The sequence below is a fragment of the Xanthomonas cissicola genome (genome assembly GCF_008801575.1).
Lineage (GTDB): Bacteria > Pseudomonadota > Gammaproteobacteria > Xanthomonadales > Xanthomonadaceae > Xanthomonas > Xanthomonas cissicola.
Map to the genome: position 1 here is coordinate 1 of NZ_VZPL01000006.1, position 57671 is coordinate 57671.

The window sequence follows — 57671 nt, forward strand, 5'->3', positions numbered from 1 at the left end:
CGCGCCGGGTCTGCTTGCGCTTGCCCAGGCCCTCAGCGTCACCGAACGTCAGCTGCATAGATGATCCTCTACATGATGAGGCGGGTAGTGTCGCGTATCTGTGGTGCGTTGTTCAGAGCTTCCTTAGCGCTTTTTTCTCGAGTTCGCTGCTCGGCATCGCAGCCAAGGCATCGTGGGCCTGCTTGTAGCGCGCACGACTCTTTTCGATCATGTCCAGTGCGCGCCGGTTGGCCGCATCGCCGGAGACCATCACCACGTCGCGCAAGCCGATCGCCACGTTGGTGTTGGCATCGAGCATTTCGGAGGACAGCCGGATCCTTTCCATGTTGTTGTTGACGATGGTGTCCAGCTCATAACGCGCATTGGACATGGTGATCAGGCCGGTTGCCACAAGCAGGCCCGACAGCAGAATCAGAATACCGAAGGCCATTCCGAGGCGACGGCCGACATTGATGCGTTGCAGAAAGTCATTTATGACCGCTTCCAGGTAGCACAGCTGAGCAGCTCGGTGGATGCGGGGTGCATCGACTCAAGCGCCTTGCCCAGCTAGCGGCCGGATTCCATGGGGCTAAAGACCGTCGATCGAAAATACTTACCGTTGATTCATTACAGATCGGAAGTTTCATGACAGCGGCTTCCCGTGTCCTGACATGGGAGCTCCAAGGCGCAAATTTATGTGCATCTGGCCGGATCGAAGCGTCTCAGTGGTGCAGCGATTTTCTGACGCTTTGCCGACATTGGCGCGTGGCCGCGCCTGCAACCGGTCATTGGATTGCGATGCAGTGCTCAGTTCCGCATCGAGCGCTGGGCAACGATCTGCCGCGAGCCTGGTAGCGGGTGGGCCGTGCGAAGTAGTGGATTGAAGTATCCGCTCGCTGCGTCGCGCGTGTTGCCGCGCTGCAGCATGCCTGCCGGGAAACGCAACGTGCTGCCGCTTGCGCCATCGCGTGCGCAAGCAGCGCGACGCGATGGCGATCACTCTTGCTCAGGCTTCCAGCGCAGCGAGCACGTCTGCGTGCAGTTGCTCGGCGCCACCCTCGCTGTTGAAGCGCGCAAAGAGCTCTTCGCCGGAGATCAGCCCGACCCGAACCGAGTGGCAGTAGGACCCGAAGCTTTCGCCAGCGTTGAACGGGTCGCTGATGACAGAGATATGGTTGAGGCGGACCCGGGCGGTGCCGAACTGGATAAACATCTGCGATCTCCTGTGTGAGCATCGAGTTTCCCACGTTGTCGTGCAGTGCAGAAGCGTTTGCCGGCGTCTGCGTGCACGGCGTTTGCCGTTGCGTCGGTAGCGGACAGTGCCGACCTGCGCGGGCGCACCATCGAATGCATTGCGCAGCGACTCACGCGGGCGAGCAGCCAGCACGTACACTGCCGTCCCCTGATGCTGAGCTCGCCGCATGTCCGATCCGATCCGTCTCGATAAATGTGTAGCTGCCGCGTTCGGCTGCTCGCGTGGCGAGGCCCAGCACTACATCGAGGGCGGGTGGGTCAGCGTGGACGGCGTGGTGGTCGAAGAACCGCAGGCGCTGGCTACCGTGGCGCAGGTCACCCTGGCCGCAAATGCGGTGTTGGCGCCTGCCGAGCCCGCCACCTTGTTACTGCACAAGCCCGCAGGCATCTGCGCCGATGCCGCGCTGGCGCTGGCGCTGGCCACGCCGGCAACGCGCAGCGCACTGGACCAGTCCGACCTACGTGTGTTGAAGCGGCACTTCCTACGCTTGCAAGCGCCGCTGCCGCTGGAAGACGCCGCAAGCGGGCTGCTGATCCTGAGCCAGGATGGCCGCGTGCTGCGCCGGCTGAGCGCTGACGCCAGCGCGATCGAGCAGGAATTTCTGGTTGAAGTGCAGGGTGAGCTGCGTCCCTACGGAATGGCGCGGCTGGCGCATGGCTTGGTCTACCAGCAACGCAGTCTGTCGCCTTGCAAGGTGAGCTGGCAAAGCGAAGGCCGCCTGCGGTTTGCGATCAAGCACGTGCAGCCCGGCCAGCTGCGCTACATGTGCGGCGAAGTAGGCCTGGAGGTCAGGAGCATTCGCCGCTTGCGCGTGGGCCGGGTGTCGCTGGGCAAGCTGGCGATCGGCGAATGGCGCTACCTGCCGGCAGGTGAGCGGTTCTGACTGGAGCACCGCGGCATGCGGCTGCAGCAGCTGGAATCACGTAGCGCTTGCGTGCAAATGTGCTTAGTCGCGGCAGCATGCATGCTGCGATTATTTCTTGTTGCGCTTTTTCTTTGCACGCGTGACCAGAAACAGCACAACGGCAATCACACCAATGACCAGGATGATGAAGGCCGGAGATAAAAACGAATTGTCGCCCATGCGGAACTCCTGACAGTCTTGCGCAGCACAGCGCTGCGATGAGGTTAGCCTAGCGAGCAGCCTGCTTGATCGCGTGAAATGCATGGTTTGCTGCAGAAGCAGGCGAATATTTCGGTCGCGTCGATGACGCAGAGTGCTGTTTTTCCAGCATCTACCTGAGTGACTCGGTAGCTGACGTTGTCTTGCATCGATCCATGCAGCAAGGAACCAGCCACCTTGCACGTCGGGGAGCGTGCCTGTGCAGCGTGATTCGGGAAGGATGGCCCCGTGCATGAGCTGGCCGCCAAGCGAGCGCTTGCGGCGTGATGCGCGCACATGGGCATACTGCGCTGATTGAGTGCCAATGAGATGCGCGATCGCAACGTCGGTTGACTGCGGTCAATTGCAGGGCGAGGCAGGGCTTCCAGGCATCGAACCTGGCGGCAATTCTTGCCTGCTAAATGGCTGCACGAGCGAACGCACGGGCAGATCGGGGAGGAGGCGCGGCCATTCTCTCGCGCCTTTACTCGTCCGTGTCCCGGCAGGGGCGTGCTCTGCGCCCCGCGAGTTGAGCGGCCCAACAGGCCTCGCGTCCGGTGGCTGCAGTTTAAATGCGACATCGGTCGGGTAAATCGGGAGCGAGCCGACACGCTGTCGGGGCGTTCCCGACAGCCGTCGCGACGATCTGCGTATGAACGGGGCTTGCGCCCACAACTCCCCGCTCACCGCATCACTGAAAGGTGGAGCTGCAGTGGAGCCGGAACAATCGATCTGCACCGTATTGCCGCTGCCGCTGCCGCTGCCGCAAACCGCGCTGAAGTCAGAATGTTGCCTCAAATGCCCACATTGGCGCGCGAGATGGGACGGCCTGCGGCGTCGCGTTAGCCGGGCGGCAGTACGCAGGCCACATCCAGATTGCGCGCGGAACGACGCACTTATGCGGTTTGGCCGGACTTCACCGTCACGCGGTCCTTGTCGTTGCTGATGGCGCGGTCGGCGCCGGAAACCAGTTGTCCATCGGCCCTCTTGGTGTCGCCCCGAATTGGCTGCGTTGCATCGTTCATGACCGTGACGCAACCGCTCAGCGCAGCCATGGCAACGGCTGCGGTCACTAGATGTCTCGTGTTTTCCCCTGGCGTAAGACACGGCGTTGCCAGATGCGCGTTGCGGCGCGTCTGTGGTACTACCGTGTTGTGGTCAATCCCCGTCCCCGTCCCCGTCGCCGTCGCACCGCGCGACGGCTGGCATTCAACACCGGGATTGTGGGCGGCTGTCCAGTCGTGGCCGCTCGCGTTACGCGACCGGGCTTGCCAGCACGCGGTGCTTGGCCATCACGCTGCGGATCGCACTCAGCAGTTGCTCAGGGGTATACGGCTTTTCCAGGAAGGCAACGCCGTCGGGGAGGATCTCTTCCACGTATTCGACGGCCAGGCCGGAAGTCAGCAGCACCGGCAGGTTGTACGGCGCGTGTGCGGTCTTGAGCGCCAGGTCCACACCGGTCAGGCCACCCGGGAAATGGATATCGGAAAACAGCACATCCACGCGCGGATCGCTTTCGATCAAGGTCAAGGCTTCCTCGACCGAGCCGGCGCTGCGGCAGGTGAAACCATAGCTCTCCAGCACAAGGCAGCTGAGCTGTCGGGTTCCGTCGCCGTCTTCGACAACGAAGACAACCGGCCGTTCCTTGTTCTGTGGCATGAGCTGGTCTCGTAAGGCAGGCCACATTCTCAGCGATGCGGCAGTGAACCCTCTGTCAACGCAAACCTCGCCGTATGGTTACCAGCCGAACGGGCCTGGACCATAGCCGCCGGGGGCATAACGCGGGCCAAAGATGGAGCCCTCACCACGTCCGACACTGATGCTGACGCCAATTTGGTGCGCCTTGCCGTCGTCGTCGTAATAGGTCTTGCAGGAATTCAAATTCACCGCCTGCCAGTTGCTGTTGCCGCCGCGGCTGGAATAGCCCAGGCCGGTTTCGACAGCACCATGCAGCTTGCCCTGGCATTGCTCGGCGCGCTCGGCAGCGATGGAGGCTGCACTTGGCCGGGCCAGTGCCGGCTTGGGGCCGCTCTTGTCGCCGTAGAAGGTGCCCGGCGGGTCGTTGCTGTATTCCGGGTCGGAGCGGAGCTGCACCCGGGCTTGCGGAAGGCTCAGGTCCAGCGAACGTGCGGTCGCCGTGTCGGGATTGCCGTCGCTGGCTTGGGCCAACGCACTTCCAGAGGCGGCGCTGCCGGCGGCAAACAGAGTGACCAGGACAAGCAGGCTGCGTTTCATCGGTTGGACTCTACGAAGAGGGGCTGGCAGCGCGTGCCAGCTCGCTGTGTGAAACTAGCAACGGCTGATTGAATGCGCGCTGTCGATCTTGCGGATTTTTGTGCCGTCTGCGGTGTTGTGTTGACACACGCTGCTGCATCAGCCCTGTTCGCGCACGATCTCGATCAATTGCGCGCCGTAGCGCGCCAGCTTGCCGCCGCCGATGCCGCCCACCCGCGAGAGCGCATCGATGCTGGTTGGCCGTTGTTCGGCGATGTTGCGCAAGGTGCTGTCATGGAAGATCACGAAGGCCGGCACGTTCTGTTCCTTGGCCAGATCCGCGCGCAAGCCGCGCAAGGCATTGAACAGCGCCAGATCCTGCGGCTGCACCGGCAGGCCGGTGCGCTGCGCGCTACGCTCGCGCCCGGCAGCCGGGTTTTCGCGGCGCATCATGACCTGGCGCTCGCCCTTGAGCACCTGGCGGCTGGCATCGGTGAGGCGTAAGCCGCCGTGACCTTCGCTATCGACTTCCAGCAGGCTGGCGGCCACCAGTTGGCGAAACACGCCGCGCCAGGTACGTTCGTCCAGATCGCGGCCGATGCCGTAGGTGCTGAGCTGGTCGTGCCCCAGCTGTTTGATACGCTCGTTTTCGCTACCGCGCAGGATGTCGATCAGATGACCCACGCCAAAGCGCTGCCCGCTGCGGTAGACGCAACTGAGCGCTTTCTGCGAGGCCACCGTGGCGTCCCAGGCGGCGGCCGGGGTCAGGCAGTTGTCGCAGTTGCCGCAGGGTTTGGGATAGGTCTCGCCGAAGCCGGCCAGCAGCACCTGGCGACGGCATTGCATCGATTCGCAATAGCCCAGCAGGTGGTCGAGCTTGGCGCGCTCCAGACGCTTGCGCTCTTCGGCCGCTTCGCCCTGCTCGATCATCTGCTTGAGCAGCACCACATCGCCCAGGCCGTAGCACAGCCAGGCCTCGGCGGGATCGCCGTCGCGGCCGGCGCGTCCGGTTTCCTGGTAGTAGCCCTCAAGCGATTTGGGCAGATCCACGTGCGCCACGAAGCGCACGTCCGGCTTGTCGATGCCCATGCCGAAAGCGATCGTGGCGGCCATGATGATGCCGTCCTCGCGCAGGAAGCGGCGCTGGTTTTCTGCGCGTACCTCTGCCGGCAGGCCGGCGTGATAGGGCAGTGCATTGAAGCCTTGCGCGCACAGTTGCTGCGCGGTTTCTTCCACCTTGCGCCGCGACATCGCATAGACGATGCCGGCCGAGCCACGATGACGGCCCAGGAATTCCTGCAGCTGTTTGCGCGCATTGTCCTTCTGCACCACCGTGTAGCGGATGTTGGGGCGGTCGAAGGAACTGACGAAGTGGCGCGCGTCTACCAGATCCAGGCGCTCTGCGATCTCGCGCTGGGTCGGCGGGTCGGCGGTGGCCGTCAACGCCATGCGCGGTACATGCGGCCAGCGCTCATGCAGTACAGTGAGCTGGCGGTATTCCGGGCGGAAATCGTGGCCCCATTGCGAGACGCAATGCGCTTCGTCGATGGCGAATAGCGCAATGCGGCTACGTTCCAGCAATGAAAGGAAGCGCTGGGTCAGCAGGCGCTCCGGCGCAACGTAAAGCAGATCCAGGTCGCCGGACAGCAGGGCGCGTTCCACGCGCTGGGCGTTTTCTGCATCCAGGGTGGAATTAAGGAACTCGGCGCGCACGCCGAGCTGGCGCAGGGCCTCGACCTGATCCTGCATCAGCGCGATCAGCGGCGAGACCACGATGCCGATGCCGTCGCGTAGCAGCGCCGGCACCTGGTAGCACAGCGATTTGCCGCCACCGGTGGGCATGAGGACCAGGGCATCGTTGCCGGCAGCGACGTGTTCGACAATGGCCTGCTGCGGGCCGCGGAAGTCGTCGTAGCCAAAGACGCGGCTGAGCAGTTCGTGGGCGGGGGAAGACATCCGCCTAGGATACCGTGCGGGTCAAGCCCTGGCCGGGGTGTTGCTGGGTGGAGTTGCGCGAAGCCGCATCAGGGATTGCCGTGATGTGGATGTTGGGTTGACCAGTGATGCGTGAGGAGTTGGGAGCAGTGAGTTGCACGAGGCTTCGCTGCGTACTCACCCAACCCCCCGCTCCGCGCCCCGGCACGCGCTTGCGGCGCGGGCGCGCCGAGGCATGCGCGCCAGTGGCGCGCAAGCTGTGCCTTCTCGCCCCCGGCGGGAGAGGGGCTCAAAGACTTTCGATATGCGTGGCCCGGCAAAGGAATGCTGAGTACTGCACAGCCCGTGCTCTATGCGCTCTATCGCAGTGAACATGACACCAAGAGCCCCCTGAGTTAGGGGGCGCGCCAAAGGCGCGGGGTGTGGCAGGCAATTGAGCAGGGGCCCAAGGTTTCGCAACTGCGAAACCTTGGGCAAACCCGAAGGGGCGAAGCCCAGAGGCTTTACTGCAACAGCGAGCGCAGCATCCAGGCGTACTTCTCGTGGGTCTGCAGGCGCTGGGTCAGCAGGTCCACAGTCGGGTCGTCGCCGGCGTCGTCGGCGGTGCCCAGCACCTTGCGTGCGGTGCGGCAGACCGCTTCGTTGCCGCTGACCAGCTGGCGCACCATTTCACGCCAGTCGGCGCTGTCGCTCAGGCCCGGCTCTTCCGGGATCGAGGTCAGCGCGACGAATTCGCGGTACGAGCCTGGAGCGTTGTAGCCCAGGGCGCGGATGCGCTCGGCCACCTCGTCCAGCGCCGCCCACTGCTCGGTGTACTGGGTTTCGAACATGGTGTGCAGCGAGTTGAACATCGACCCGGTGACGTTCCAGTGGAAGTTGTGGGTCTTCAGATACAAGGTGAAGGCGTCAGCCATGTAGCGGGCCAGACCGTCGGAGATCTGCTTGCGATCGCTGTCCTTGATCCCGATATCGATATGCGGCGCCGATGCAGCAGCGACCGGCAGGGCGTCGCTGACGACGACGGGCTTGTTGGCGTTCTTTTTCTTGGACATGGGATGGTCCTTGCGGGGTTGATGTCTTAGGGAACTGATATGGCGTCACAATAGACAGGCTAAAGGATCAAACGTCATTCAATTTTTCACATTTTTCCATCAATGAGCGCTATCGACTCCACCCTTGCCGACACCTTGCGTGAGCGCCGCCGTGCCGTGGATGGCGCGATGAGCCGCGACCGTGGCCGCTTGCTGGGCCTATGGTCGCGCTGGCAGGGCAAGCCAGGCAACCCGCAGGTGCGCGATGCGTTCGAGCAGGCACTGGCGGCATCGCAGGCGCAACGCCAGGCACGGGCCGAGCAGCAGCCGGCCATCACGCTGGACGACCAGTTGCCGATTGCGCGCGAGGCCGAGCGCATCATCGCGCTGATCCGCGACCATCAGGTGGTGGTCATCGCCGGCGAAACAGGCTCGGGCAAGACCACTCAGCTGCCCAAGCTGTGCCTGGCGGCCGGACGCGGAGCCGCCGGAATGATCGGCTGCACCCAACCACGCCGGATCGCCGCGCGCGCGGTGGCCGCGCGCGTGGCCGACGAGCTGAAGACGCCGTTGGGCACCACGGTGGGCTTCCAGGTGCGCTTCACCGATCGCGTCAGCGATCAGTCGCGCATCAAGTTCATGACCGACGGCATCCTGCTGGCGGAAATCGCCAGCGACCGTTGGCTGTCGTCCTACGACACCATCATCGTGGACGAGGCGCACGAGCGCAGCCTCAATATCGATTTCCTGCTGGGCTATCTCAAGCAGTTGCTGCACAAGCGCTCCGATCTCAAGTTGATCGTCACCTCGGCCACCATCGACACCGAGCGCTTTGCGCAGCACTTCGACAACGCGCCGGTGATCAGCGTGGAAGGCCGCACCTTCCCGGTCGAGGTGCGTTATCGCCCGCTGGAAGGCGATACGGGCGACGGCGACGATGGAGAACACGGCAGCGGCCGCGACGGCGAGCGCAGTGTCAACGATGCGATCGTGGCGGCCATCGATGAGATCACCCGCATCGACCCGCGCGGCGATGTGCTGATGTTCCTGCCGGGCGAGCGCGAGATTCGCGATGCGCACCAGTCGCTGGAACGGCGCAAATACCGCGAAACCGAAGTGGTGCCGCTGTATGCGCGGCTGTCGGCAGCCGATCAGGACCGCGTGTTCAACCCGGGCCCGCGCCGGCGCCTGGTACTGGCCACCAACGTGGCCGAAACGTCGCTGACGGTGCCGCGCATCCGGTATGTGGTGGACCAGGGGCTTGCCCGCGTCAAACGCTACAGCCCGCGCCAGAAGCTGGACCGCCTGCATATCGAGCCGATCTCGCAGGCCAGCGCCAACCAGCGCATGGGCCGTTGCGGGCGTATTGCCGAGGGCATCTGCTACCGGCTGTATGCCGAAGCGGATTTTGCCGCGCGTCCGGCATTCACCGATCCGGAAATCCGACGTTCCTCGTTGTCCGGGGTGATCTTGCGCATGCTGCAGCTGGGGCTGGGCAGGATCGAAGACTTCCCGTTTCTGGAAGCACCCGACGAACGTGCGGTGGCCGATGGTTGGCAACAGCTACTGGAGCTGGGCGCCATCGATACGCAGCGGCGTCTGACCGCGACCGGCCGCCAGATGGCGCGCCTGCCGGTGGACGTCAAGCTGGCGCGCATGCTGGTGGCCGCGCAGCAACATGGGTGCTTGCGCGAGATGATCATCATCGCCGCATTCCTGGGCATCCAGGATCCGCGCGAGCGCCCGCCGGAGGCGCGCGAAGCGGCCGATAACGCGCATGCGCTGTTTGCCGATGCGCGCTCTGAATTCGTCGGCATCCTGCGCTTGTGGGATGCGTACCGGCAGGTGCATGAAGATCTTACCCAGTCCAAGCTGCGCGACTGGTGCAACCGGCATTTCCTCGGGTTCTTGCGCATGCGCGAGTGGCGCGAGCTGCATCGGCAGCTGCGGTTGCTGTGCGAAGAACTGGGCTGGAGCGAAGAGCCGGCCAACGCGATGCTGGCGCCGTTGCTGGCCGGTGCCAGTGCGCCCGCCCGCGAAGACGGCCACAACGCCAACCGACCCACGCGTGGCCAGCTGCACCGTGCCGCGCGACTGGCGCGCGAAGGCAGGCCCGATCCCAACGCAGCGCCTGCGACACCCGCGCCGGCTGCGGTGAACCAGCCGGCCGAAGCTGCCGAAGCATCGGCCCGTAGCAGCGAACGCGAACGTGCGGCGGCCTATCAGGCGCTGCACCGCGCGCTGTTGGCGGGGCTGCCGACCCAGATCGGCCACCGCACGGAAAAGGGCGACTATCTGGCCGCGCGGCAACGCCGGTTCGTGCCGTTCCCCGGTTCGGCGCTGGCGCGCAAACCGCCGCCGTGGATTCTGGCGGCCACGTTGCTGGACACGCAGAAAGTGTGGGGCATGACCAATGCCGCGATCGAGCCGGACTGGGCCATTGCCGAGCTGCCGCATCTGCTGGCGCGCAAGCATTTCGATGCGCATTGGTCGCGTGCGCAGGGGCAGGTCGTTGCTTCGGAACAGATCAGCCTGTTCGGGCTGGTGCTGGCGCCGAAAAAGCCAGTGCATTTCGGCAAGATCGATCCGGCCGCAGCGCATGATCTGTTCGTGCGCCAAGGCTTGGTGACCGGCGAAATCAATACGCGGGCCGCATTCGTGGCCGATAACCTCAAAGTGCTCGAGCAGGCACGCGAAGAAGAGGCCAAGTTGCGTCGCGCCGGTATCGTTGCCGACGAAGGCTGGCAGGCGCGCTGGTATCTGGATCGCATTCCGGCCGAGCTGCATTCGGCCAGCGGCTTGGATGCGTGGTGGAAGACCTTGCCGCCGGACAAACGCCGCAGCCTGCATTGGTCGTTGAACGATCTGCTGCCGGGCGAAGGCAGCGAAGCCGATCGCTTTCCGAAGTATTTCCCGCTTGGCGATGCGCGCCTACCGTTGCATTACCGTTTCGAGCCGGGTGCCGTCGACGACGGCGTGACCATGGATGTGCCATTGCACTTGCTCAATGCGCTGGATCCTTCGCGCCTGTCGTGGCTGGCACCGGGATTCGTTGCCGACAAGGCGTCTGCGTTGATTCGTAGCCTGCCCAAGGCGCAACGCCGCAACTACGTGCCGGCACCGGATTTCGGGCGCGCGTTCTACGAGGCCTACAGTGTGGCCTCGGCCGACGATATCCGTGGCGAGCTGGCGCGCTTTCTGACCAAGGCCACCGGGACGCAGGTCACCGCGCTGGATTTCGATGAGCAGGCGTTAGACACGCATCTGCTGATGAACCTGCGCCTGCGCGACGACGACGGCAAAGTGTTGGCCGAGTCGCGCGATCTGAACGGGCTGCGGGCGCGCTTCGGCGAGCGTGCCGGGCAGGCATTCGCCGCACGGGCCGGGCGCGCGCTGGCCGCCGAAGGCCTGCGCGATTTTCCGGGCGCGCCGATTCCCGAGCAGGTGGCAGGCGAAGCCGGCGTCCCGGCGTACCCGGCGCTGGTGGATCAGGGTGACAACGCGGCGCTGCGCATCTTCGCCGACCGCAACGAAGCGGCGCGGGCGCATCCGCGCGGCGTGCGGCGCTTGCTGGAAATCGCATTGGCCGACAAGATCAAACAGGCACGCAAGCAACTGCCGGTGTCGCCCAAGACCGGGCTGCTGTATGCGGCGATCGAATCACAGGAACGCTTGCGTGGCGATCTGGTCGATGCGGCGCTCAACGCCGTGCTGGCCGATGGCCTGGGCGCCATTCGCGACCCCGGCGCATTTGCGCAGCGCCGAGACGATGCGAGCAAGCGGCTGTTCGGCGAAGCGATGGAGCGCTTGAAGCTGGCCGAAAGCATCCTGGGCGCCGTGGCCGAACTCAAGCCACTGTTGGAAGCACCGTTGATGGGCTGGGCACGCGGCAATCTGGATGACATGGAGCAGCAACTGCGCGCGCTGGTGCATGCAGGCTTCCTGCGCGACACCCCGGCCGACGCATTGGCCAATTATCCGCGCTACCTCAGGGCGATGATCCTGCGCACCGAACGCGCAAAGCGCGATCCTGCGCGCGACCAGGCGCGCATGCTTGAGCTCAAACCGTTCGTGGATGCAGTGGAAGAGGCCGCCGCGCGCGGTTTGCAAAACCGCCAAGAGTGGCAGGCGCTGCGTTGGGATCTGGAAGAGCTGCGCGTGTCGGTATTTGCGCAGGAGCTGGGTGCAAAATCCGGCGTTTCGGCGAAGAAACTGTCGCAACGGGTGGCTGCATTGCGCAGCTGAGGCCTGATGCAAGGCTGCGCATCCGACACGGGCCGAGCGCATCTCACAACCCGCGCGGCGTCCGTCTTAGAAGCTGAGAGCTGCTAACAGACGTAGCGAGCAGGCGCCAGGCGGGCGGGACGGCGCACAGGAACCGGCATGTGTAAGTGGTAGATGCCGATTCTGGGCACCGGCCGCGCCCACCCGGCGGTGAGCGCAGTCGTGTTGCTGGCTACGCTAGAACTTCAGGTGCAGGCTGGCCATGTAGCGGCGTACGCTCTTGTAGCGACCGGCCAGGTGGTCCTTGTCACCCAGATACTGCAGGTATTGCTCGTCCAGCAGGTTCTGCGCATCGACCTGCAGCGACCAGTTCGGGCTGAAGGCATAGCCGACGCTGGCGCCGAGTTCGGCGTAATCGTCCACGCTTGCCGGTGCCGCACCGGCCACATAACCGCCGGCCAGGTAGCTGTCGCGCCAGTTGTAGGTCAGCCGCGCATTGAGCGGGCCTTTTTCGTAGCAGGGGCTGAAGGCGAGGCTGTTGCGCGATTGGTAGGGCAGGGCATCGCCGGTGTTGTTTTCGCCAGCGGCATAGGTGTAGTTGGCGGTCAGGCCGAAGCCGCTGTCGCCGAACGGTTGCTGGAAGGAGATGTTGAAGCCCTTGACCTTGCCATCGCCGGCATTGCGCGGCCGTTGAATGCTGTAGTCGCAATAGCCATCGGCCGTGCAGCCGTTGCTGCCCACCAACTGCGCCCAGCTTTGCGGTGCGGTATCGCGCAATGCGTTGTACTGGCGCTCCACGCTGGCGCTGGTGTCGATGTAGTTGTCGATCTTCTTGTAGAACACCGACCACGCCACCACCGCTTGCTGCGCAAAATAATATTCGGCAGAGAGATTGAAGTTCCAGGATTCGTACGGAGACAGGTCTGCATTGCCGCCGCTGCCGGTCAACGTGGTGTCGTTGAGGAAGGTGTTGTTGACCATCTGGTTGTAAGGTGCCCAGGCGATGACCTTGGCCGCAGCGAAGCGGAATACCCAGTCGTCGCTGGTGTCGTACGACAGCGTCAGCGAAGGCAGCAGAAAGTCTTCCTTGCGGGTGCGGGTCTGCCACAGGCTGCCGGCGTCGGCGAGGGAGGGCGTGCCGCTGTAGACGAAGCCGCTGCCTTCGGTCTTGGAATCCACGTAGCGCACGCCAAGATTGCCGCGCAGACCGCCACTGGAAAAATTCAGCTGCGCATAGGCTGCGTTGTTGGTCTGCTCCAGCGCCCAGCTGTTGTTGAGGTAGCTGGCCGGATCCGGTGCGCTGTAATCGACCGGGCTGTTGCGGATCCAGTTAAGCACGTTGTTGCGACCTGCCTGTATGTGCCGGCCGTGATCGGGATAGAACCCCTGCAGATCGGTGAGCCCTATCGTGCCCACATCGGCCAGGGTGCCGGGTGTGACGCCGCCATAGACATTGAGCTCGAAGCGCTCGTCGTGCTTGCCGTGGCGCACGCCCAGCAACAATTGATTGAACACGCTGTCGAACTGCAGATTCAAATCCAGCTGGCCATACGTGTCCTTGCTTTCGGTAGAGAAGATGCCGTTGTTGCCGAACCAGCCGCCGGCCGAACCCCAATTGGCCGGGTTACGTGCCGCTACCGAATCGTCGAAACGGATGCCGCGGCGGGTGTCCCAGCTGAAGCCGCCGTTGTAGAAAGGCTCGATGAAGTATTGCGAGAGATCTTTGTTCTCGGACTTGCTCTGGCCCACCTGTCCGTTCAAGCCCCAACCCTCGCCGCGGAAGGCGCCGCGCAGATCCAGTCCTTTGGTCGTCACCTCCGATTCGCGCACGTTGTTGTCGTAGATCACCGTACCGCCGAGCGGGATGGCATTGGCGCTGGAGTGGCCACTGGTGACCACACCGTTACGGACGCCGCCAAGTTGGTCCACCGCCGCCACCGTGCCGGCATTCCAGGTCAAAAAGCTGTACATCGACTGGTTGTAGTTGTCGAAGTTCTCGTTGATGTACAGGCCGCTCAGAGTGAACTCCAGCGCTTCACTGGGCTTGAGTTGCAGGTTGACCACGGCGCTGTCGCGCTCGCGATCCTGCTGGAACCAGGCAGCGTTGATCGAGTTGGGCACATCCGCATCGGCAGGCACGCCGCCTGCGGCATTGGCGAAAGTGCTGGCCGGTACGTAGCCGAAGACCTCCATGCCGCGGCGGTCCACGCGTTCTTCGTAATGCTGCGCCGAGACCGCAATGCCGAAGGTCTCGGCTGCGTTCTTCCAGCTGTAGAGCAGTGCCGCGTTGGGTTTGCCCTGGCTGGCCTGGTCGCTGTAGCTGTAGCCGATGGATGCAGCCACTTCATTGACTTTCAGATCCAGTGGCTGCCGCGTATGCATCAGCACCGTGCCACCGAGGCTGCCTTCGGTCAGGCGCGCTTCGGAGGATTTGAGGATTTCCGCACGGCCCAGGATCTGCGGGGCCAGCAGGGTGTAATCGAAACCGCGGCTGGGTTGTTCGCCGTAGAGCCAGATCGCCTGCGCGACCGGATGCCCGTCCAGAAACGACAGATTGAGGCTGGGGTCGGTGCCGTCGATACTCACGCGCTCGCCTTGCCCGAAGCGTCTGTCCAACGTCACGCCGGGAATCTGCGAGAGCGCTTCGGCCACGTTGGTGCTCGGGAATTTGCCGATGTCTTCGGCGGTGATCGCCTCGGAGATGCCGGTGTTGTTGCGTTTGGTATCGAGCGATTTTTCCAGGCTGGCGCGGATGCCGACCACCTGGACGGCATCCAGGTCGGTGGCTTGCGTACCAGCGCTGTCCTGGGCTTGCGCAGCGAATGCCAGCGATAGTGCAATGGCGCTGGACAGGGTAGTGCTGTATTTCATGATGTCTCTCCTCATCACGCACAGGGATGGACGGCGGGCTGCCGCTCGCCGGATGCGGGGTCTTGCAGACGCGCGCTCGGGGTAGAACGCGTGGTATCGCTTACGACAGGTCGGTGTGGTGCTGCAGATACCAGTTGGCCGCGCCGAGCACGCCCAGTTGCCCGTGCTCGACCAATTTGACCGGAATGCGTTCGAGCACAGCGCGCATGTTTCCCTTGTCCAGGAAGCGCTCGGCAAAGGCGCTGCCAGAGGAACTGGCCGATCGTCGGCAGGAAGCCCCCGGCCAGATAGATGCCACCGGCAGCGCCGTAGGCCAGCGCCATGTCGCCGACCGCGCTCCCCAGCAGGCCGCAAAAAATCTCCAGGCACTCGCGCGCAAGCGCATCGTCTTCGTGCAGCGCTGCGTGCGTCACGGCGGCGGGCAGACGATGACGCGGCGTTGCGCCATGCAGCTCGCACACCGCATCGTAGAGATGCCGTAATCCCGGGCCGGAGAGCACGTGCTCGAGCGGCAAATAGTGCCGGTCACGTAACAGGCATTGCAGCACGGCGTACTCGCGCGGGTGGGTGCTGGCCAGCGCGACCTGGCCGGCTTCGGTGGCCAGCACGATCGCGCGTGGCTTGGCATCGATCCACAGTGCTGCACCCAGACCGGTCCCGGGGCCGACCACCAGAATCGGCCCGTTGGCACGCGCATGGCGCGGTGTCGGCCCGCTCAGCTGCAGCACGGCGCGTTGTTCCATCTGCGGCGCTGCGTAGGCCACCGCCTCGAAATCGTTGACCAGGTGCACGTTGCGCACTGCCAGTGCAGCACCGATGCGGCTGGGTGAAATCGTCCATGGCAGGTTGTTGCTGATGAAGCTGCCATCGTCCAGCGCCACGCCGGCGCTGGCGATGACCACCGCATCGACGCCGCGCCGCTGGTGCAGGAAATCCTCGAGGATGGCCTGGAGACTGGCGTGCTCGGCGCAGCGATAGGTGCGGTAATGCGAAAGCTCGATGGCTGCATCGCGCGCCTGCAGCATGTGCCCGACACGCACATGCGTGCCGCCGACATCGGCAGCGATGAAGCTGATGGCAACGGGGACATCGGGCGAGGCAGAGGCGTAAGCGGAACGCGAAGTCGCAGCCACATTCAGTCCTTTGGTCCGTCTGACCGGCCGATGCCGTCAGCGAGTAGGGGCCTGTTTAGGAGTTGGTGACAACGATGTCAATGGATCAGCCGGGTTGAATCGATCTTGGTGGCGTGCTCAAGTGCAAAAACGTGCGCTTCTGGGTTGTCTGTGCGGACTTCGTTGCGCAAAGTGGACAAATGCGTCCAACGTGGCGCAGTGGTTGGTGAAAAGCGGACTCGGCAAGCCGGCGCATGGCGCCCAGCTGCCCACCGGGTGCTTCAGTTGGCTATCGCCCCACCCACCCTGTTTCAAGGACTGCGTCAGGGCCCGGCGCCACCGCTGGTCACGCCAGGCAGCGTGCTGCAGGCCGCGTTATCGGTGGGCGGTGCCTGGGTGGGGTAACGCTGCTTGCCGAGTACATAGGCCTGGCTGGTGGCAACGAATCCATCCGCGTAAGTGGCTTCCACGAAATACGCGCTCCAGCCGTTCTCCGGAATCTGCACCGGTACCGAGACGGTGCCGCCGTCGGCAAGCGCAATCGGCGTGGCGCTGTAGCGTATGCCGCAGGCGTAGCGGAAATCGCGCGCCTGTGGATTATGTGCACTCCACAGCTGCACCTGCGTTGGCCGCTCGGAGGAGCGGAAGCGGATCTGCGGCGCTTCGCCGGTACGCAACACACCGCTCACTTGCGGTAACGGGCGCTGCTGCTGCAGGCGCGTGATGAACGGCGCCAGGGTATCGACGACAGAGGCGCGAATGTTGTGCGCACTATTGGGCAGGACGCGCAGCGCCTTGCTGCCGGGCAGCGCGTCATAGAAGAACCGGGCGTTGTCCGGCAAAAAGAAGTCGTCGCCGCTGGCATTGACGATGTACTTGGGCACCGCCAGCCGTGTGCGGTACGGCGTGTGCAAATAGCTCAGCGGATCTTGCAGCTGCACCAATTGCGCAAAAGCCGGGGTCTGCAGTTGTGTGGTGATGCCCTGCTTTGCATAGGCGTCGAAGGCAATCGGCCAGTTGCCGCCATAGGTGCGGGACATATGCTCCAGCACCGCCGGCATGTTGAGGATGTCGATCACCAATGGCGCCACCGCCTCTACGCGCCGGTCGGCGATGGTGGCATGCCAGCTGGCCCACCCGCGTTTGGAGGCGCCGGCAAGCACGAAGCGGTGGACTTGCAACGGGGCCAATTCGCGCTCGGCCAGGCTCATGGTGCGCGCAATCGCGGCCGCCATCGGCACGTGCAGCGGCAGTGTCTTGCGCTGCTGCGGCGCCTTGAGAAACAGCGACCAACTATAGGCCACGCTGTCGTCTTCGCGGCGTGGGTTGGTATCGCCCTGGTAGCTCAACGCCTGGTTGGGAATGTCGCTGAGCGCGATCACCACCGTGTGGGTGCGTTGCGCCAACGCCGCCAGCGCCTCGGGCGCCAACTCGCTGGCCGGCTGCGCCGTATTGCCATCCACCGGATGACGCGTACCGTTGGTTGAGATCAATACCGCGCGCGTGGGCAAGGCCTCTTTCGGCACATAGATCGCCACGTCATGCTGCCAGCGCGACGGCGTGACCAGTCCCTCTGGCGACCAGTCCTGCGAGGTCAGCAGGTAGTCGCGCCGCTCGACACCGGCAACGCTGCTGGTGCCAACGCGCGTATAGGTCAACGGTTGTCGTTCGATGGCATCGCGGTAACACACCAAGGATTGCCCGAAGCCAACGTCCGGTGCATTCGCGCAGCGCTCTGCCGGCGACGCAGCAGAAGCGAGTGAGTCAGCGGACGCGATGCCGGCAAACAGTGTCAGTGACGATAGCAGTACCAGGCTGCAATAGGTCATCGAGCGCATGCAGGTTCTCCAGAGACCGTGCGTGTGGCCAGCGCTTGCCGCGCCAATCGCATGGGAAGCGTGGTCAGCAGTCGCGTCAGCGACGGGGTGGCGCGCGCGGTGTGTGCAGGAGTGTACGCGTGGTCGCTATCGGTAAGGAGGGCGGCGCTTCTCGCTACCGGCAATGGGCTGTGTCTGCGCGATGCGGAGTACGATGATTCGGCGCGCCACGTCAGCTGCGCCTAAAGGGGGCGCACCTAGGTTTGCGCTCTGTCTGCCGGCACCAGCGTTGCCTTGCGCATGCGCTGCTCTGCAGTGAGCGGCATCCCGCGGGCGAAGTGCAGCGGCTGCAGTTGCGATCTTGCATGCGCAACGCCCAGTGGCGGGATTCGCGTGGCGCCTGCCGATGCCAAGCGCGGCGACCGTCTTCGGCAGCCGCGAAAGCGTGGCGGATGCGCTACTTGATCCGCCGCACCTTTGCAGGGGTGTTGTAACCCTCGATCTGCAGATACCACACGCCGACCAGACCCGGCTTGATCTTGACCTTGGGTGCATCCTTGCGTACTGCGGACAGGCTGGCCGTATCGGTTTGTTCCCACTCCTGACCATTCGCCAGCGTGTAGACGCGGCCCTTCGAAAAGCCCTTGAATTCGCCGAGCATCGTGCTCTCGATCGGCTCCTTGCTGCCGAAGTCGAAGAAGCCGCGGTTCTTGACGATCACTTCCTGACGGCCGGCTTCCTTGGCCTGTTCGACCACCACTGCGGCCTCTTTGGCGACCTTGCCCTGTAGCCAATCGTTGAGCGCAGCCAGTTCGCTGGCATTGAGCTTGTCCAGGCCGGCGGCCTTGAACTGTTCGGCACTCATCTGCGACTGCAGGTCGCCTTGCACCGCGCGTTGCGCCAGGGCGGGGGCGGCATGCAACGCCAAGGTCAGGCAAACCAGCAAGGGAATGCGGCGCGCGAGCGACATGGAAGCCATCCGAAGAAGAAGAGGGGGCTAGTGTAGACGCTGTTGACGCACGCCGGCGCTGCCTATTCCAGCATGTCCGCAGCGGCTGGTGCTAGGCGTTCGGGGCGGCGGTAGACGAAGGCCGGTGCCGGCGATGCCGACTCCTGCTCGGCGGCTGCGCGCACCTGCGCATGGATGGGCGAACGCTCGCAGACCGGGTCCAGCGTGGCGGCATCGCCGCTGAGCGCCAGTGCCTGACAGCGGCAGCCACCCCAATCGATCTCGCGCTTGGGGCAGCCCTGGCACACCTCCGGCATCCATGCGGTGCCGCGAAAGCGCACGAACGCCTCGCCGTTGTTCCAGATGTCGGCCAGCGAGCGCTCGCGCAGATTATCAAAGCGCATGCCCTCGATGGTCTCGGCGGCATGGCAGGGCAGCACATCGCCGCGCGGAGAAATATTGACGAAACGCTGGCCCCAGCCACCCATGCAGGGTTTGGGCTGGCGCGCGTAGTAATCGGGCGTGACGAAATCGATCGCCAGGCGGTCGCCGAGCTGGCGACGTGCGGTTTCCACCGCGTCGATGGTGGCCAGCAGTTGCTCGCGGCTGGGCATCAGCGCAGCGCGGTTGCGCAGGCCCCAGCCGTAGTATTGGGTGTGCGCTACTTCGATGCGCTCGGCCTGCCACTCCAGCGCCAGCGCGATCATGCCGGGCACGCGCTCGGCGTTATGGCGGTGCAGTACCGCGTTGATCGTCAGCGGTAGGCCGCGTGCGCGGACCGCAGCGGCGAATTCGCGCTTCCTGGACAAGCTATTGCGGTAGCCGGCGATACGGTCGGCGCCGGCCGGGTCTACGTCCTGCACGCTCAGCTGCACATGTTCCAGCCCGGCCGCCTGCAGTTGGTCCAGCATCGGCTCGCCGCCAGCGACGCCGGAGGTGATCAGGTTGCTGTACAGCCCGAGCGCGCGCGCATGTGCGACCAGTTCGGGCAGGTCTTTGCGCAGCATCGGTTCGCCGCCGGAGAAATGCGCCTGCAGCACGCCCATGTCGGCGGCCTGCTGCAACAGCGAGCGCCAGCCTGCGGTGTCCATTTCCTCGCGCAGCGCGGCCAGCGCGATCGGGTTGGAGCAATACGGGCACGCCAACGGGCAGCGGTGGGTCAGCTCCAACAACACCGACAGCGGTGGTGGCGCGATGCTCATAGCCGCAGCAAACGTTTCTGATGCAGGGTATCGGTGAGTTCGATCACGTCCGCTTCGATTTGCGCTGCGTCCGCATCGAATTCTGCGGCCAGCTCCTGCGCGATCTGCGCCAGCGAGCGTGTGCCGTCGTAGCGCTGCGCGACCACCAAGGCGATGTCGTCCAGCTCGACCACGCGCTCGGGTGCGAGCAGCACCCACTGATCGCGTGCGCGGTCTTGTTGCAGGCGCACGCCCGCCCGCAGCGCCGGCCGGCTATCGCGGGTAATGCCGCTCATGCTGCGACCCGGCTGGCGTCGCGGTCCGGCACGAAGGCATCCGGCCAGACGATGCCTGGCGCTACGTAGGCCACATGCAGTGCATCCAGCTGCGCCCACAGCACCGAGCACTTGAAATGCAACGCGGCCTTGACCAGCGCCTGTTTTTCGACCGTATCGGCATGCTGCTTGACGTAATCCAGCGCGAAATCCGAATCGCGTGGCGCCTCGGTCAGGCGATGTTCGAAATAGGCCAGCGCTTCGGACGAGACGAAGTCGTAATGCTTGAGCATACCGGCCACGCGCTGGCCGATGATGTTGGGCGCGAACAATTCGGTCAGCGACGAGGCGATGGCTTCGAGCAGGCTTTTTTCGCGCACGAAGTGCAGGTACGCCTGCACCGCAAATCGCGTACCCGGCAGCAGCGCGCGCCCGGACTCCACCAGCGTGCGGTCCAGGCCGAGCGCGTCGGTGAGGTGTAGCCAGCGCGCGATGCCGCCATCGCTGGCGCTATTGCCGTCGTGGTCGAGAATGCGTTGCCGCCAGATCCGCCGCAGCGCCGGATCTTCCATGCGCGCCAGGATCGCCGCGTCCTTCAGCGGAATGCAGCGCTGGTACTCGAAGCGGTTCAACGCCCAGGCCTGCACCTGGCCTCGGTCGAGCTTGCCGTGGTGCAACAGCGCATGGAACGGATGCTGGTCGTGATACAGGCGCGCGCCGATGGCACGCAGGTCCGCTTCCAGTTGGTCGGGGCTGAGCAGGGCGGTCACAGGGCGATCTCTAGGCCGTCATGCGCAACCTCCCAACCGCTGGCGCGCGCGCTGGCGAACTCGGGCGAGAAGGTGTTGAGCACGGGATTGGTGGTGTTGAGATGGATGAAGATCTTGCGCGCCACGTTCAAGGGTGCGAACGCGGCGATGGTGCCATCGGGGCCATCGATGCTCATGTGGCCCATGCGTTGGCCGGTCTTCTGGCTGATGCCCAGCTGCACCATCTCGTCGTCGCGCCACAACGTGCCGTCGAAGAACACCAGTTCGGCGTCCTGCAGGCGCGCACGCAAGGCGTCGGTCATCGCAGCGCAGCCGGGAATGTAATGCATGCGGCGGCGGCCATCGTCGATGGTGAGCCCGAGGGTTTCTTCATTGGACCCAGCCAGGTCGCCGCCGCTGCGCGATTCCATGAACAAGGGCACCTTGCCGGGCACCGAGAATGGCGTGAGCTGCAACCCACATAGCGCCAGTGGTGTGTCCAGCGCGAACGGCTGCCGGCTCACGTAGTGCGGATTGACGGCGTCGAAGATGGGATTTTGCGCGAGCAGGTCCAACACGCGGCTGCTGGCATGCAATGAAAACCGCTGGCTTTCGCGCATCGAGAGCAGTCCGGCGATGTGGTCGATCTCGCCGCTGGTCAGCAGCACTGCCTCGATCGGCGAATGTCGCAGCCCGTGCTGCGGCCACAAGGCAGGTGTTGCAAGAATTTGTTGGCGGAAATCGGGAGAGGCATTGATCAGCACCCAGCGCTCGCCATCGGCACTGACCGCGATACTGGCCTGGGTACGACGCTGGGCACCGTCTGTTTGCTGCCACGCCCGCAGGCTTGCGGAGGTGTGGCAATTCCACTGCGGGTGCCCACCGCCGGCCGCCGATCCCAAGACGATGATGCGCATGGAGAACTGTGACCTAATCTGCCGGCAACTGCCGGTCATGCATCAAGAGGAAGGGCGGCAAGGTGCACGTGAAACGTGCAGGATCAAAACTCGCCGGAGACGTAGCAGTTGATTTCGGCGCCACAATTGACTTCACGAACGACAGGCTTCTTCCAGGTCTTCATACGGCTACCTCGCAGTTGGGGAAAACGTCGCTGGCTGCTAGATGCAACGCACGACGTCTTCCGAGCATAGGCAGGCGGTCTGGCGCAGTTGTAAAGCGCACGTAAAAAGGCGCGTCGGTCCCAACTTTCCTTTGCGGCGCCGTGTCGCTTTTCGCGCCTGGCGGTTACGAATCAAGACGTTGCCGGGTGAACCTGGCATAAGCGAGAGCGGCGTCTCGCATGGCGAGCGCCTCGGCAAAACGCGTTGTGGAGAAGGTGACGCGCACGTTACCGTAGTCGTCAGCCCCCTGCTGTTGCCCACCGCCGTGTCCACCGCTGTGACCAGTTTCTCATTTGATCGTCTGCAGGCGTTGCTGCAGCGTCCCGCCGTGGCCTCGATCGCGCCCGCAGTGCGCGATGCGCTGGCGCAGGCCTGGCAGGACCTGCCGCCCGCGCAGACCGATAACGTGCCGTGGGCATTGCTTGGCGACACCCTGGATGCATTGGCACTGCTGGCTGCCGACGAAGCCACCCTGATTGCGGCGTTGCTGTTCGATTTGCCTGCCTTGCGTGGCGCGATCGCGGGCCTGCCGTGGCAACCGGCGGAGCGGCGGGTGGCGGTGGAAGGTCTGCTAGACGGCCTGGACGCAGCCGATCAGGTCTGGGCGCTGCATGCCGGACGCGAGGCCGGGCGCAACAGCGAAGGGTTGCGACGTCTGCTGCTTTCCATCATCCACGACTTGCGCGTGGTGCCGATCCTGCTGGCACGGCAGCTGGCGCGCATGCGCGTGGCCGATCGCCTGAGCGAAGATGAGCGCCGCGCGCTGGCCCAGCTCACGCGCGACATCCACGCGCCGCTGGCCAACCGGTTGGGCATCTGGCAGGTGAAGTGGGAGCTGGAGGACCTGGCATTCCGGCATCTGGAGCCGGAGACCTATCGTCGCATCGCCCGTGAAGTGGACGAAACCCGCGTGGCGCGCGAGCGCTACCTGGAAGCGGTCAAGCGCACCTTGTCGGCAGCGCTTGTCCAGCAGGGCCTGCGCGCAGAGGTGAGCGGGCGGCCGAAGCACATCTACAGCATCTGGCGGAAGATGCAGAAAAAGCGTCTGTCGTTCGATCAACTGTACGACATCCGTGCGGTGCGGGTCATGGTCGATGACGTGGCCGCCTGCTACGCCGCGTTGGGTGCGGTGCATTCGCTGTGGGCGCCGGTCCCGAGCGAGTTCGACGATTACATCGCCCGGCCCAAGGCCAACGACTACCGTTCGTTGCATACCGCGGTGGTCGGCCCGGAAGGGCGCACGATCGAAATCCAGATCCGTACCTTCGAAATGCACGCTCAGGCCGAACTCGGCGTGGCCGCGCACTGGAAATACAAGGAAGGCGGCAAGGGCGGCGAAAAGGCCTTCGACCGCAAGATTCTGTGGATGCGCCAGCTGCTGGAGCAGGTGCAGGAGGGCGAGCATGGCGAGCTGGCCGGCGCGCTGGATGCCGAGCTGATCGAAGACCGCGTGTACGCGCTGACCCCCAAGGGCGAGGTGATCGATCTGCCGCAAGGTGCCACGCCGCTGGATTTTGCATATCACGTGCACACCATGGTCGGGCATCGCTGCCGTGGCGCGCGCGTCAACGACCGCATCGTGCCGCTGACCTACCGGCTGCGCAGCGGCGACCGCGTGGAGATCATGACCGCCAAGGAAGCGGACCCGCGCCGCGATTGGCTGCTGGCCTCCAACGGCTTTCTGGCCAGCGGGCGCTCGCGCGACAAGGTGCGCGCCTGGTTCCATAAGCTGGACCGCGCGCGCAACGTGCAAGCGGGCAAGGACTTGCTTGATCGCGAGCTCAAGCGCCTGGGCCTGCAGCATGCGGATCTGAGCGTGGCCGCGCGCAAATTCCACGCCGAAAACATCGACGAGCTGTATATCCAGGTCGCCCTGGGCGATACCGGCCCGAACCAAGTCAGCCGTGCGTTGCTGGAGGCCGAGCGCGCCGCGTCCCAGCCGGCAGTACCGGCACCCCCGCGGCCGACCGCGCGGCGCGATGGGTTGGGGAAATCCAAATTCACCGTCGAGGGAGTGGGCAATTTGCTGGTGCAGTTGGCGCGTTGCTGCCAGCCGGTGGCCGGCGAGCCGATTGCCGGCTACCTCACTCGCGGCCGTGGCATCACCGTGCACCGCACCGACTGCGCGGCACTGGCGCGCCTGGCGGCCGCCCACCCGCAGCGCGTGTTGCCGGTGGAGTGGGGCAAGGCCGGCAGCGGCTACGAGGTGGATGTGCAGGTGCGCGCGGTGGACCGCCGCTGGCTGCTCAAGGACATCACCAACCTGATCGCCCAGGAAGACGCGCACGTGCTGGAAATCAACAGCGACAACGTTCGCGATACCGGCAGGGCGCAACTGCGGCTGCGCTTGAAGGTCAGCGATTACGGCCAGCTGTCCGGCCTGCTTGGCAAGCTGGATGCGCTGCCCGGGGTGAGCGAGGTGCGGCGGCTGGGCTGAGGACGCCGCGTACCTGGAAGGTGCGCCCCGGTGTGAAACACACAGCCCATGAGGGGCGAGAGCTGTGCTTGCCTGACGATTCCCGATTCCCGATTCCCGATTCCCGAAGAGCCCACGCCGCCTTCGCAACCTCCACCGCTACCATGATGCGGTGAACGCGTCCCCGTCAGGTCGCGCCAAGGATGGACGCCACCGTATGTCTTTGCTCCCGCGCTGGGCCAGATCGCCCCGCCTCTGGGCGCCACTGCGCAGCCGCGCGCTCTGGCGCATGGTGTTGGCGCTGTGCGTCTGTCTGTTGCTCACCGTGGTCGTGCTGCGCAGGCCGCTGGCCGACTGGCTGTGGCCGGACACGCGCATCCAGCAACTGTTGCAGCGGGGCGATGCGGCCTTGGCGCGCGGCCAGCTCAGCGCCGCCAACGGCAGCGGTGCGCGGGAACTGTTCGCCGCCGCACTTGCACTGGACAGCGACCGTGGGGAAGCCCGGACCGGGCTGGCGCGGACCGGCGCTGCTGCGGTAGTGCAGGCACGTGCAGCGGTTGCAGCAGGCGATGTCGCAGCAGCGCAGCGCGCGCTGGCGCTGGCCACCGCCCTGGAGGCGCCGCAGGCGCAGATCGCCCCGGTTGCGGCGCGGCTGCGCGCGCTGCAGGCGCGTCGGGTCGGGCTGGATGCCTTATTGGCGCAGGCGGCGGCTGCCCAGCAGCAGGGCCGCCTGGACGGCACGCCGGAGAGTGCGTTGCCGCTCTACCAACGCATCCTGACCCTGGCGCCTGACCGCACCGACGCACTGGAAGGCCGCGAAGACGCCTTGACCGATCTGTTGGCGCAGGCACGCCACGCACTGGCGCGCGATGAGCTCGGCGAGGCCTCGGCGCTGCTGGCCGCGGCCAAGCGTTACGACGCCGGGCATGTCGACATGCCGCTCACCGAAGGCCAGTACCACCGGGTGCTGGAGCAACGGCGTCAACGTGCGCAGGCCTTGCTGCGACGTGGTCGCCTGGCCCCGGCTGCGCGCGATTTCAACGCGGTGCTCGCCGCCGAACCGGACGATGGGGCCGCCCAGCGGGGCCGCGACCAGGTGGCGGACGAGTACGCCGCACAGGCCAGCCGGCAGGCGGCGGATTTCCACTTCGACGATGCGTTGCAATCCTTGGGTCAGGCGCAGCAATTGGCGCCGGGCGCCGCGTCGATCGTGCAGGCCGAGCAAGCGATTGCGCGCGCGCGCGACGCCCAGCGCGGCCCGGACGCGAGCCTGTCGCGGGGCACGCGCGAGCGCCGTCTGCGGGCATTGCTGCAGCGCGTTGCCGATGCCCAAGCGCAGCAACACTGGATGACACCCCCGGGCGCCAGCGCCTACGACGCCGTGCGTGCCGCGCAGGCGCTGGCGCCGCGCGATCCGCGTGTGCTGCGGGCAGCGGCGCGCGTGGTACCGGCCAGCCAACGTTGTTTCGAGGACGAACTGCGCAACAACCGCCTGCGTGCCGCACGTGGGTGCCTGGATGCCTGGCAGGCGCTGACACCCAATGCCGATGCATTGGCCGGTGCGCGACGCCGCCTTGCACAGCGCTGGGTGGCGGTCGGGAGCGAGCGGCTGGGCCAGGAGGACGCAGCCTTCGCCCGCCGTGCGCAGGACGAGGCGCATCAGCTGGATCCGGGTTTGCCGGAACTGGCCGAATTCACGCGGCGGGTCAAGGCGGTGGCCGAACAGCGGTGAGCGGTTGCTGGTGATGTGGGCAACTTGGAAGCCCGCCGAGCGTGTGCAGTCCCACGGTCTAAGGCCCGTGTTGCATCAGGTACGGGCACAGTCCCACGCTTCAAGCCCCCATATTTGCATCAGATGCGATGCGTGCTGCAGACGCAGGTGAACCAAACTGTGCAGCCTTCAACCAGCACGCGATACAAGCTGGGATGCACACTCCCTTCTCCCACCGGAGAAGGTGCTCCGAAGGGGCAGATGAGGGTACGTGCGCAGCGTCGCGATGCGGCGAAGGCGGATCAATCGCCAATCACTGCGTGTCCTGGGGCGTTTAGTGATGCAAACGATCCAGGCGCCAATCCCTAGCCGCCTGCTCACCCCGCAATAAATAACTCGCGTACCGTCGCCCGTGCTGCGTCCAGCGAAAAATGCTCGGCCACGTTGCGCAAGCCGTTATCGGCCAAGCGCTGCCACAACGTCGCATCTCGATACAGCCGCACGATTGCAGCGGCGAAGGCGTCCGCATCGTCGGCGACGCACACATCCTCGCCATCGCGCAGGTGCATGCCTTCCACCGCGCAGGTGGTGCCGACCACCGGCTGGCCGTGCGCCATGCTGAGATTGATCTTGCCTTTCACGCCCGCGCCAAAACGCAGCGGCGCCACCGCGATACGTGCGCTGTCCATGAACGGAACCAGATCCGGAACGTGACCATGCAGCTGCACGCCGGGGCATTCGTCGGCCAACAATCGCAGGGCGTCGGGCAGGTCGGCACCGATGCAGTGGAAGACCACCTCGGGCAGCTGCGCACGGACCTGCGGAAAGATGTCACTGATGAACCACTGTACCGCATCCACATTCGGCGGATGACGAAAGCCGCCGACGAAGACCAGGTCGCGGCGCTGCGCGAAGCTGTGGCCGCTGCCGGCGACCTCATGCAGGTTGGACAGCAGGGCGGTGCGGATGTGTGGCGCATCCGCGCGCAACTGCGCCTGTTCTGCGGCAGACACCAGCAGGGTGACATCGGTGGCCGCCATGATCTCGAGCTCGCGCACGCGGGTGCGTTCTGCGCTACGCAGCAGATTGGCATCGCCGGCCAGCTCGGCACCTCGGCGTTCGCGCAGGTAATGCAGGTCGACGGTATCGAACAAGGTGCGCGCCTGGCGCGCATATTGCCTGAGCAATGGCAGGCAGGCATGCGCCACGTGGTGGCGCACCAGCAGCACCACTGCAAATCGCGCACCATGGCTGCGCAGCCAGCTGCCGATGCCTTCGAGAAACGGCGCGTACCAGACTTCGATACCGAGCTGCTGCAATGCCTGGGTGTGGCGCCCGGCGTGTTCGCGGCGTGTCGGCACGAAGACGACATGCGCGCCTTCTTCGCGCAGCAGTCGGATCAGGTTGAACTGCCGCAGCGAGCCTGAGTCGCGGTCCGGCTGCGGCACGCACTCGTCCAGGATCAAGACCTGTCGCTGGTGGCGGTGCAGCAGTGCCGGCCCGGGCAGCACTGGTTGCTGAACTTGTTTGCTGAGTTGCAGTGCCCATTTTTTGGCGAATTGCCTTTGATGCTCCGCAACCATTGATCCCGTTTTCGTCTCATTGGTCCGGTCATGCACCACAACGCTGGCCGGCTGCACCAGCACCTGATATCCGGCCGCGCGGACTGCAAACGCCAGATCGGTGTCTTCGTAATACGCCGGCATGTAGCGCCGGTCCAGTCCGCCCAGCGTGTGCAACAGCGCGCGCGGTAGCGCGATTGCCGCGCCCGAGCAGTAGTCCATCGCGCGTACATATGCATAGCGTGGGTCTTCGGACGATTCAAAGCGGCCGTAGCTCCAGGCGCTGCCATCGCCGAAGACCACGCCGCCGGATTCCTGCAGGCGCCCGTCCGGATACACCAGTTGCGCGCCGACCAGGCCGGCGCCCGGATGCTGGGCAAAGGTGTCGATCAACCGGTCCAGCCAGCCGGGCTGCGGAATGGTGTCGTTGTTGAGCAGCACCACGAAATCGCCGCGGGCCAGTGCGATGCCGTCGTTGCAGGCCGCGATGAAGCCGCCGTTGCTCGCACGCAGGTGATAGTGCAAACCGGCGATCTGCGGCAACTGTTCAGCGGTGGCGTCGCTGCTGCCGTCGTCCACGACGATGATTTCCACACTCAGCAGCGGCGGATGCGCCGCCAGCGCGCGCAGGCAGGCCAAGGTGTGCGCAATGTGGTTGTAGACCGGAATCACCACCGTCACCCGCGGGGTAGGGCTGTGTGGCAACGCGAACGCCGCGAACGGGGCGGCCTGCGGCAGCCACAGCGGCGTGCCCAGGGCGACCGGGGGCGCCTGCGTGTGCACGCGAATGCGTTGCCAGGTGGCGCGCCAGCCGCGCGTGCGCATGCTGGCCACGCTGCGGTGGATCAGGCCGAGGACGCGATTGAACAGATAGCGCGCATCGGCCAAAGACATCGACATTGCGTTGGAACTCCAGCGTGGTGGGGCAGTGAAACGTGGCGAGCAGAGCGCGGGTCGAGGCAATCGTTGCATCTGCCAGCGCAGTGTGCGAGCCATGCCTGCGCTGCTGCCGAGAACACCTCGCGCCTGGCGAAGCGGCATCGGTCGTTTTGTTAGCCGCTCTTAACGGCCGACGGGCCGGCAGGTCACAGCCATGACAGCGCTGCGCTAGACTCGCCGCACTCTACATTCTCGCATTCCTGTGCCCCGACGCCACGACAACGACGCTCCCGACGATTTCGAGGACGACACCAATGCGCAAGGCTCCCGCTGGCAACGCAGACTCATCGTCTGGGGATTTGCCGCGTTCGCGCTGGCGCTCGGTTTCCTGATTCCCTATACGGTGTATCTGAACAAGCAGGTCACCCAGCGCTTTGGCGAACTGCGTTGGCAGATCCCCACCCGCGTGTACGGGCGGCCGCTGGTGCTCGTGCCGGGCAACGCACTGGATGCGGCCACGCTGAAGACCGAGCTGGACGCGGCGTCGTACCGCGACGACGGTCAGGCGAAGCTGGCCGGCACCTACCAGCAGGACGGCAGCCGCTTCACCATCGCCAGCCGCGGCTACATCGATGTGGATGGACGCGTGCCGGCGCGCCGTATCGAAGTCAGCCTGGCCGGTGGGCGCGTGGCCAGCCTGCGCGACGCCGGCGACCGCAAGGCGCTCAAGAGCGCACGCCTGGACCCGGCGCGCATCGCCACCCTGTACGGCCAGAAGCAGGAAGAACGCCGCCTGGTGCGCATGGAAGAAGTGCCCGAGCTGCTGGTCACCGGCCTGCAGGCGGTGGAAGACCGCGACTTCAACAGCCACCACGGCATCGACCTGAGCGGCATGGTGCGCGCGGCCTGGATCATGGCGCGCTCCGGCGGCCAGGTCCGCCAGGGCGCCAGCACCCTGACCCAGCAGTTGGCCCGCAGTGGCCTGCTCGGCATCGGCAAGGAACAGACGCTCACGCGCAAGTTCAACGAGATTCTGTACGCGGTGATCATGGAGGCGCGCTACGACAAGCGCACCATCCTGGAGGCCTATCTCAACCAGGTCTATCTGGGCCAGCGCGGCGGGCAGGCGATCCACGGCGTGTCGTCGGGCGCGGAACTGTGGTTCGGTCGCGAACTCAATTCGATGACCACCGAGCAGATCGCATTGTTGATCGGGCTGGTCAAGGGGCCGTCGTACTACGACCCGCGGCGCAACCCGGAACGCGCGCTGGACCGACGCAATTTCGTGCTCGGCAAGCTGCACGAAAACAATCTGATCAACGACGCCGAATACAAGCGCGCGCTGGCTGCGCCGTTGGGCGTGCCGATCGAGCCTGGCCTGGTCGCTGCCAACCGTTTTCCGGCGTATGTGGACCTGGTGCGGCGCCAGCTGGCGCACGACTATCCGGAAGGCGTGCTGCAGGGCGCCGGCATGAGCGTGCTTACCGGCATGTCGCCGTCAGCGCAGGCGTATGCCGAAGGCGCAGTGACCGGCACCATCAAGCGGCTGGACAACAAGAAACGCCCGCCGCTGCAGGCGGGGTTGGTGCTTACCGACGTGCATAACGGCGATGTGCTCGCCGTGGTCGGCAGCCGCGATGTGGCCAAGCCGGGTTTCAATCGTGCGGTGGAAGCGCAGCGGCAGGTGGGCTCGTTGCTCAAGCCGTTCGTCTACATGCTGGCCTTGGCCTCGCCGGACCGCTGGGCGCTATCCAGTTGGGTCGACGACTCGCCGGTGACCGTGCAGCTCAGCCGCGGCAAGACCTGGTCGCCGGGCAATTCCGACAACCGCAGCCACGGCACGGTGCGCCTGGTCGATGCGCTGGCGCATTCCTACAACCAGGCCACGGTGCGGGTGGGCATGCAGGTCGGCGCGGACCGCATCGCGCAGCTGATCCAGGTGTTGGCCGGTATCAAGGCCGAGCCCAATCCGGCGCTGATCCTGGGCACCACCGACCAGAGCCCATATGGCATGGCGCAGCTGTATCAGTTCCTGGCAGCCGGCGGCGAGATCCAGCCGCTGCATGCGGTGCGCGGTGTGCTCGACCCGCAAGGCAAGCTGCTCAAGCGCTATGACAAGACCCCGGCGCCGGCGCAGGAAGGCGATTCGGTGGCCGCCAACCTCATCAGCATCGGCCTGCAGCAGGTGGTCAGCGGCGGTACTGCGCGGCAGTTGCTGGGCGATGGCCTGGGGCGCCTGTCGTCGGCCGGCAAGACCGGTACCTCCAACGACGGTCGCGACAGCTGGTATGCCGGCTACACCGGCGATCATCTGGCGGTGATCTGGATGGGCAACGACCAGAACGCCGAAACCGGCTTGTATGGCGCCACCGGCGCGATGCGGGTGTGGTCGAGCATCTTCGCCCGCCTGCCGAGTGCGCCATTGAAGGTCAGCGGCAAAGGTCTGGATTGGCAGTGGGTGGACGCCAGCGGCACCGGCGTCACCGACCCGGGTTGCCCGGGTGCGCGCCAGTTCCCGTTCGTGGTCGGCTTCACGCCGGCCTACGCGCCGTGCGCAGGCAACGCGCCGTCGATCGAAGCCGCGCCCGGCGAAGCGGCCGCACCTGCCGAACAATCCAGCGGCGGTGGCTGGCGCCGCTTCTTCGGTCTGGAAAAGAAGCCCGAAGACCCTGCCGCCGCACCTGCCGCGGCCCCACCCACGCGTTGATTGGAACGACCCCATGAACCGAATGCACCGTTTGCTCGCCCCGATCGGCGTCCTGGCCGCACTCACCGCCTGCGTCAGCGCACCACCCGCGCCGCCGCCGACCCCGGTGGACCCGACCACCCCGACCCAGCGGCTGTTGCTGATCGAACGCGAAGCCGGCGCGGACGACACCGAACTGTCGGTGCAGCCGCTGCGCGACCCGCAGGTGGATGATTTGCGCGAGACCGCCAAGAGCAAACGCCAGGCCGGCGATCTGGCCGGCGCCGCTGCGGCCCTGGATCAGGCGCTGGGCTTGGTGTCGGGCGACCCGGCGATTCTGCAGGAACGTGCCGAAGTGTCGGTGCTGCAGGCCGACTGGCCGGCGGCCGAACGCCTCGCCAAGCAGGCGATCGACCTGGGGTCCAAGACCGGGCCGTTGTGCCGTCGGCACTGGGCGACCATCGAGCAATCGCGTCTGGCGCGTGGCGAAAAGGAAAACGCCGCCTCTGCCAAGGCGCAGATTGCCGGTTGCACCGTGGCAGGCGTGAAGCGGTACTAAGACCGGCGATCGAAGCGACTGCGCACCGCACGGCGGGCGCGGTGGATGCCTTGGATGGCCGTGTCCTTCGTGCGCTTGGAATGCCTGGAGCACTTCGAGCCAAGGTGAGGAGGGAACTCCTGGCTGCCCGGTGCGGTTTCAGCAAGCACAGGCGCACCTGACGGTTGCTGGCGCAGCAGCGGGATGTGCGCAATCCATCAAGTGCAACCCAGGCAGCATCACCGCGCACGCGCTAGGCTGTCGTGCTTCCTGTCCGTTTTCCGTTCGGTCCCATGTCCCAACTTGCCACTGCCAGCATCCAAGCGCTCAGCGAGGCCGGGGCGCTTGCGCGCCAGCTCGACGCGTTCGCGCCACGTGCTGCGCAGTTGCGCCTGACCGGGACGATCGCCGAGGCGTTCGAGCAGCGCGATGTATTGCTGGCAGAGGCCGGCACCGGCACCGGCAAGACCTACGCCTATCTGGTGCCGGCGCTGCTGTCCGGGCTCAAGACCATCGTTTCCACCGGCACGCGCGCGCTGCAGGATCAGCTGTTCCATCGCGATCTACCGCGTGTGCGCGCCGCGCTGGGCGTGGGGCTGCGCAGTGCGTTGTTGAAGGGGCGCGCCAACTACCTGTGCAAGTACCGCACCCAGCAGGCACGTGGCGAACCGCGCTTTGCCACGCCCGAACAGGTCTCGCAGTTCCAGCGCATCGTGGCCTGGAGCGGGCGCACCCAGTTCGGCGACATGGCCGAGCTGGAAGCCTTGCCGGACGACTCGCCGCTGCTGCCGATGGTGACCTCCACCGTCGACAATTGCCTGGGCACCGACTGCCCGTTCTACAGCGAATGCTTCGTGGTGCAGGCGCGCCAGCGTGCGCAGGCGGCCGATCTGGTGGTGGTCAATCACCACCTGCTGCTGGCCGATCTGGCGCTCAAACAGGAAGGCTTCGGCGAAATCCTGCCCGGTGCGCAGGCCTTCGTCATCGACGAAGCGCATCAGTTGCCCGAACTGGCGGCCAATTTCTTCGGCGAGAGTTTCGGCATGCGGCCATGGCAGGAGCTGGCGCGCGATTGCATGGTCGAAGCGCGCCTGGTTGCCGGCGCGCAGGCCAGCCTGCAGGCACCGATCCTGGCGCTGGATGAGGCCTTGCGCAGCCTACGCGCCGGAATGGAAGGGCTGCCGCCACGCGCCACGCAATGGCGTGCGCTGGCCAAGCCGCAGGTGCGCGAAGGGTTCGATGCCGTGCTGTCGTCGCTGGCACGGTTGGGCGAATCCCTGCTGCCATTGCGTGAGGCTTCACCGGGTTTCGACGGCTGCACGGCACGTGCGCAAGAGGCGTTGAGCCGCCTGTCGCGCTGGCTGGGCGAAGATCTGCCGGTGGCCGATTTCGCGCAGGATCCGCCGGAAGAGACCGTCGACAACGATGTGCTCTGGTACGAACTCAGCCCGCGCGGCTTCCGCTGTCAGCGCACGCCCCTGGATGTCTCCGGCCCGCTGCGCGAACACCGCGAAAAGTCGCAGGCGGCCTGGGTATTCACCTCGGCCACGCTGGCGGTGGGCGGCGAGTTCGACCACATCGCGCAGCGGCTGGGCCTGAGCGATCCGGTGACCTTGCTGCAACCCAGCCCGTTCGATTGGGCGCGTCAGGCCTTGTGCTACCTGCCGCCGAACCTGCCCGATCCGGCCGCACGCGGGTTCGGCACTGCCTTGATCGGCGCGCTGACGCCGGTGCTGGAAGCCTCCAACGGCCGTGCGTTCTTGCTGTTCGCCTCGCACCGCGCGCTGCGCGAAGCGGCCGAAGCCTTGCGCGGCGCGCCATGGCCGTTGTTCGTGCAGGGCGAGGCGCCGCGCGCGACCTTGCTGCAGCGGTTCCGCGATTCCGGCAATGGCGTGCTGCTGGGCTCGGCCAGTTTCCGCGAGGGCGTGGACGTGGTGGGCGACGCCTTGAGCGTGGTGGTGATCGACAAGCTGCCATTCGCCGCACCCGACGACCCGGTGTTCGAAGCGCGCCTGGATGCGATCCGTCGCGAGGGCGGCAACCCGTTCCGCGACGAACAACTGCCACAGGCGGTGATCGCGCTCAAGCAGGGCGTGGGCCGGCTGATCCGCAGCGAAACCGACCGTGGCGTGCTGGTGCTGTGCGACCCGCGGCTGGTGAACAAGAGCTACGGCCGCACCTTCATGAAGTCGCTGCCGCCGTTTGCGCGCACGCACGCCATTGCCGATGTGCAGGCGTTTTTTGGCGTTGAACCGGCGGTGGGCGACAATGGCGCGCTCGCGTTGCCGGTCGGCGGCGACCGATCTTCTTCTTCCTGATTGCGGCCCCGCCATGAACGTCCTCGCTTTCGAAACCTCCACCGAAGCCTGCTCCGTTGCGCTGCACGTGGATGGTCGCGTGATCGAGCGCTTCGAACTGGCGCCGCGTCGCCACGCCGAACTGGCCTTGCCTTGGGCCGATGCGCTGCTCGCCGACGCCGGCATCACCCGTCGCCAGCTCGATGCGATCGCGGTCGGCAGGGGCCCCGGCGCCTTCACTGGCGTGCGTCTGGCGATCGGCATTGCGCAAGGGATCGCGCTGGCCCTGGATCTGCCGGTGCTGGCCGTTTCCACGTTGCAAGTGTTGGCCTTGCGTGCGCCGGCCGAGGCGAGGCATGTGCTGGCCTGCATCGATGCGCGCATGGGCGAGGTCTATGCCGGGGTGTTCGCGCGTAACGAGGATGGGTTGCTAGAACTTGCCCCGGAGCGCGTGTGCACGCCCGATGCGGTGGTCATGCCCGAGACGGCGCAGCGCGTGGCTGGGGTGGGAACCGGATTTGCGGCCGCCGACGGACTGCTGCAGCAGCGCCTTGCCGCAGAATTGAGCAGCGTTGATGCCAGTGCCTTGCCGCATGCCGCCGATCTGCTCACGCTTGCGGTGCCTGCGCTGCAGCGGGGCGAAGGGCTGGCGCCGGAGCGCGTGGAACCGGCGTACCTGCGCGACAACGTTGCACTCACCCTGGTCGAGCAACAGGCCGCGCGCGCAGCGAAGGCCGCCGCCGCCGCGCCATGACACACGGCGATCTCGAACGCGCGCGGTTTCGCGGTTGCCTGCTCGGTCTTGCGGTGGGCGATGCGCTCGGCACCACGCTGGAATTCTGCGCGCCGGGCAGCTTCAGGCCGATCGACGACATGCGCGGCGGCGGCCCGTTCGCCCTGCGAGCAGGGCAGTGGACCGACGACACTTCGATGGCGCTGTGCCTGGCGCACAGCCTGCTGCATCGGCAGGGGTTCGATGCGGCCGACCAGATGAACCGCTATTGCAACTGGTATCAGCACGGCTACCTCAGCAGCACCGGCCACTGTTTCGATATCGGCAACACCGTGCGCCAGGCGCTGGAGCGTTATCTGGATGGCGGCCCCGCCTTCAGCGGCAGCGCCGATCCGCGCGCGGCCGGCAATGGATCCCTGATGCGGTTGGCGCCGGTGGCGATGTACTACGCGCATCGCCCCGACGAGCTTGCCGAGCGCGCCGCCGACAGTTCGCGCACCACCCATGCCTCTGCCGAGGCGCTGGATGCCTGCCGATTGTTCGCGTTCCAGCTGCGCGCGGCGCTGCTCGGAAATGCGCGCGATCAGGTGCTGCATGCGCAGCCGGAAGCATTGCTGACGCCTGCAGTCCACGTATTGGCGATCCGCGACCATGTGGCCGTGCCCGCAGCGCGGATTCGCGGCACGGGCTACGTCATCGATTCGCTGTCGGCAGCGTTGTGGTGCTTTGCCACCACCGATAGCTTCGACGAGGCCGTGCTGCGTGCCGCCAACCTGGGCGACGATGCGGATACCACCGCGGCGATCTGTGGGCAGCTTGCCGGCGCGTTCTACGGCATCGAGGGCATCCCGACCGCCTGGCGCGAGCGCGTGCAGGATGCGGCAGAGATTGTTGTGCTGGCAGACCGATTGTATGAGGCGGGGCAGGTCGCCTAGCAGCGTGGGCGGCAGCGCCGTCATCCGATTCGCAGCACGCCATCGTCGGCGCACCCCGATCAGGCGCACACTGCTTCAGCGATCGTCGTGCAGCTCGCCGCCGGGCAGGAACAGCCAGGTGCGCGTGACCTGCAGGATGTCCACATCGTCCTTGGTCTTGGGCAGTGGCGGAAACGGCTGCGCCAGTTGCACCACGCGCAGCGCGGCATCGTCCAGCAACGGAACCCCGCTGGAGACCAGTACGCGGCTGCTTTCCACGCTGCCGTCGCGGCGCACGCCCACGCTGATGACCACCTTGCCGCCTAGCCGGCGGCGGCGCGCGTCGTCCGGATAATTCAGGTTGCCCACGCGCTCGGCGCGGTCCACCCAGGCCCGCAGATAGTTCGCGTACGCGTATTCGCGGGTACTGGCGGAGACGAACTTGCGGTTCGGGCGCTTGGCGTATTGCTCCGAGCGCAAATGCACTTCGGCGGCGAGCCGGGCCATTTCGGCATCGCGCTGGATGCGCTGCGCCTCGGCCGGGGTGAGCGGGTCGGTCTGCGGATTCGGCTGCGGCGTCGGCACGGCCTGTTCGCCACGACGGCTGGTCACCACGCGGGTCTGGGTAGGCTCGGGTGCGTTCACGCTGGTGGCGCGTTGCGCCTGTGGCGCCAGCCCGGTGCGGTCCTGCGGCACTACGCCGGGCTGGCTGTCCCGGGGGCGTTGCGCGGTGGCGTGATCGCCCCCGCCCTGCTGGTTGGCCTGGGCCAGGAAGTCGGCCTGCTTGGGCGTCAGTGGGGTGCTGGTCTGGCTGAAGATCACATCCAGCGTCGGCACCAACGGTGCGTCCTCGCTGACCGCAAAGCCCACCCCCAGGATCAGCACGCCATGCAGCAGCAGCGAGATCACCAGCGTCATCATCAGCCGGCGACCGTCGTCCATCGGTGCCGGCAGGACCGCGGCCGTGCTCATTGCGCGGCGCCGGCCTCGATTGCATCGAACAGCAGCCCGGCGATGTTCAGGCCGAACTGCGCATCCAGTTCGCGCACGCAGGTGGGGCTGGTGACGTTGACCTCGGTCAGGTAATCGCCGATCACGTCCAGGCCGACGAAGCGCATGCCGCGACGGCGCATTTCCGGGCCTACCTGCGCGGCGATCCAGCGGTCGCGTTCGGACAATGGCCGGCCTTCGCCGCGCCCGCCGGCGGCCAGGTTGCCGCGGAATTCGTCGCCCTGCGGAATCCGCGCCAGGCAGTAATCCACCGGCACGCCGTCCACCAGCAGGATGCGCTTGTCGCCGGCAGCGATGTCGGGGATGAAGCGCTGCGCCAGGGTCAGTTTGCGGTTGCCGTCGGTCAGCGTTTCCAGGATCACGTTGAGGTTGGGGTCGCCGCTGCCGCTGCGGAAGATCGAGCGTCCGCCCATGCCATCGAGCGGCTTGAGCACCGCCTGGCCATGTTCCAGCACGAAGGCCTTGAGCGCGGCGGCATCGCGGCTGACCAGGGTGGGCGGGCAGCATTGCGGAAACAGCAGTGCGGCCAGCTTCTCGTTGTAGTCGCGCAGTCCCTGCGGATCGTTGACGATCTGCGCCCCGGCGCGCTGCGCCACGCTCAGGACCTGGGTGTCGTAGACGAACTCCGCATCCACCGGCGGGTCCTTGCGCATCAGCACCACCTGGCCGGCCCCGAACGCCAGCTCGGCGAACTCGCCCAGCGTGAACCAGCTGGTCTTGTCATCGCGCACGCTCAGTGGCGCCATCTGCGCCACCGCGCGCCCTTCGCGCAGGCTGAGCCCGCCGGGGCGCACGTAGTGCAGACGGTGGCCACGGCGCTGGGCTTCCAGCAACATGGCAAACGTAGTGTCTTTGGCGATCTTGATGGAGGCGATGGGATCCATCACCACAACGACGTCGAGCGACATGGGGCTAAACCTTTCGAACAGGCTGCCGATGGTAACTTCAAGCGATGGGCGATGGCGCGCCCGGCGGGTCGTAGTGCGCGACTTGCCGGCCGGGACGCACCCAGACGTGGTCGGAACGTCCGCCTGGCGGGGCCCCGGCAATGCGCCCTTGACAGTCGATGCGGGTCTTGGGATATACATGCAGTTTCGTAGCGACGTCGGAAGGGATGAAGCGTCGCGCGCCCGGGGATATTTGCATGAGTGAAAACATTGCTGCGGGTGGGGAACTCGCAGGACTGAAGGTGATGGTCATCGATGACTCGAAAACCATTCGCCGCACCGCCGAAACGCTGCTGAAGCGGGAAGGTTGTGAAGTAGTGACAGCAACGGATGGTTTCGAGGCACTGGCCAAAATTGCGGACCAGCAACCTCAGATCATTTTCGTCGACATCATGATGCCGCGCCTGGATGGGTACCAGACGTGCGCGTTGATCAAGGGCAACCAGCTCTTCAAATCGACGCCGGTGATCATGTTGTCGTCCAAGGACGGCCTGTTCGACAAGGCACGCGGCCGCATCGTCGGTTCCGAGCAATATCTGACCAAGCCGTTCACCCGTGAAGAACTACTGAGCGCGATCCGCACGTACGTCCACGCCTGACCAGGGGGAAAGGCAACATGGCTCGAATTATATTGATCGAGGACTCGCCCACCGACAGGGCAGTCTTCAGTCAATGGCTGGAAAAAGCAGGCCATACGGTCGTCGCCACCGATAATGCAGAAGAGGGGCTTGAGCTGGTTCGCAGCCAGGCGCCCGATCTTGTGTTGATGGATGTGGTGTTGCCCGGCATGAGCGGCTTCCAGGCAACCCGTGCTCTCGCACGCGACCAGGCAACCAAGGACATTCCCGTGCTGCTGGTCAGCACCAAGGGCATGGAAACCGACAGGGCCTGGGGTTTGCGACAAGGTGCCAGCGACTACATCGTCAAGCCGCCGCGCGAAGACGATCTGATCGCGCGCATCAGACAATTGGTGCGTTGATGCGCTCTCCATTCGACATTCTCGAAGACTACGAGCGTCGTAGTCTGGCGCACGCCACGCCGCTGCCGGAACGCCAGTTCTCGGCCGATATCTGGCGCGGCGTGGGGTATCGCGTCGGTACCCGGCGATTGGTCTCGGACTTCCGCGAAGTCGCGGAAATCGTGCCGATGCCGCCGGTCACTCCGGTGCCGGGCGCACAGCCCTGGCTGCTGGGCGTGGGCAACCTGCGCGGCAATCTGTTCCCGGTGATCGATCTGAAGCAGTTCCTGGAGGGCCGTCGCACGGTGCTGCAGGAAGGCCAGCGTGTGCTGATCATGCGTCAGAGCGGCGGCGACGTCGCGCTGACCATCGATGAGCTGTACGGCCAACGCAGCTTCGAGCAGGTTCAGGCGGTGGAACCCGGCGAGTTGGCGCAAGGCCGCTACGCCCATTTCATCGACCGTGCCTTCCGCAACGAGACGCAGGACTGGGGTGTGTTTTCCCTGGCGTTGCTGTCGCGCACTCCTGAATTCCGGCAGGCCGCGGCCTAAGCCGCGACCCCGCCACGTCATACAGATCGAGGTCGAACCATGAGTACCGCCCCGGACGCCCGCAAGACCAACAAGCTCGGCAGCGTCAGCACCAGCTTCTGGCTCGGCTTGCTGGTGTTGTCGATGATCGTGTTTGGCGCCAACACCGGCGTCGCGACTTGGCAGGGCAGTCGTCTTGCCGGTGCCGGCACCGGCGCTGCCGACTTGCAGGTGCTTTCGCAGCAGCTGGCCAACCAGGGCCGCGAAGCGGTGTCCGGCGACGCCAAGGCCTTCGCCGCATTCAAGGAAACCAAGGGCCGCATCGACGGCACGGTCAGCGAGCTGGATGGCCGTTACGGCCAGGAAAGCTCGATCGCCAGCTCGATGGCGCAGCTCAAGGCGACCTGGGTGCCGCTGAGCAAAAACGCCGATCAGGTCATCGCCAGCGAGCCGGCGGTGCTCGGTCTGGCCGGCAACGCCGAACGCTTCTCCGGCAGCGTGCCGCAGTTGCAGGCGCAGTTGAACGAAGTGGTGCGCGCGATGACGGTCAGCGGCGCGCCTGCCTCGCAGATCTACAACACGCTGCAGCAGGTGGTGGTCGCCGGCACCATGGCACGCCGGGTCACTGAAATGCGCGCCGGTGGCGCCAATGCAGCCGCCTCGGGCGACGCACTGGCACGCGATTCGGTGGTGTTCACGCAGATGCTCGAAGGCCTGCGCACAGGCAACGAAGAACTCGGCATCGCCGCGGTGCGCAACCCGGCCGCGTTGTCGGCGCTGGAGCAGTCGCAGGCGCAGTGGACGACGATGAAGAAAGACGTCGACGCCATCCTCGCCAGCTCGCGCAACCTGTTCGCCGCACAGTCCTCGGCCGCCGCACTGACAGCCGGCTCCGGCAAGATGCTCGAAGACAGCAAGAAGCTCTTCGATGCGTTCTCGGCATTCGGTTCGGTGCGCGATACGCGTCTGTTCCCGAACTTCTGGCTGGGCGTGGTGTCCGGCCTGGTCGCGCTGCTGGCGATCATCGGCTTCGTGTGGAGCTCGGTGCGCGTGCGGACCCGCGAGCAGGACGTGCGCTACCAGTCGCAGGTGGAATTCAACAGCCGCAACCAGCAGGCGATTATGCGGTTGCTGGACGAAATCAGCTCGCTCGGTGAGGGCGACCTGACCGTGAAGGCCTCGGTGACCGAGGACATGACCGGCGCCATCGCGGACGCGATCAATTACGCCGTGGACGAACTGCGCCACCTAGTGACCACCATCAACGACACCTCCGCGAAGGTGGCCGTGTCGACCCAGGAAACCCAGGCCACGGCCATGCAACTGGCCGAAGCGGCCGGCCAGCAGGCCAACCAGATCACGACTGCCTCCGAGCGCATCAGCGAAATCGCTGCCAGCATCGAACAGGTGTCGCGCAACTCCACCGAGTCGGCCGAAGTGGCGCAGCGCTCGGTGGTCATCGCTGCCGAGGGTGCCGGCGTGGTGCGCGAGACGATTCAGGGCATGGACCAGATCCGCGACCAGATCCAGGAAACCTCCAAGCGCATCAAGCGGCTGGGCGAATCCTCGCAGGAGATCGGCTCGATCGTGGAACTGATCAACGACATTTCCGAGCAGACCAACATCCTGGCGCTCAACGCCGCGGTGCAGGCAGCGTCGGCCGGCGAAGCCGGTCGCGGTTTCGCTGTGGTGGCCGACGAAGTGCAGCGCCTGGCAGAACGCACCTCCAGTGCGACCCGACGCATCGAAGGTCTGGTGCAGACCATTCAGGCCGATACCAACGAAGCGGTCAGTTCGATGGAACAGACCACGTCCGAAGTGGTGTCCGGTGCGCGCCTGGCCGAAGACGCCGGCACCGCGCTGACCGAAATCGAGCGCGTGTCCAACGCCTTGAACAACCTGATTAAGAACATCTCCATCGCTGCGCACCAGCAGTCGGCCGCAGCGACGGATATTACACAGACCATGGGCGTGATCCGACAGATCACCAGCCAGACATCGCAGGGTGCGGAGCAGACGGCCGAATCGATCGGCAACCTGGCTCAGCTCGCTGCCGATCTGCGCCGTTCGGTCGCCGACTTCAAGCTGCCGGCGTGACCACGACGCGGAACGGGAAAGGATCAGCAGATGGCGCGTAGTAGCGTTACGTCGATGCAGGAAGTGACCGGTTGCCGCGCTGGCGGCGAGTCGGTCGTAGTCAGGGGGCTGCAATGAGTGCGCTTCGCGATGCGATGAGTCACGCCGCACTGGGCTGGATCAAGCCAGAGCTGGACGAGACGTTGCGCCAGGCGCGCAACGAGATCGAATATTTTGCCGAAGAACCGTCCGATACCAGTCGGATGCGGTTCTGCGCCGGCTACCTGCACCAGGTGCAGGGCACGCTGCGCATGGTCGAGTTGTATGCGCCGGCGATGGTGGCCGAAGAGCTCGAGCTGCTGGCCCAGGCCGTGCAGGTGGGCGAGGTCGCCGATCGCGATGAAGCCTGCGCGATGCTGATGCGCGGCACCGTCCTGCTGCCCGATTACCTGGAGCGCTTGCAGAACGGGCACCGCGACATTCCGATCGTGTTGTTGCCGCTGCTCAATGAGATCCGCGCCACCCGTGGCCAGCCAGGTCTCAACGAGAGCGTGCTGTTCGCGTTCGACCCGCAGGCCGGTGTTGCCACCGAGGCCGAGCTGGATCATGCGCGCGGCAGTCTGAGCGGGCGCAATCGCGAGCTGCTCGACACCGTCGGCAATGCGGTCAAGGAAGAATTGCTGCGCGTCAAGGACGCGCTGGACCTGCATCTGCGCACCGGCGGCGAGATCGCCGAGCTGCAGACCCAGGTCAACGATCTGGGGAGCGTTGCCGACACCCTCGGCATGATGGGCTTGGGCGTGGCGCGCAGCGTCGTCGTGCAGCAGCGCGATGCGTTGGCACGCGTGGTCGATGGTCAGACCCAGATGGACGAAAGCGTGCTGCTGGATATTGCCGGCGCGCTGCTGTACGTGGATGCATCGCTGGACGATCAGGTGGCCAGCCTCGGCGCCGACCCTGGCGACGGCACCGAAGTCAGCAACAGCGCCAACTCCTCGGAAGTACGCCGCACGGTCGATGTGCTGGCGCAAGAGGCGATCGCCAACTTCGGTGCGGCGCGCGAACATTTCGTCGCCTTCATCGAAACCAACTGGGACCATGCGCGTCTGGCCGAGGTACCGCACCTGCTCGGCGAAGTCGGCGGTGCGTTGCGCATCCTCGAGCTGCCCCAGGCCGCCGATTATCTGGAAGGCGTGCGTCGCTACGTCGATCTGGAATTGATCGGCAAGCAGCGCGTGCCCAGCGGACGCCAGCTGGACACCCTGGCCGACGCGATGGCCAGCCTGGAGTACTACCTGGAAGCCCTGCGCGAGCGCCGTCCCGGCCGCGAAGAGATTCTGGATATCACCCGTAACAGCCTGGAAACGCTGCGTTACTGGCCGCTGCCGTCGGGCCAGCCGTCCGATTTGCCGGTCGGCGCGGACCAGCCCGGCAGCGCGGCCGAGCCGCAGCCGGCGGCCGCCCCGCCGTTGCGGCACGCGGACGCGCCGCAGGCCGCCAACGACGGCGCGTCTTTGCCATCGCTGGAATGGGCGAACGAAACCGTGGTCGAGACGCCGTTCGCTGCCAGCGTGGTGCACGACACCGGCGCTGCGGCGACCGATACGGTGTTCTCGTTCGACCCGGTAGCCGCCGAAGAAACCGTGTCCGGCCAGTCGCACGTGCCGTTCACCGTGGCGCCGCTGGATCTTTCGGACGACGGCGCGCAGGCGCCCGGTGACTGGCACCTGGAAACCACCGAGCAGGCCGCGCCGATCGCCACCTCTACGTTCGACCCGGTATCGGCCGAGCAGGATGGCAACGAAACCGCGCAGGTCAGCTACACGGTGGATCTGAGCGCGCTGGAGCAGGAGCACGCCGCCGAGCCGGTGCTTGCCGAGGACGCGCCGCTGCAGATCGAGCAGATCGACCTGCCGGGCGACGCCGACCAGACCGACGCACCGTTGGAGTTCATCGCCGAGAACGCAACGCGTCGCGCGCAGACCAGTATCGAAGACGCTTTCTCGCCGCCGCCAAGTCCGCCTCAGGAAGTGGACGACCCGTTCGTCGAGCCGGCACAGGAGCCGCAGGACGTCCCGTCCGAAGCAGCGTCCGAGCCGGTCGCCCCACGCGTGCAACAGGCGGTGGTCAGCGAATTCGAGCTGGACGACGCTTCCGCTGCGTTCCTGGCCCAGCTCGATGCAGCGGCCGCGCAGTTCGACGTGGAGCGCCCGCAGGCACCGACAGCGGCAGCCGATGCGCGACCCGCGCAGGCAAGCGCTGAACCGGTATCCAGCCAAGGTGCTCTGGAGGCTGCCGACGCCGGCATTTTCGGCGGTTTTGGCGATAGCGATATCGACGACGATATCCGCGACGTGTTCCTGGAAGAATTCGACGAAGAATTGGTCAACCTGGGGCAGCTGTTGCCGGTGTGGCGCGCCGCGCCCACCAACCCGGAAACCCTGCGCCCGATCCGCCGCGTCTTCCATACCCTGAAGGGCAGTGGGCGTCTGGTCGGTGCCAGCGTGCTCGGCGAGTTCAGCTGGAAGATCGAGAGCATGCTCAACCGCGTGCTCGATAATTCGCGGCCTGCCAGCCCGGCGGTCGTGTCAATGGTCGAACTGGCCTACGCGGTGTTGCCGCAATTCAATGCCGCGCTGCGCGACCAGGGCCGCATCAGCGCCGATCTGCCTGAAATCCAGGGTATCGCCGAGCGCGTTGCTGCTGGCGAAGAGGTCTACTACGTGCCCGCAGCCGCGGCACCGGTGGCCGGCGCCGTTGCGATTCCGGCGGCAGCCGCAGGCGTGTTTGCCGCCAGCGGTGGAACGCCGGCTTCGGTGGACAGCGTGCTGCGCGAGATCCTGGAAGCCGAGGTCGCCACGCATCTGGACACGGTCAACGGCTGGCTGCAGGCCAGCCAGGCCGAGCCGCAGTTGGCGACCGAAGAAGTGCTGCGCGCCGTGCACACGATGAGTGGCGCGTTCGCGATGACCGACGTGCCGGAAATCACCTTGGTGACGACGCCGGCCGAAAGCTACGTCAAGCGATTGCTGGCCGCGTCTGTCACGCCGTCGGCGGAGGGGCTCGAAGCGCTCACCGCCACCGCTGCTGCGATTGCCGCCACGGTGACAGCGCTACGCGCCGATGCGCCGTTGATTCCGTCGTTCGCACCGTTGACCGAGCGCTTGCGCGCGCTGGTGGACACCTTGCCGGAAGCGCAGTGGCCGCCGCAGGCGTTCCTGGACGAGTTGGACGATGTCGACGCCCCGGGCGCCACGGTGGACGGCAGCGATGCCCCGGTCGAACTGACCGGTGCGCAGGATCTGTCGCAGTACCTGGATGCCGGCGCGCTGCCGTCCGACGCGCCCGCATCGACGCAAGATGCCGAAGACGCGCAGCCGCAGCCGGACGACGCGCCGATTGCCGTGGACGAGCTGGCCGAGGCCGAGGCCGAGCGTGATTCGGCACTCGCACTGGACGCGCCTGCACCGCATGCGGTCGACAACGCCAGCCATGCCGCCGTGCACGAAGATGTCCACGCCTCTGCCGAGTCTGTGCCCGCATCGAGCGGCGACGCGCCGGTACCGGTCGCCGCATCCGGGCAGCTTGCCGATGCGCCGCACGGCGATGCTACGCCAGACGAAGAGGCAGACCGGGCCGCATCGCAGGGCATCGATGCACACGACCTGCCGGCCGACGAGCCGCTGGTCGAAGCCGAGGCCTGGGACGCCACCGAACTGCAGCATGCGCAGACCGCACCGCACGCTCACGCGCCGGGCGAGCACGCGGCAGAGCCCGGTGAGGCGTCTGCCGAGGTTGTCTCCAGCGGGCATGACGCCGACGCGACCAGCACGCACGCCGACGGCATTGCGGTAGACGAGTTGGCCGATGCAGAAGCTGCCTTGGGCGGTGCGCAGACGCTGGCTGCAGCCGATGCCGAGCAGGCAGTGGACGCGCAGGCACAGCATGTGCCCGCGCACGACGATCAGGTTACGGCAGACACTGACGAGGCGGTCGAGAGCATCGAAGCGCCGGAGGCCGTGCACGCCGACGCTGCGTTGGCTGATGACGCCAATGACGCCAATGCAACGACCGCCGAAGACTGGACCCCGGAAACCGCAGCGCCGGACAGCGTGCCGGCCAATCAGCCTGGCCACGAACCCGACACGCAGGAACATGCGGGCGAGCAGCCGGTAGACGAGGCGGCGCAGCACGGCGATGCGGCACGGCTGCAGGGTGGCGAACCGGATGCGGGCCAAGACCAACCTCTGGAAGAAGCGGCGCAGCTGGGCGAGCACGCAGAGGCACAAGCGCATGCGTCTGCGAATCAACAGATGGATTCGGGCGATGGCGCGTCTGCCGATGCGCAGCAGCACGTCCACGAGCAGGTGCCGTCTGACCAGTACGTCGATGCCGACGAGCAGCTGCAAACGCACGCGCAGTCCGACCAACACGCTGGCGACGCCGAGCACGCGACCGATCACGAGCGCGTCGAGACCGCGCATTCCCAAGCGCAGCACTCCGAAGCCGAGCATGTGGCTGCCGAGCATGCCGACGCAGAGCATTCCGAAGCAGAGCGCGCAGACGCCGACCGTGTTGGCGCCGCGCAGGCCGATGCCGGCGTCCTGCCCGATCACACCGTCGAATCGGTGCAGGCATTCGAAATGGCGCATGCGGCCGATCAGGTGGAAGAGGCGGGCGATCCGCAGTCGGACACTGCGCCGGAGCTGCACGACACGCAGGCTGTCACCTCCGACGACGCGGCGCAGGCCGGCGCGCAGGCCGCAGTCGATGCGTTTGACGTGGTCGATCACGCCGATCACGCCGAGCGCGCAGAACAGTTCGAAAGCGCAGAACAGTTCGAAAGCGCAGAACACGCAGCGCACGCCGAACAAACGGAAGCCAGCGACCACGCCGGTGCCGATCAGCATGCCGACGACTCCGCAGATCAGCACGCTACCGGCCGCAGTGCCGACGAGCCGGAAGACACCACCGCCGCTGCGTTCAGCGCCCCGGTCGACGATGCGGGGCGTGCCGGTACGGCTAGCAACGATATCGGCGCGGCATTCGATGCCGGCCCGCTGAACTTCGATCAACTCGACGGCGAGCTGGTCGACATCTTCGTCGAAGAAGGTCGCGACCTGCTGGACCATTGCGATGGCCTGATCGCCCGCATGCGCGAAGTGCCGGGAGACCGCGATGTCCTCAACGGACTGCAACGCGATCTGCACACGCTCAAAGGCGGTGCGCGCATGGCCGGCATCAACGCCATCGGCGATCTCGGTCACGCGATCGAATCGCTGCTCGAAGCCGTGGCCGCCAACCGCACCGACATCGATCGCGACGACGTGCGTCTGTTCGAGCGGGGCTTCGACCGCCTGCATCAGTTGCTGACCCGCACCGGCATGCACCGTGCGGTGACGATGCCGACCGATCTGGTGGAAGCCTTCGAAACCCGTACCCGTGGCCGCAATGCCGCAGCGCCCAGCGACGCCGATGTCCGCGCGATCGCCAAGGCGTCGGTGGAACCGGCGCCGCTGTCCGCTCCGGTTCCGATGGAGGGCCAGGCCGAAGAAGACTTCCTGCCGCGCGTGCAGCAGGAGCAGGTGCGCGTGCGCGCGGACCTGCTCGACCGCCTGGTCAACCACGCCGGCGAAGTGGCGATCTACCGCTCGCGCCTGGAGCAGCAGTTGGGCGCGTTCCGTGGCGCCATGGGCGAACTGGATCGCACCAACGCTCGTCTGCGCGATCAGTTGCGACGTCTGGATCTGGAAACCGAAGCGCAAATCGTCGCGCGTTATCAGCGCGAACAGGACCAGGGCGATCGCACCTTCGATCCGCTGGAACTGGACCGCTTCTCCACCCTGCAGCAGCTCAGCCGTGCGTTAAACGAATCGGCGGCCGACTTGGGCGGCTTGCAGGGCGTGCTGGAAGATCTGTCGCGCCAGTACGACGGCTTGCTGCAACAGCAGTCGCGCGTCAGCTCCGAACTGCAGGACGGCCTGATGCGCGCGCGCATGGTGCCGTTCGACGGTCTGGTGCCGCGTTTGCGTCGTGTGGTGCGTCAGGCGGCCAGCGACACCGGCAAGCAGGTGCATCTGGTGCTGGAAGGCACCCAGGGTGAACTGGATCGCAACGTGCTCGATCGCATGGTCGCGCCGCTGGAACACATGCTGCGCAACTCGGTGGCGCACGGGCTGGAAACGCCCGAGCAACGCCGCGACGCAGGCAAGCCGGAAGAAGGCAGCATCGCGATCCGTCTGCGCCGCGAAGGTTCGGAAATCGTGCTGGAAGTGGCCGACGATGGCGCCGGGCTGGACCGCGAGGCGATCCGTCGCCGCGGCGAAGAGCGCGGCCTGATCGAATCGGGCCAGGAGCTGAGCGAGGCCGAACTCGATCACCTCATTTTCGCCTCCGGCTTCAGCACCTCCGAGCAGGTCAGCCAGTTGGCCGGCCGTGGCGTGGGCATGGACGTGGTGCGCAACGAAGTGCGTCAGCTCGGCGGCTCGGTGGATATCCACTCGGTACGCGGGCAGGGCGCCACCTTCACCTTGCGTCTGCCGCAAACGCTTGCGGTCACCCAGGCGGTGTTTGTCCGCATCGGCGAAACGACGTTCGCGGTGCCGGTGGGTTCGGTCAGCGGTATCGGCCGCATCTCGCGCACCCGTTACGAGTCGGGCGAGGGCGGGTATCACTACGCCGGCGAAGAGTACGTGCTGCACGACCTCGGCTCGTTGGTCGGCCAGCCCGCCGCGCGTGCCGATGGTCAGGCGCAGGTGCCGTTGCTGTTGGTGCGTGCGGGCGACCTGCGTGCCGCGGTGGCCATCGATCAGGTGCTGGGCAACCGCGAAGTCGTGGTCAAGCCGGTGGGCCTGCAGATCGCCTCGGTGCCGGGCATCTACGGCGCCACCATCACCGGCGATGGCCGCGTGGTGGTGATCCTGGACGTCGCCCCGCTGGTCCGTCGTTTCCTGGCCCAGCCGGCGCGTCCGTCGCTGGAAACCCAGGCCGAAGCGCAGCGCCAGGTGCCATTGGTGATGGTGGTCGACGATTCGCTGACCATGCGCAAGGTCACCAGCCGCGTGCTGGAACGCCACAACCTGGACGTGTCCACCGCACGCGACGGTGTCGAGGCGCTGGAACTGCTCGAAGAGCGCGTGCCCGACCTGATGCTGCTGGATATCGAAATGCCGCGCATGGACGGCTACGAGCTGGCGACCGCGATGCGGGCCGACCCGCGCTTCAAGGCGGTGCCGATCGTGATGATCACCTCGCGCAGTGGCGAGAAGCATCGCCAGCGCGCCTTCGAGATCGGCGTGCAGCGTTACCTGGGCAAGCCCTACCAAGAGTTGGATCTGATGCGAAACGTGTATGACCTGCTGGGGATCGCCCGTGTCCGAGACTAATGGCGCAATGGGAACTCCGGTTGCTTTGCTGGGCCGTCCCGGTCAGGCGCGCGAGCGCCTGCGCGAAGCGCTTGGCCTGGCCGGTGCGCAGGTGGTGCTGGAAGACGAGCCAGCGGCGGTCGACGTGCAGATGCTGCGCGACGCCGAGCCGGTGGCGGTGCTGGTGGCACTCGAACCGTCCATCGAAGACGCGCTCGAAGCGCTGGAGCCGGCCTTCAACATGCCTGGCGTCACCGTGATCTTCGACGAGGCCGAACTGACGGTGCGTCGCGAAGGCTGGGAAGCGCAGCGTTGGGTGCGCCATCTGGCCGCCAAACTGCACGGCCATGCCGACGTGCTGCCGCCTGGCACCGAGAGCGAACCGTCGCTGCAGCCCGAGCCGGGTCTGGCGCTGGTCGCGCACCAGCACTCGGACCTGCAGCTGGATCAGCACCTGGAAGCGGCCGCGCATGCGTTCGACAGCGTGCCTGGCGATGCCTTGTTCTCGCACGCCTCCATGCATGAGGCGGCACCGGTCGCTGTGGAAAAGCCGGGCCCGACGCTGGGCGATTCCAGTACCTGGGGCCTGGTGGACGAGGTGGCCGTGGTGGTGCGCCCGCGCGCCGAACCCGACGTGGCGGCCCTGTCCACCGGCGGCTTGTCGCTGGTGGATCTGGAGTACAGCGGCAGCGTCACCGGCGCAGTGCTGGTCGTCGCTGGCATCGGTGGGCCGGATGCGATCCGTCGCTTGCTGGCCGCATTGCCGTCGGAATTCCCGCGCGCGGTGCTGGTGCGCATGACCCTGGATGGCGGCCAGTACGGCAACCTGGTGCGGCAGATGGGGCGCGTGTCTGCGTTGCCGGTCGAACTGGGTGAACCGGGACAAGTGGTCGCACCGGGCAAGGTGTATGTGCTCTCCGACGAGGTCGGCGTGCAACAGCATGCCGGCGCGCTGGCGTTCGTGGCACCGGCCGATCCGGCCGGGCTGATCGCGGCGCTGCCGCCGGCCGACAGCGCGGTGCTGATGCTCAGCGGTGCCAACGAGGCGCTGGTGGAGGCATCGCTGGCATTGGCCGAGCAAGGCGGCTGGTTGGCCGGGCAATCCACCGATGGCTGTTACGACCCCGCGGCCGCGGCGCGTCTGGCGCGGCAAGGCATTCTGACCGGCGACCCTGCGCGGTTGGCGCAGGCGCTGGCACAGCGTTGGCCGGCATAAGCCGGGCGCTCCCTTTCGAATCGGAATCATGCGATGAGCTACGCCAATAACGACGAAATCCGCGGCGTCCTGATCCAGGCCGGTAGCGAGCGCGTGCTGCTGCCGAACGCGACGGTGGCCGAGGTGATGTCGCGTGTGGCGGTCGAGCCGCTGCCCGACATGCCGCGCTGGGTGGTCGGACGCATCGACTGGTACGGCTGGAAGGTGCCGCTGCTGTCGTTCGCGCGCCTCAGCGGCATGGGCGAAGAGCCCACCGCGGTCAACAACAAGGTCATCGTGTTGAAGGCGTTGGGCGGCAACCCGGCGTTGCCATATTTCGCGCTGCTGACGGCCTCGTTCCCGCAGCTGATTTCGGTGCCGCGCGATGGCCTGCTGGCCGATGCCTCGGAAGATGCGCTGCCCGACGGTGTGCACATGCGCGTGTTGCTGGGCGAGCAAAGCGCCCTGTTGCCGAACCTGGACGCCATCGAAGCGCAGGTCGGCCAGGCGCTTGCGGTCGCTGCCGTCTGAGAGCGGGCGGCACACCTGCTGTGCTCGCTGCCAGGCGGGTGCAGTCGCCTCGCGCAGTGGATGGCGCCGTGCTCTGAATGATGCGCAGTGAGGGTGTTGCTGACAGGCGGGCACTCCATCTCGTGCATCGGACGACGCACTGCTATGGAGACGGCTTGCGGAGCATGATCGTATGCATCAGCCGGATGCACCTCGCAGCAAGATGACATGCATGGTTGAGGCGCGGCCGTCATGAGTCTTCCGCGATTTGCGCCGATCCGCCGTGCCGATGGCGTGGTGCTTTGCGATCTGGCCGTTGTCGATCCGGCCGCAATGGCCGACTACCACACGCGTAACCGCGTCCATCTGGCCGATGCGATGCCGCTGCGGCCGCCCGCGTTCTACACCGTCGAGGGTTGGCGCCGCCTGTGCGTGGCATACCGCAGCGCGATGCCTGGCGAGCGTGAGCTGCAACTGGTCTTGTTGCAGGGCGAGCACGTGATCGGCACCACCGGGTTCACCCAGATCCAGCGCGGCGCGTTCCAGGCGTGCCACATGGGCTATGGCCTGGACGCGGCGCAGCAGGGACGCGGCTTGATCCAGTGGGCAGCCTCGCAAGGAATTGCCTTTGCCTTTGGCCCACTCGGCCTGCACCGGGTGATGGCGCAATACGTGCCGGAGAATCTACGCAGTGCGCGTGTGCTGCAGCGGCTGGGTTTTCAGATCGAAGGCTATGCGCGGCGCTATCTGCAGTTGAATGGCCACTGGCGCGATCATGTGCTCACCAGCAGGTTGCGCGACGACGGCGCTCTCGGCGAAGGCACGGTGGATGGTCGGCCGCTTTCAGGTCACAGTGCCCGGGAGCTCGATCCGTCATCCATCGGTGGCTAGATTGCTGTCTTGCGCAAGCACGATCTGCGTTGGCCAGCCACGTTATGTGAGCTGATTGCGCAACTGTCTCGCCCAGGTCTGCACGGCCGCTGCAGTCGGCGTGGCCGCCATGATGCGGAGCGTGATCGGTATCTGCGTGCTCCCGGAAACAGCATGGTCCGCCAGCCAATCGCTTGGCGATGTGGAAAATTTCAGCAACGTCGCTTCATCGCGGGGCAAGCGCGCTGTGATCCGTGCCTGCCGCGAGCGCGCCACTGGCCTGCACATCGTCGTTGTGCACGGCGATGGGTGCAGGCAGTGGGGGCGGCGCCATCGCGGCTTGCGCATCGTCTAGCGCCGGCTCCGGCACCGTCTAAGCGGCATCTCGTCTGGCGCGGAGGCAGGGGGGCAGACAGGTGCGGGACGTGGCGCGCTGACCGGGACCGGCATCGCCTGGATGGGGGGCGCGGCGGACCGGGTGCCGATGGCGTTACCAATGCCCGCGCGCGGACGGGTACCGCAAGCTGACCTTGCATTCCGAGCGCTGCGCTGCCTTGCCGGGCCGCCGCACTTGCGCGGGTAGTGGCACAGATTCGCTGCGCGACCGTTCGCTGATCGATGCAGCGGATGCGTGCGAGCAGGCGCCCAGCAACAAGGCGAGCCCAGTCAGGCTGTCACGTGACATGGGAATCTTTTGCAGGGCGAGGTGGGATGGATGGACGACCGGACAGCCCTAGGTTGCGCCTCTGTCAATGAAACGGGCCAGTGCGGCGAATGGGGTCAACCGGATGGAAGTTTTTTTCGGTACCCCCGCGTTGGCTGGTGCGATGCGGTCGACCTCTCGCTACAAGCGTCTGGCGTTGAAACCCTTCTTCCACCGGCAGAAGGTGGCGCGCAGCGCCGGATGAGGGTGCGACGAAGAGGACATCCTTGGCTGCGTCATCCCCTGATCCAACGCCGATCCAGCGTGGCCGCGCATGGCACCGTCCGTTGCCCGCCGCCAGCCGGATCCATGCATCGGAGACGCAGCGGCTGAGACAGGGTTAGCCCAGCCAGGCAAGGGTTATGCACGGATCCGCATGCGACAACGCCGCAATAAGGTTTATCCGCACGCCACGCTGTCGCATGATGGAAGGCTGGTACCGCACTGCGCGGCCGCTCGTTTCCGTCATGGAGTCATCCGCATGCTTCAACGCCGTCACTTCCTCAAGAGCGCCACGCTAGGCGCGATTGCGTCCGGGTTGGCCGGCTGGGGCGCCCGCGCGCAAGCCGCGGCAGGCGCCACGCCAGGCATGCGGCCGACGGCGCTGCCGCGTGGTGCGGCGCGGGTGATCTCCACCTGGGATTTCGGCGTCGCCGCCAATCAGGAAGCCTGGAAGATTCTCAGCAGCGGCGGTATTGCGCTGGATGCGGTGGAGGCCGGCGTGCGTGTGCCGGAAGCGGACCCGAACAATCCTACCGTCGGCCTGGGCGGTTATCCGGATCGCGATGGCCGGGTAACGCTGGACGCCTGCATCATGGATCACCTGGGCAATTGCGGCGCGGTGGCATCGCTGGAAGACGTGGTGCACGCCATTTCGGTGGCACGTGCGGTGATGGAGAAAACCCCGCACGTGATGTTGGTGGGCGACGGCGCGCGTCAATTCGCCTTCGAACAGGGTTTTCCGAAAACCAAGCTGTTGACTCCAAGCTCGGAAGCGGCCTGGAAAGAGTGGTTGAAGAGCTCCAAGTATTCGCCCGAAGCCAATGTCGAAAATCGCGCCTGGCGCGATGCCAAGTTGCCCGGCGGCAAGGACAATCACGACACCATCGGCATGCTGGCGCTGGATACGCACGGCAATCTATCCGGTGCATGCACCACCAGCGGCATGGCGTGGAAGATGCACGGCCGCGTGGGCGACAGCCCGGTCATCGGCGCGGGCCTGTACGTGGACAACGACGTGGGCGGGGCGACCTCGACGGGTGTGGGCGAGGAGGTGATCCGCAACGTCGGCAGTTTTGCGGTGGTGGAAATGATGCGGCAGGGCAAATCGCCCGCCGATGCCTGCCGCGAGGTGGTGATGCGGCTGATCCGTCGCAAGCCGGAGCTGACGCGCACATTGCAGGTCGGCTTTCTGGCAATGAACAAGCGCGGCGAAGTGGGTGCGTTCGCGATCCAGAAGGGCTTTAGTTACGCGGTGTGCGACGCGCAGCGGCAGGATCTGCTGGTGCCTGGCGAGAGCCATTACACCAGCGAGCCGGCGACATGAGTGCGTTGGGATTGGAAGTGGCTGCCGATTCGGTGGCCTCGGCATTGGCCGCGCAAGCAGGCGGTGCGATGCGCGTGGAGCTGTGCGGCGGGCTGGATGGCGGCGGGCTGACGCCGTCGTTCGGCACGTTGGCGGTGGTGCGCGAGCGTTTGCGGATTCCGCTGTATGTGCTGATTCGTCCGCGCGTGGGCGACTTTGTGTTCGACGCCGCCGAAGTCGAGGTGATGCGCCGCGATGTGGAGCAGTGCGTCCGGCTGGGATGCGATGGCGTGGTCCTTGGCGCGCTGAACCGGCATGGGCAGGTCGATCTGGCGACAATGCGCGTGTTGATGCAGGCAGCAGGGTCGTTGGGGGTGACATTTCATCGCGCGATCGATGTCAGTGCCGACCCGTCGCGCGTGCTGGAGGATGCAATCGCGCTGGGGTGCGAGCGGGTGCTGACCTCGGGCGCACGTGCGAGTGCGCTGGAGGGCATCGACACCATCGCCGCGTTGGTGCGGCAGGCAGCCGGGCGCATCGGCATCATGCCCGGTGCCGGGCTTTCCGAGCACAACATCCGCGCCCTACGGCAGCACACCGGCGCCCACGAATTCCATGCGTCGGCGCGTGGCGTGATCGCCGCCCAGGTGCCGTCGCCGCACCCCTATATCCATGATCTGGGCGGAGACTACCAGCGGACCGATACCGCGCGGGTACGACGGATGGTGGACGCGTTGCAGCAAGCGTGAAACGCGCGCAACGCTCCGTTCGGCCAGGGAGGCGTCGCCTGACTTGCGCAGGCACATGACGGCGATGCTCGATTGGCGACGGCGCATCTCGTGTTTGCCCTTTACTGATCGCGTGAAGGTGCCGGGCTTGTTTGCTGTTCGTCATCAGCGTCGTCGCTGACCTGCTCTGGAATGTGCAGCGTGAAGTCAGGAAAGGATGTACGGTCTTGCGGGTGTGCGTTGACGATCAGCTCGCGGGTCTTCCACATCTGGACTGCCTTGGCCAGCGACGCTGCGTCGAGCTGGCTTGCTTCGTGATAAACGAACTGCCCGAGATGATCGACGATGCCCAGGTGCGCGCTCTGCTGCGCCTTCCAGTTGCTGACGTTCGTGTAATGGAGGCGGAGGCCTTCCTCGCTCTCGTCTTCGATTCTGGGGGATGGGCCTGCCATGTCGCTCACGCATTGCAGGAAATGGGGATCCCTGCTTTCTTCGAGCATTTTCTGCAATACCGGAATCTCGCCGAAGGTGGTGGGAGTGCCGGGCGGGCGCTTTTCTGGAAGATAAGATGGGGCACCTTCCAGAAAGGGATTTCTTTCCTCATCGATGACCGTGCTCAGCATGGCCTGTGCGGTGTCTTCGATGCGTTCGAGCGCAACCTTGTTCAGTTCGAGCGCAACCTGACGATGCTGGTCGAGCTGCGCTTGGAGATGCGGCGGCACCAGGATGATGCAGTTGGCAGGTAATCGGGCGATCAACGAGGGCAGTCTGGAGAGATTGACGCAACCTCGCAGATCGAGTTTTTCCAGCTGCGTCAGGCGGTGAATGTCCAGTGGCAGCGTGAGCAGGTTGCTGCAGTCTTTCAGAATCAGTCGCTTCAATGGCGCACTGCCGCCGAAAATCGGCGGATAGCTGCGCAGCGCGGTGCAGCCCCGCAGATCAAGCTCCTCCAACTTTGGCAGTTGATGGATGGCCGGGCCAAGGGCGGACAGCGGCGAGTTGCGTATCTTTAGGCTTTTCAGATTTTGCAGGTTGGCGATGGACGCCGGAAGCGATGTGATTCCGGTCCGTTCCAGCCGTAGGCTCTGCAGGTTGACCAAGCCCTGGTGCTCGCCGGATGCATCGGTGCTTGCCAGGTGCTCGGGAAGTTCCGTCAGTTCCGGGCAGGCGCGGATGGAGAGCTCGCGTAATCGGCTGAGGCTTGCGATGGATGCAGGTAGCGCGCGAAGCGGATTGCGTGCCAGCGTCAGTGTTTCCAGGCCCGCAAATTGCTGCATGGTGTCCGGGAGCTCCATCAACCCTGCCGCGTCGATCGTCATGTGTTGCAGATGAGAAAGACGGAATGCCTGGTCGGGAAATTGCGGCAGCGGAACTGAGCGCAGCTCCAGCGCGACCTGCTCCGGTGCGGTTGCGTCCTCCAGCAGGTCGGTTGTCGCCTTCAGCGCCCGGCTCGTTCTTCTCTCGACCTCCGGGTTGTTGCTGTTGGCCTGGCGCCATGCGCTGTGCCAGCGATTGCGATCTGCGCTGTAGTGTCGTTGCCATTGCGACAGCACGTCGCGGTAAGGGCGAATCGCTGGGGAGCGCCGTAATGGTGAAGCGCCCACGGTCGGTGGCATACGGGGGCGCACCGGCCGCAAGTGCTGCGAATCGGTGGTGACGGAGTGGAAGCGAGCGCGTTCTATGTCGCTGAGCTGTGGCAATTCCGGGGTTTGCAAAGGATGTCCAGCCGCCTCGTTCATCCGCGCGGCGCTGCCGGATCCGCCGTAGGGAAGTGGGGGAGCGGATGTGGTTGGCCGGCGAGAGGTCTCGGCATCGGCAGGCGTTGCCGACGGTCGCCCGGACCGGCCACCAGGCACATATCTGGTCAGGCCGCCGAGCATGCCGCTAGGGCGCTCGGGCGCGGGATGTGCGGGTGGGACACTGCGCGCGGGCGCATCTGCATCGGACGCATTCTGCTCCCGCAGTCCTAACGGCGTGCCCGGCGGGCGTGGTTGATCGACGCGTCGCATCGCATTCCTCTTCTTGGCTGTCGCTCGATGACGATGATCGGCATGCAACGCGATTGGCGAATTCCGAGGGGCGAAGTCGTCGTCATCATGACGAAGGATCGGCGGCGTGGGCGCATGCCGTTGTGCAGCGCTCAGGCAGCATTGTGGGGACGGGCGCCTGGCAGGGGCTGCACTCGCCGAACCGCGTGGGATCGAGCACCACATGCTTGATCCGTCGGCGCTTCCAGGTGTAGCTGACATGCACCAACCCATCGCGGGTCTGGATCACGGCCGGATAGGAAAATTCATCGCCGGCGCTGTCTTCCAGGGTCAGCACGCGTTGCCAGTGCACGCCATCGTTGGAGACGGCAACGGCCAGGGTGCCGCGCCCGTCCCACCAGTCCTTGCCGGCAATGGCCGGGTTGTAGACCAGTAACGCACGACCGTCGTGCAGCACCACCGCGTCGGTGCCGGAGTTCGGGTTTTCCACCTCCAGCAAGTACATGGGCTGCCAATGCAGGCCGCCATCGAGTGAGAACGTGCTGAAAAGCTTGTTTTGCTGGCTGCGGCCCAATGCCTGCAGGCGGCCATCCGGATACATCAGCAGGCTGGGCTGGATCGCGCCGATCGCCTTCGCGTCGTTGAGCGGCATGCCGCGTTGCCAGTGCACGCCGTCGTCGTCGCTCCATTCCAGATGCGCGCGCCAGCCGCGGTCTTCGCTGCTGCTGGGCGCCAGGATGCGACCGTTCGGCAATTGCACCGGCTTATTCTTGATCGGCCCAAGAATGCCGTCGGCCAACCGCTGCGGTGGCGACCAGTGCGCGCCATCGTCAGTGGAGAGCAGACGCAGCCCCCACCATTGGCGCGGATTGGGTCCGAGCTTGTAGTACAGCTGCACCGGCCCGGTGGCCGATTGGAACAACACCGGATTCCATGCTGGCACTGCAGTGCCATCGACGCCGGCGTGTGCGCCATCGGCGATAGGGCGTGGGGTCTGCCATTGCTGCGGGCCGCGCTGAGCGAGCCAGATGCCGACATCGGCCGCACCTTCGTGCTCACCGCCGAACCAGGCAGCCAGCAGATGACCATCGCGCGTTTCCAGCAAGGTGGAGGCGTGAGCCTGCGGCGTGGGAGCCGGGTCGGCGATGAACTCGCTGAGCACGATCGGCGAAGGCGGCAACGCAGGCGATTGCGCCTGTGCGGCAACCGCACCCAGGCTTGCAGCAAGGCTCGCAATGAGACGGCTCAGCAGGCGTGGCGGATGCATCGTGGTCCAGTCCTGTGCCAAGTTTAAAGAGACCTCTTTATTATCTCTTAAATACCACGTGTTCCGTCCGTCGAGGCGGCTTGGTCGAAATGCATCACCAGACGCATAGCGATGTGGCCGCTCTGCTCCGACTGCTACTAGCTGGTGGCACCTAGCCTGACCCTGGCGCGACTGTGTACACGGCCATCGTGCAGCATTGCCGCGGTAAAGCCTTCAGTGCAGCGATAACTCAGCCGCATTGCACCCGCGCGCACGATCACACCGAGGTTGCGACGCGCGCTGAAGCGTGGCAATGCGAGGGTCGAGTTGCGCGCGCGCCGGCCGCTATCGTGATGGCACAGCGAGCGTGGTGTGGCGGTTCGCCGGCGGCGATGCGGGGAACATAACCGCGATGCGTTCTTAGCGCCGATGGGCCTGCACAACACAAATCGCCGTGCATCCATTCACT

39 protein-coding genes, 1 other RNA gene and 2 pseudogenes are annotated in these 57671 nt (G+C 65.9%); 19 read left to right on the forward strand and 23 right to left on the reverse strand.

Features of this window, described 5'->3' with window-relative positions:
• Positions 1 to 124 precede the first annotated feature (124 nt).
• Positions 125 to 475, reverse strand: a pseudogene (locus F7R02_RS03975) (MCP four helix bundle domain-containing protein); the annotation flags it as partial.
• Positions 476 to 985: 510 nt separating this feature from the next.
• The gene (locus F7R02_RS03985) at positions 986 to 1192 is read right to left on the reverse strand and encodes a hypothetical protein (protein ID WP_005913665.1); all 207 of its coding nucleotides are present in this window, start codon (positions 1190 to 1192) and stop codon (positions 986 to 988) included.
• A gap of 208 nt (positions 1193 to 1400) precedes the next feature.
• On the opposite strand from F7R02_RS03985, the gene F7R02_RS03990 reads away from it, so the two are divergent.
• The gene (locus F7R02_RS03990; protein ID WP_078590217.1) at positions 1401 to 2117 is read left to right on the forward strand and encodes an rRNA pseudouridine synthase; all 717 of its coding nucleotides are present in this window, start codon (positions 1401 to 1403) and stop codon (positions 2115 to 2117) included.
• A gap of 90 nt (positions 2118 to 2207) precedes the next feature.
• On the opposite strand, the gene F7R02_RS26300 is transcribed toward F7R02_RS03990, so the two are convergent.
• The 6 genes from F7R02_RS26300 to F7R02_RS04020 all read right to left on the reverse strand — a co-directional run bounded on the left by F7R02_RS26300 (position 2208) and on the right by F7R02_RS04020 (position 7537).
• On the reverse strand, positions 2208 to 2633 hold the full coding sequence (locus F7R02_RS26300; RefSeq protein ID WP_167520960.1) for a hypothetical protein: 426 nt from the start codon (positions 2631 to 2633) through the stop codon (positions 2208 to 2210).
• A gap of 599 nt (positions 2634 to 3232) precedes the next feature.
• The gene (locus tag F7R02_RS26305) at positions 3233 to 3409 is read right to left on the reverse strand and encodes a hypothetical protein (protein ID WP_167520961.1); all 177 of its coding nucleotides are present in this window, start codon (positions 3407 to 3409) and stop codon (positions 3233 to 3235) included.
• A 181-nt stretch (positions 3410 to 3590) separates the two neighbouring features.
• On the reverse strand, positions 3591 to 3995 hold the full coding sequence (locus F7R02_RS04000; protein WP_003482540.1) for a response regulator: 405 nt from the start codon (positions 3993 to 3995) through the stop codon (positions 3591 to 3593).
• 78 nt (positions 3996 to 4073) lie between these two features.
• The gene (locus tag F7R02_RS04005; RefSeq protein WP_078586656.1) at positions 4074 to 4571 is read right to left on the reverse strand and encodes a hypothetical protein; all 498 of its coding nucleotides are present in this window, start codon (positions 4569 to 4571) and stop codon (positions 4074 to 4076) included.
• A 138-nt stretch (positions 4572 to 4709) separates the two neighbouring features.
• A complete protein-coding gene (gene recQ / locus F7R02_RS04010; RefSeq protein WP_011052052.1) occupies positions 4710 to 6506 on the reverse strand; it encodes a DNA helicase RecQ in 1797 nt (598 codons plus the stop codon).
• A 482-nt stretch (positions 6507 to 6988) separates the two neighbouring features.
• A complete protein-coding gene (locus F7R02_RS04020) occupies positions 6989 to 7537 on the reverse strand; it encodes a Dps family protein (RefSeq protein ID WP_003482535.1) in 549 nt (182 codons plus the stop codon).
• A gap of 102 nt (positions 7538 to 7639) precedes the next feature.
• Here F7R02_RS04020 and hrpA point away from each other — a divergent pair, with 102 nt between their 5' ends.
• Positions 7640 to 11761, forward strand: a complete 4122-nt coding sequence (gene hrpA, locus F7R02_RS04025) for an ATP-dependent RNA helicase HrpA (RefSeq protein WP_078590218.1) — start codon at positions 7640 to 7642, stop codon at positions 11759 to 11761.
• 81 nt (positions 11762 to 11842) lie between these two features.
• On the opposite strand, the gene F7R02_RS04030 is transcribed toward hrpA, so the two are convergent.
• The 10 genes and pseudogenes from F7R02_RS04030 to pqqA all read right to left on the reverse strand — a co-directional run bounded on the left by F7R02_RS04030 (position 11843) and on the right by pqqA (position 21775).
• Positions 11843 to 11916, reverse strand: a non-coding RNA gene (locus F7R02_RS04030) — sX9 sRNA.
• A 61-nt stretch (positions 11917 to 11977) separates the two neighbouring features.
• Positions 11978 to 14611: a TonB-dependent receptor gene (locus F7R02_RS04035; RefSeq protein WP_078590219.1), complete on the reverse strand. Its 2634-nt coding sequence runs from the start codon at positions 14609 to 14611 to the stop codon at positions 11978 to 11980.
• Positions 14612 to 14711: 100 nt separating this feature from the next.
• A pseudogene (locus tag F7R02_RS04040) lies at positions 14712 to 15744 on the reverse strand (glucokinase family protein).
• A gap of 302 nt (positions 15745 to 16046) precedes the next feature.
• Positions 16047 to 17561 (reverse strand): PhoPQ-activated pathogenicity-related family protein, encoded by a 1515-nt coding sequence (locus F7R02_RS04045; protein WP_078590220.1) that lies wholly within the window; start codon positions 17559 to 17561, stop codon positions 16047 to 16049.
• Positions 17562 to 17997: 436 nt separating this feature from the next.
• Complete coding sequence (locus tag F7R02_RS04050) at positions 17998 to 18510, reverse strand: hypothetical protein (RefSeq protein WP_015463489.1); 513 nt, start codon at positions 18508 to 18510, stop codon at positions 17998 to 18000.
• A 62-nt stretch (positions 18511 to 18572) separates the two neighbouring features.
• Positions 18573 to 19691, reverse strand: coding sequence for a pyrroloquinoline quinone biosynthesis protein PqqE (gene pqqE, locus F7R02_RS04055; RefSeq protein ID WP_003482516.1), 1119 nt, complete (start codon positions 19689 to 19691; stop codon positions 18573 to 18575).
• On the reverse strand, positions 19688 to 19966 hold the full coding sequence (pqqD, locus tag F7R02_RS04060) for a pyrroloquinoline quinone biosynthesis peptide chaperone PqqD (RefSeq protein WP_005921459.1): 279 nt from the start codon (positions 19964 to 19966) through the stop codon (positions 19688 to 19690). Before pqqD ends, pqqE begins: the two co-directional genes overlap by 4 nt.
• The gene (gene pqqC / locus F7R02_RS04065; RefSeq protein WP_005921461.1) at positions 19963 to 20715 is read right to left on the reverse strand and encodes a pyrroloquinoline-quinone synthase PqqC; all 753 of its coding nucleotides are present in this window, start codon (positions 20713 to 20715) and stop codon (positions 19963 to 19965) included. The genes pqqD and pqqC overlap by 4 nt, the downstream gene beginning before the upstream one ends.
• Entirely contained in the window at positions 20712 to 21611 is a 900-nt protein-coding gene (pqqB, locus tag F7R02_RS04070; RefSeq protein ID WP_005924707.1) for a pyrroloquinoline quinone biosynthesis protein PqqB, read from the reverse strand. Before pqqB ends, pqqC begins: the two co-directional genes overlap by 4 nt.
• Before the next feature lie 83 nt (positions 21612 to 21694).
• A complete protein-coding gene (pqqA, locus tag F7R02_RS04075) occupies positions 21695 to 21775 on the reverse strand; it encodes a pyrroloquinoline quinone precursor peptide PqqA (RefSeq protein WP_002812057.1) in 81 nt (26 codons plus the stop codon).
• Positions 21776 to 22065: 290 nt separating this feature from the next.
• On the opposite strand from pqqA, the gene F7R02_RS04080 reads away from it, so the two are divergent.
• Both F7R02_RS04080 and F7R02_RS04085 read left to right on the forward strand, forming a co-directional pair.
• Positions 22066 to 24252 carry a RelA/SpoT family protein gene (locus F7R02_RS04080; RefSeq protein WP_139371015.1) on the forward strand — a complete coding sequence of 729 codons (2187 nt, stop codon included), beginning with the start codon at positions 22066 to 22068 and terminating at the stop codon, positions 24250 to 24252.
• 268 nt (positions 24253 to 24520) lie between these two features.
• Positions 24521 to 25963: a hypothetical protein gene (locus tag F7R02_RS04085; protein ID WP_033484361.1), complete on the forward strand. Its 1443-nt coding sequence runs from the start codon at positions 24521 to 24523 to the stop codon at positions 25961 to 25963.
• Positions 25964 to 26319: 356 nt separating this feature from the next.
• Here F7R02_RS04085 and F7R02_RS04095 read toward each other — a convergent pair whose 3' ends face one another.
• Positions 26320 to 28404 (reverse strand): glycosyltransferase, encoded by a 2085-nt coding sequence (locus F7R02_RS04095; RefSeq protein ID WP_139371012.1) that lies wholly within the window; start codon positions 28402 to 28404, stop codon positions 26320 to 26322.
• A gap of 241 nt (positions 28405 to 28645) precedes the next feature.
• Between F7R02_RS04095 and mrcB the strand changes: the two genes are divergently transcribed.
• The 5 genes from mrcB (at position 28646) to F7R02_RS04120 (ending at position 35572) form a co-directional block, all read left to right on the forward strand.
• Complete coding sequence (gene mrcB, locus F7R02_RS04100; protein ID WP_003482504.1) at positions 28646 to 31090, forward strand: penicillin-binding protein 1B; 2445 nt, start codon at positions 28646 to 28648, stop codon at positions 31088 to 31090.
• A gap of 13 nt (positions 31091 to 31103) precedes the next feature.
• On the forward strand, positions 31104 to 31628 hold the full coding sequence (locus tag F7R02_RS04105) for a hypothetical protein (protein ID WP_003482503.1): 525 nt from the start codon (positions 31104 to 31106) through the stop codon (positions 31626 to 31628).
• 272 nt (positions 31629 to 31900) lie between these two features.
• Positions 31901 to 33925: a DNA repair helicase YoaA gene (yoaA, locus tag F7R02_RS04110; RefSeq protein ID WP_078590223.1), complete on the forward strand. Its 2025-nt coding sequence runs from the start codon at positions 31901 to 31903 to the stop codon at positions 33923 to 33925.
• Positions 33926 to 33938: 13 nt separating this feature from the next.
• Positions 33939 to 34658, forward strand: a complete 720-nt coding sequence (gene tsaB, locus F7R02_RS04115) for a tRNA (adenosine(37)-N6)-threonylcarbamoyltransferase complex dimerization subunit type 1 TsaB (protein WP_078590224.1) — start codon at positions 33939 to 33941, stop codon at positions 34656 to 34658.
• Positions 34655 to 35572 (forward strand): ADP-ribosylglycohydrolase family protein, encoded by a 918-nt coding sequence (locus tag F7R02_RS04120; protein ID WP_033484357.1) that lies wholly within the window; start codon positions 34655 to 34657, stop codon positions 35570 to 35572. Before tsaB ends, F7R02_RS04120 begins: the two co-directional genes overlap by 4 nt.
• A 75-nt stretch (positions 35573 to 35647) precedes the next feature.
• On the opposite strand, the gene tolA is transcribed toward F7R02_RS04120, so the two are convergent.
• Positions 35648 to 36523, reverse strand: a complete 876-nt coding sequence (gene tolA, locus F7R02_RS04125; RefSeq protein WP_016849855.1) for a cell envelope integrity protein TolA — start codon at positions 36521 to 36523, stop codon at positions 35648 to 35650.
• Complete coding sequence (gene gshB, locus F7R02_RS04130; RefSeq protein ID WP_078590225.1) at positions 36520 to 37470, reverse strand: glutathione synthase; 951 nt, start codon at positions 37468 to 37470, stop codon at positions 36520 to 36522. Before gshB ends, tolA begins: the two co-directional genes overlap by 4 nt.
• A 236-nt stretch (positions 37471 to 37706) precedes the next feature.
• Here gshB and pilG point away from each other — a divergent pair, with 236 nt between their 5' ends.
• The 10 genes from pilG to F7R02_RS04190 all read left to right on the forward strand — a co-directional run bounded on the left by pilG (position 37707) and on the right by F7R02_RS04190 (position 53989).
• Positions 37707 to 38108, forward strand: a complete 402-nt coding sequence (pilG, locus tag F7R02_RS04135) for a twitching motility response regulator PilG (RefSeq protein ID WP_005913706.1) — start codon at positions 37707 to 37709, stop codon at positions 38106 to 38108.
• 17 nt (positions 38109 to 38125) lie between these two features.
• On the forward strand, positions 38126 to 38488 hold the full coding sequence (locus tag F7R02_RS04140) for a response regulator (protein ID WP_005913708.1): 363 nt from the start codon (positions 38126 to 38128) through the stop codon (positions 38486 to 38488).
• On the forward strand, positions 38488 to 39018 hold the full coding sequence (locus tag F7R02_RS04145; protein ID WP_003482487.1) for a chemotaxis protein CheW: 531 nt from the start codon (positions 38488 to 38490) through the stop codon (positions 39016 to 39018). Before F7R02_RS04140 ends, F7R02_RS04145 begins: the two co-directional genes overlap by 1 nt.
• A gap of 39 nt (positions 39019 to 39057) precedes the next feature.
• Positions 39058 to 41094: a methyl-accepting chemotaxis protein gene (locus tag F7R02_RS04150; protein ID WP_003482481.1), complete on the forward strand. Its 2037-nt coding sequence runs from the start codon at positions 39058 to 39060 to the stop codon at positions 41092 to 41094.
• Positions 41095 to 41207: 113 nt separating this feature from the next.
• On the forward strand, positions 41208 to 48458 hold the full coding sequence (locus tag F7R02_RS04155; RefSeq protein WP_078590226.1) for a hybrid sensor histidine kinase/response regulator: 7251 nt from the start codon (positions 41208 to 41210) through the stop codon (positions 48456 to 48458).
• 7 nt (positions 48459 to 48465) lie between these two features.
• Positions 48466 to 49653, forward strand: coding sequence for a chemotaxis protein CheB (locus F7R02_RS04160; protein WP_078568240.1), 1188 nt, complete (start codon positions 48466 to 48468; stop codon positions 49651 to 49653).
• Between the two features lie 33 nt (positions 49654 to 49686).
• Entirely contained in the window at positions 49687 to 50163 is a 477-nt protein-coding gene (locus F7R02_RS04165; protein WP_005915138.1) for a chemotaxis protein CheW, read from the forward strand.
• A gap of 231 nt (positions 50164 to 50394) precedes the next feature.
• Positions 50395 to 51033, forward strand: a complete 639-nt coding sequence (locus F7R02_RS04170) for a GNAT family N-acetyltransferase (RefSeq protein ID WP_005915136.1) — start codon at positions 50395 to 50397, stop codon at positions 51031 to 51033.
• Positions 51034 to 52196: 1163 nt separating this feature from the next.
• Positions 52197 to 53261: a glycosylasparaginase gene (locus F7R02_RS04185; protein WP_078568239.1), complete on the forward strand. Its 1065-nt coding sequence runs from the start codon at positions 52197 to 52199 to the stop codon at positions 53259 to 53261.
• Positions 53258 to 53989, forward strand: coding sequence for a copper homeostasis protein CutC (locus tag F7R02_RS04190; protein WP_139369159.1), 732 nt, complete (start codon positions 53258 to 53260; stop codon positions 53987 to 53989). The genes F7R02_RS04185 and F7R02_RS04190 overlap by 4 nt, the downstream gene beginning before the upstream one ends.
• A 101-nt stretch (positions 53990 to 54090) precedes the next feature.
• Here F7R02_RS04190 and F7R02_RS04195 read toward each other — a convergent pair whose 3' ends face one another.
• Together F7R02_RS04195 and F7R02_RS04200 are read right to left on the reverse strand one after the other, a co-directional pair.
• Complete coding sequence (locus F7R02_RS04195; protein ID WP_078590227.1) at positions 54091 to 55707, reverse strand: hypothetical protein; 1617 nt, start codon at positions 55705 to 55707, stop codon at positions 54091 to 54093.
• A gap of 355 nt (positions 55708 to 56062) precedes the next feature.
• Positions 56063 to 57223 carry a sialidase family protein gene (locus tag F7R02_RS04200; protein ID WP_078590228.1) on the reverse strand — a complete coding sequence of 387 codons (1161 nt, stop codon included), beginning with the start codon at positions 57221 to 57223 and terminating at the stop codon, positions 56063 to 56065.
• Positions 57224 to 57671: the final 448 nt, after the last annotated feature.

Bases quoted from the DNA above. Each gene is read 5' to 3' on its own strand.
- F7R02_RS03985 (WP_005913665.1), bottom strand. From the start codon at position 1,192: ATGTTTATCCAGTTCGGCACCGCCCGGGTCCGCCTCAACCATATCTCT.
- F7R02_RS03990 (WP_078590217.1), top strand. From the start codon at position 1,401: ATGTCCGATCCGATCCGTCTCGATAAATGTGTAGCTGCCGCGTTCGGC.
- F7R02_RS04000 (WP_003482540.1), bottom strand. From the start codon at position 3,995: ATGCCACAGAACAAGGAACGGCCGGTTGTCTTCGTTGTCGAAGACGGC.
- F7R02_RS04005 (WP_078586656.1), bottom strand. From the start codon at position 4,571: ATGAAACGCAGCCTGCTTGTCCTGGTCACTCTGTTTGCCGCCGGCAGC.
- recQ (WP_011052052.1), bottom strand. From the start codon at position 6,506: ATGTCTTCCCCCGCCCACGAACTGCTCAGCCGCGTCTTTGGCTACGAC.
- F7R02_RS04020 (WP_003482535.1), bottom strand. From the start codon at position 7,537: ATGTCCAAGAAAAAGAACGCCAACAAGCCCGTCGTCGTCAGCGACGCC.
- hrpA (WP_078590218.1), top strand. From the start codon at position 7,640: ATGAGCGCTATCGACTCCACCCTTGCCGACACCTTGCGTGAGCGCCGC.
- F7R02_RS04035 (WP_078590219.1), bottom strand. From the start codon at position 14,611: ATGAAATACAGCACTACCCTGTCCAGCGCCATTGCACTATCGCTGGCA.
- F7R02_RS04045 (WP_078590220.1), bottom strand. From the start codon at position 17,561: ATGCGCTCGATGACCTATTGCAGCCTGGTACTGCTATCGTCACTGACA.
- F7R02_RS04050 (WP_015463489.1), bottom strand. From the start codon at position 18,510: ATGTCGCTCGCGCGCCGCATTCCCTTGCTGGTTTGCCTGACCTTGGCG.
- pqqE (WP_003482516.1), bottom strand. From the start codon at position 19,691: ATGAGCATCGCGCCACCACCGCTGTCGGTGTTGTTGGAGCTGACCCAC.
- pqqD (WP_005921459.1), bottom strand. From the start codon at position 19,966: ATGAGCGGCATTACCCGCGATAGCCGGCCGGCGCTGCGGGCGGGCGTG.
- pqqB (WP_005924707.1), bottom strand. From the start codon at position 21,611: ATGCGCATCATCGTCTTGGGATCGGCGGCCGGCGGTGGGCACCCGCAG.
- pqqA (WP_002812057.1), bottom strand. From the start codon at position 21,775: ATGAAGACCTGGAAGAAGCCTGTCGTTCGTGAAGTCAATTGTGGCGCC.
- F7R02_RS04085 (WP_033484361.1), top strand. From the start codon at position 24,521: ATGGTGTTGGCGCTGTGCGTCTGTCTGTTGCTCACCGTGGTCGTGCTG.
- F7R02_RS04095 (WP_139371012.1), bottom strand. From the start codon at position 28,404: ATGTCGATGTCTTTGGCCGATGCGCGCTATCTGTTCAATCGCGTCCTC.
- F7R02_RS04105 (WP_003482503.1), top strand. From the start codon at position 31,104: ATGAACCGAATGCACCGTTTGCTCGCCCCGATCGGCGTCCTGGCCGCA.
- yoaA (WP_078590223.1), top strand. From the start codon at position 31,901: ATGTCCCAACTTGCCACTGCCAGCATCCAAGCGCTCAGCGAGGCCGGG.
- tsaB (WP_078590224.1), top strand. From the start codon at position 33,939: ATGAACGTCCTCGCTTTCGAAACCTCCACCGAAGCCTGCTCCGTTGCG.
- F7R02_RS04120 (WP_033484357.1), top strand. From the start codon at position 34,655: ATGACACACGGCGATCTCGAACGCGCGCGGTTTCGCGGTTGCCTGCTC.
- tolA (WP_016849855.1), bottom strand. From the start codon at position 36,523: ATGAGCACGGCCGCGGTCCTGCCGGCACCGATGGACGACGGTCGCCGG.
- gshB (WP_078590225.1), bottom strand. From the start codon at position 37,470: ATGTCGCTCGACGTCGTTGTGGTGATGGATCCCATCGCCTCCATCAAG.
- pilG (WP_005913706.1), top strand. From the start codon at position 37,707: ATGAGTGAAAACATTGCTGCGGGTGGGGAACTCGCAGGACTGAAGGTG.
- F7R02_RS04140 (WP_005913708.1), top strand. From the start codon at position 38,126: ATGGCTCGAATTATATTGATCGAGGACTCGCCCACCGACAGGGCAGTC.
- F7R02_RS04145 (WP_003482487.1), top strand. From the start codon at position 38,488: ATGCGCTCTCCATTCGACATTCTCGAAGACTACGAGCGTCGTAGTCTG.
- F7R02_RS04150 (WP_003482481.1), top strand. From the start codon at position 39,058: ATGAGTACCGCCCCGGACGCCCGCAAGACCAACAAGCTCGGCAGCGTC.
- F7R02_RS04155 (WP_078590226.1), top strand. From the start codon at position 41,208: ATGAGTGCGCTTCGCGATGCGATGAGTCACGCCGCACTGGGCTGGATC.
- F7R02_RS04160 (WP_078568240.1), top strand. From the start codon at position 48,466: ATGGGAACTCCGGTTGCTTTGCTGGGCCGTCCCGGTCAGGCGCGCGAG.
- F7R02_RS04165 (WP_005915138.1), top strand. From the start codon at position 49,687: ATGAGCTACGCCAATAACGACGAAATCCGCGGCGTCCTGATCCAGGCC.
- F7R02_RS04170 (WP_005915136.1), top strand. From the start codon at position 50,395: ATGAGTCTTCCGCGATTTGCGCCGATCCGCCGTGCCGATGGCGTGGTG.
- F7R02_RS04185 (WP_078568239.1), top strand. From the start codon at position 52,197: ATGCTTCAACGCCGTCACTTCCTCAAGAGCGCCACGCTAGGCGCGATT.
- F7R02_RS04190 (WP_139369159.1), top strand. From the start codon at position 53,258: ATGAGTGCGTTGGGATTGGAAGTGGCTGCCGATTCGGTGGCCTCGGCA.
- F7R02_RS04195 (WP_078590227.1), bottom strand. From the start codon at position 55,707: ATGAACGAGGCGGCTGGACATCCTTTGCAAACCCCGGAATTGCCACAG.
- F7R02_RS04200 (WP_078590228.1), bottom strand. From the start codon at position 57,223: ATGCATCCGCCACGCCTGCTGAGCCGTCTCATTGCGAGCCTTGCTGCA.